This is a genomic window from Gammaproteobacteria bacterium, assembly GCA_013151035.1.
Classification (GTDB): domain Bacteria; phylum Pseudomonadota; class Gammaproteobacteria; order JAADJB01; family JAADJB01; genus JAADJB01.
Map to the genome: position 1 here is coordinate 1 of JAADJB010000013.1, position 57,671 is coordinate 57,671.

A 57,671-nucleotide genomic window follows, 5' to 3' on the forward strand; every position below is an offset into this window, starting at 1 on the left:
TACCTTGTTGCAGACGATCAAAAACCTTAGCCTATAATCGGCTAATAAAAAGGGTGTTATTTTTTCATAAAATAATACTGTCCTCCCTGATATTGGGTGAATGGAAGGGTTGTTCCCCCCAATTGATCAGCCTGATGCCCAGGCAGGCTTAATAAACCCTCTGATTTGCATGGGTGCATGACACAGCGGACACTTAAACACAGGTCGTGGGTGTGGTGCTGGAATACCCACTGACCCCGGTTCTTCCTTTCCACACAGTAAAGCAAAACGAAAGTGTCAACCCAGCTTACGCCTGGCCACACCCACCCAAGCCCATCAAGCCCGATCCAAATAACCACACCGCTGCAGGTACCGGTACCGAGCTGTATGTCTGTATGTTCGTCCAAAACACGAGAAAGGGATTTAAGTTGAAATCCGAACTCGTGTTTTGAGTGATTATCGTATAAACCAGCCTGGGCTATGCGGGTTTCTCGCATGCTTAATCTTCTTGGTTTGTGGTTTGTTGTTCACACTTTATCCTTATACAAATCATGTGGTTTTATAAATGAGAAAAGTTTTTTATAAAGTTTATATTCATTCGGGTAATCCAAGCCTTCTTTTAATGTCTCAAGAGTATTATTAAACAATATATCTTTGAATTCTTTTTGCGAATAAAAAGAAAATCTTTCAAGGCCAGGAGTTATGAAAGTAGGTTTATAATGACCTTCCCATATTCATTTTTATGCTTAATTCTTTCCTGATTTGAAGGTGTTATTTTTTAGGAAGGGGACTCTATCCTCGAAAATCAACATATAACTAAATGATAGGGTTGTATCTGAGATTAATTGACAACCCCTTGTTGCCGCTCATATGCTACCATTAACAGGTGATTATAAGGGGCGTTCCATGGGTGCTGGTTTTCTTCAAAGGGTTATTGGTAAAGAGGGTGTTGAAGCCACATCTTTGGCCCGTACACTCCATATCACTAAGCAGGAGCTTGCTGCTGCTACGGGTTTATCGCGTGATGCGGTGACTAAAACAAGCCGTTCCAGCTCTGTGGCTACTCAGGGTCGGTTGCGTGAGACTGTTGAAATTATTAATCGTGTGATCCCCTGGTCTGGTTCGGTTGAATTGGCTTTTGCCTGGTATCGTTCACAACCACTGCCTTCCTTTGGCGATAAAACTGCAGAAGATCTATTGAAAGAGGGCAGAGGCCAGGCCTTGCGGGACTACCTAAGCAGGATTGCTGAGGGAGGCTATGCTTGAGTTTTGTTGACCAATACATTTGTTTTCAATAGCGGGTTTGCCGTGGTCACCATCCAAAATGGGCGTTTAATCCAGCCTCTGGTCAGGGTGCTGCACGTCATGGTGGTCGATTTAATCCTGTTGGGGTTCCAGCCCTATATGCTTCGCTTGACCCTATTACGGCTTTACACGAGGTTCAACAAGGATTTATCTTTAAGTCTCAGCCTGTTACGATTTATTATTATGATGTGGATTGTCAATCTATTGTTGATTTAACTCATCCCCAAACCTTGGCAGCTACAGGCTATAGTTTGTTAGATCTGGCTTGTGGTTGGGAGTTTATTATTAGCAATGGAGATACGCCTCCGACATGGAATCTTGTTGAGCAATTAATTTCTGCCGAGGTTGCGGGTATCATTGTACTGAGTTATGCAGCAGGGGTATCACCTGGCGGGAAAAATATTGTCTTTTGGAACTGGAACAATTCCCTGCCCTACCGGGTTAAAGTTATTGATGATTATGAAAGATTACCTAAGGATGGGGTGTCCTGGGAAGGTCGATAAAAGATTTTGTATCGGGTAATGTTTATTCTGGCAAGGAATGTGCATATAATCGATTAGTTTAGTCACGTTTTGTGCGAAATAGGTTAAGGGTTTTATTGATCAATTATGAGTAATTCTTATGATGCAGCCTCAATTGAGGTTCTCAGTGGACTTGATCCGGTGCGTAAGCGACCGGGAATGTATACTGACCTGACGCGACCTAATCACCTTGCGCAGGAAGTGATTGATAATGCGGTTGATGAGGCAGTTGCTGGTCATGCGGACCGTATTGAGCTGAGTCTATTTAAGGATGGCTCGCTTGAGATCAGGGACAATGGACGTGGTATGCCGGTCGATATTCATCCTGAAGAGGGAATCCCCGGGGTTGAGTTAATCCTTACGCGGCTACATGCGGGGGGTAAATTTTCACATAATAATTATCAATTCTCCGGTGGGCTGCATGGTGTTGGTGTGTCGGTGGTGAATGCGCTTTCCCGGCAGTTGGAGGTGTGGGTGCGTCGTGGGGGGCAGGAATATAACATCTCATTTGCCCAAGGCGATAAGACCTCTGATCTTGAGGTGGTGGGTAAGGTAGGCAAGCAGAATACCGGCACCACAGTGCGTTTCTGGCCTGAACCTGATTATTTTGATTCCGCTAAATTCTCGGTATCCAGATTAAAACATGTATTACGAGCCAAGGCGGTGTTGTGCCCTGGGCTGTTGGTGCGCTTTTCGGATGAACAGAGTAAAGAACAGTGTGAGTGGCAGTACCAGGCCGGGCTCAAGGATTATCTACTGGATTGTCTGCAAGGCGCTGAGTCGATTCCGCAAGCACCCTTTGCCGGCGAATTATCTGGTGAGACTGAGGCAGTGGAGTGGGCGCTGGTGTGGTTGACCGATGGTGGTGAGTGTGCGGCTGAAAGTTATGTCAATCTGATTCCAACAGGGCAGGGCGGAACGCATGTTAACGGTCTGCGTACCGGACTTACCGAGGCCATTCGTGAGTTTTGTGAGTTTCGTAATCTGTTGCCGCGTGGGGTGCGTATTACCCCTGAGGATGCCTGGAGTGGCTGTAGTTATATCCTTTCGGTGAAATTGCGTGACCCTCAGTTTAGTGGCCAGACCAAGGAACGTCTTTCCTCGCGTGAATGTGCGGCCTTTGTCTCCGGGGTAATTAAGGACTCGTTTAGTTTGTGGTTGAATCAGCACACCGAGGCGGGTGAACGCATAGCCGATCTGGCGATCAATAGTGCCCAGAAGCGTCTGAGTGCTAGTCGCAAGGTGGTGCGCAAAAAAGTATCCAGTGGTCCCAAGTTACCGGGTAAGTTAGCCGATTGCAGTTTGAATGATTCGGCGCAAACAGAATTGTTTCTGGTTGAGGGCGACTCAGCGGGTGGTTCAGCCAAGCAGGCAAGGGATAGAAGTTATCAGGCGATCATGCCACTACGCGGCAAGATCCTGAATACCTGGGAGGTAGATTCATCCGAGGTTTTGGCTTCAAAAGAGGTGCATGATATCTCGCAGGCGATTGGTGTGGATCCTGCCAGTGATGATCTGTCGCGTTTACGTTATGGTAAGATCTGTATCCTGGCGGATGCCGATTCGGATGGTGCGCATATTGCGACTTTGTTATGTGCGCTGTTCCTGCGACATTTTTCGGGTCTGGTTGCCGCTGGTCACGTCTATATTGCCATGCCCCCACTGTATCGAATTGATGTGGGTAAGACGGTGATGTATGCCCTGGATGAGGCAGAAAAACAGGGTGTACTGGATCGTATCGTGGCGGAAAAGATGCGTGGCAAGGTAAATGTTCAACGTTTTAAGGGGCTAGGTGAGATGAATCCTTTACAATTGCGGGAGACAACGATTGCCCCGGATACCCGAAGGCTGGTGCAATTGACCGTTGATGTGGACGATGGCACCCACCAGCTGATGGATATGTTGTTGTCGAAAAAACGCGCGAGTGATCGTAAGCATTGGCTGGAAACGAAAGGTAATCTTGCTGCCGGGACATCGGATTTATGAAGGGATATGATGAATAGTCAGGAAAAACAGTTAAGGGTACGTCATTACCGTCGTCTGGATGCGCGTTCTGATCGGAAGGAACTGGTGACTGAGGTTGTCACCATCGGTTCGGAAACAGGGCTTTTTCTGGAAAAGATGGAAGAAAAAAAGATGACTCGCGCCTGCTTCCTGACCATTGATATGCGAGGTAAGGTGCAGGGGCAGTGTAAGCGTTATATCCTCGATGATCGTGTTTTTCATCTGGATAATATCTCTTATGCAATTTATCGGAAAGGTCTTGCTGATGATAACGGTGTCTATACCCTGGCAACCTACGAAGCGATTGTGAATGGTGAACACACCTATCGCATGATGCGTAAGAAGAAAGATACCTTTGTGCCCACCGCGCCAGGAGAGGATGAATCATCACAGGCTCGTCCGCGTGAATCCGGGCCGTCACGCGTTGAGGTTAGTGGGGGTGAGTTCTCTCGTACAGGTGTTTTGTACAGTCCACCCATTATCCCCTTTGGTTATCATAAACGTCGTGGTGAGGAACGTTTGCAATATGTGACAGCGATCAAGATGAACACGGGGGGGATGATGCATGATGCCTCGACACGCGATATCTCGGTCTCGGGTGTCCTGATCGGGGTTAAGGGTTTCTTTGATTTTGAATACGGTGAAGTGGTTGAGGTTGATTTCACTCTGTTACAGGATGAAGATGAGGCTGAAGGTGTTGAGCTGACCGGTTTGAAATACGTTGTTAATCATATTGAGCGTAAAGCAACGGAATGCCTGTTGGGTCTGCGTATTATGGAAGAATCGCATACGGAGGCATTTGAGGCCTATATTCTGGGCTTGATTGAACGTTATCGGCGCAAATACAAGCTGGACGTTGAGGATGAGTTCTGGACGGCTGCTGCCTGGATTTATGAACGTGCCTACACCGAAAACCTGATCCCCTTACCCTTCTTTGTGTCTCAGGATGATGAGGGACGATTACAAACACAGACCGTGATTGTTGCCGATGGTAATCAACCGCTACAGGACTTTTTTAAGGATCAGGGCGGGTTGGATGATTATTCCCCACTGGGTTTGCCGCATCGCTTGCAATATTTGCAAGAGCATGGCGAGCTGATTATGGCGTTGTACCATGTTGATGGCGATAAGGGTGCAGGTCTTTATTCAGCAACCAGCAATGAGTTTGAATCAACGGATGACTGGTATCGTTTTCTACGTTATGCCTTGGGACGCAAGGACTATCGTGTGCTTAAGATGGCAGTCTCTTCCATCCCGCTGAAGATGCCCAATGCAGAAAAGGTTGAGGGCATCATGGAATCAATGATGGAATGTTGTGAAGAAGATGCGAAGGATTTGTTAAGTCAGATTTCATTGCTCTCCTTTTCTGCCCAGTTGATTGATATTACCGTACAGATGAAGACTTTGCTTGAGATCAGGGGTGATTCAACTCGGGTCGAGGATATGAGTGGCATCCAGGTGTGGACGAAGAATGTGCGTTGTCATGTGGTGGATGGTAGTGTGTCGAAGACCTTATCTGAGGAAGATGCCGCATTGTTTCCGGAGCTGATTCATTTTGGTCGTATTTATGCGCGTACTGAGCACCGTTATGTTGCCGAGATCGGGGTGGATATCAAGGTGGATGGTAACAAGATAACAACAGTTACCAAGGATCTTTCGGTCCGTGGTCTGTGTGCTGTATTACCCCGTGACGTAAGTCTTAAGGCTGATAGTGAGGTTTCTGTGGGTCTGCCCAAGTTACAGAAAATGTGTCCTAATGCCAGTTTGAGTGATATTCCTTATCGTCTGGTCAAGGTGGTGGCAGGACGAGAAAATCGCCTGATGCTGGAACGTGTCCGAGGTAATCATTTAAATGATGAGCTGGATAAATTCTTCATTGATTTGATTGATAGAAACAAGAAAAAATTGAAGGTCGATCGTGAAGATATCAATAGTACGGCAAACATACGTTTGCATGAAAGTATTGTTGTTGATAATCTTGCTGGCGTGCCCTTTTTTATTGCCCGGGATGACCAGGGTAAGGCGGTGATGCAGTGGGTTGCGATCTCGGATAAGCCCTCTTCATTAGGTGAGTTTTTTCGTTCTGAAGATGGTCGTTATGATTTACGCTGGATTACTGAAGCGCGGGTGGTGGTGGATCTGTTTGGTAGCGTGATCGCAATGCGAGGTAGTTCCTCTTCAAATAGTCAGCGTAAAACACATGATGGTGTAGAGATGTATTTTTACAAGACGCAAGGTGCTGAAGAGGGTGGAGCGGAGATACATGCAGCCAGTGCGTTAGAATTTCTGGAAGATGGAGAAAAAGAGAGATTTATCAGCAAGGCGATTGCATCGGGTGATTATCTCTTTGTTAAATTAATGGTGACCTATACCATGGATCTGGATCCAACAGAATTAAGTCATGTGCTGGATCCATTGAGAACCTATTCGAGACATAAGGTGTTTAAGTTACAGGGGCAATTACGATCATTATTAGGTTGTGGCGAGATGTTTGATATTAGCGGAGAGATACTGTTGACGTATGGCAAGGAAACGTCCGGAGATGCTGTGTAGATGAAGGCAATGGATCTTGATTTTGAGGGTGTTGAACGTCAACCGTTAAAGAACTTTGCTGAACAGGCCTACCTGGATTATTCCATGTACGTTATTCTCGATCGTGCTTTGCCGCATATTGGTGATGGGTTAAAGCCCGTGCAGCGCCGTATTATCTATGCGATGTCTGAGTTGGGGCTTTCGGCGACTGCCAAATATAAGAAATCAGCACGCACGGTGGGTGATGTGCTGGGTAAGTTTCACCCTCATGGCGATAGTGCTTGTTATGAGGCGATGGTGTTGATGGCACAACCCTTTTCCTATCGTTATCCGTTAGTGGATGGTCAGGGTAACTGGGGCTCAGCGGATGACCCCAAGTCCTTTGCCGCGATGCGTTACACCGAGTCGCGTCTGGCGGCTTATGCCGAGGTATTGTTATCTGAGCTGGGGCAGGGCACGGTGGATTGGGTGCCTAATTTTGATGGCACCATGGAAGAACCCTCGCTGCTACCTGCACGTCTACCGAATGTATTGTTGAATGGTACCACGGGTATTGCGGTGGGTATGGCGACCGATATCCCTCCACATAATCTACGCGAGGTTGTCAGTGCGGCTATTCACTTGTTGGATACGCCGAAGGCTAGTGTTATTGATTTGTGTAAGCATATCCAGGGCCCGGATTACCCGACCGATGCTGAGATTATTACAGCGCCTGATGATCTGTTGGCAATTTATGAGCAAGGTCATGGCTCAGTGCGTATGCGTGCCTGTTATGAACGGGAACAGAGTGAGATTATTATTACCGCATTACCGCATCAGGTGTCGGGTAACAAAGTGCTGGAACAAATTGCAGCGCAGATGACGGCTAAAAAACTGCCCATGGTTGAAGACCTGCGTGATGAATCCGATCATGAAAATCCGACGCGTCTGGTGATTGTGCCGCGTTCTAATCGTATTGATACCGATGCCTTGATGTCACATCTGTTTGCCAGTACCGATCTGGAAAAAAGCTATCGGGTTAACCTGAATATTATTGGTCTGGATGGCCGCCCCCAGGTTAAGGATTTACGCATGATCCTGAAGGAGTGGCTGACGTTTCGTTTAACCACAGTGCGTAAACGTCTGGAATACAGGCTTGATAAAGTGCTTCGTCGCCTGCATATCCTGGATGCCTTATTGATTGCCTATCTCAATATTGATGAGGTGATTGCGATTATTCGTAATGAAGAAAAGCCTAAGCCAGCATTGATGAAGCGTTTTCAGATCACTGAGATTCAAAGTGATGCCATTCTTGATCTAAAACTGCGTCACCTGGCGCGGCTGGAAGAAGTCAAGATTGTTGGTGAGCAGAAAGAACTGGCGGATGAGCGTGATCAGTTACAGACACTACTCTCCTCAAAGCTTCGTATGAAGACCTTGATTCGTAAAGAGCTGATGGCGGATGCAGAAAAGTATGGTGATGAACGACGTGCGCCGATTGTAAGACGTGATGCGGCGCAGGTGATGGATGAAACAGCTCTGGTTCCGAGTGAACCGGTGACTATTGTGTTGTCGAAAAAAGGTTGGGTGCGTTCGGCTAAAGGGCATGAAGTTGATGCGCAGGGCCTGAATTACAAGGCGGGCGACGCTTTCCTTGTGGCAGTTTGTGGCCGCAGTAATCAAATGGTGAGTTTTATTGATTCTACCGGACGCACTTATTCATTATCCGCATACCTGCTACCTTCTGCCCGAGGTCATGGTGAACCTTTAACAGGTCGATTGAATCCGCCTGATGGCTCGGTCTTTGCCGGTATGATGATGGGTGTTGATGAGGATCAGTATTTACTATCCAGTGATGCCGGTTATGGTTTTGTAGCCACCTTAAAGGATTTAATGGTCAAGAATAAGGCCGGTAAGGCAGGTCTTAATGTGGCTAAGGGTGGTCGTGTGTTAGCCCCGGTCAGGGTGACTAATTATCAAACTGATTTACTGGCAGTGGTGAGTAATGAAGGGCGTATGCTGGTGTTTTCAATACAGGATCTGCCGTGCTTGTCACGAGGTAAGGGTAATAAGATTATGGCAATCCCGAAGGTGAAGCGGGATGCTGGAGAGGAATATATTGTGGGCGTTGCCGCTGTTCCTGAAGGTGGTGTGTTGGAGTTGGTCTGTGGTAAGCGTAGTATGAAGTTGAAGTACAAAGAACTGATTGATTATCAGGGCGAACGGGGTCGACGTGGGAACAAGTTGCCACGTGGTTGGCAGAAGGTGACCGCAGTTAATTCAGGTCAGTAGGGGCATAGGGGACAGACATGAAGTCTGTTCTCAACTTCGCGTTTAATGGGATGCGAGATATCAATGGTTGAGTTTATACTCAAATATGAAGCCAGTATTCGCCTGAGTATGTTTATTGGTGCCGCTATCTTGCTTGCCTTGTGGGAATGGTATCGACCAAGACGAAAACTCACACAAAATAAGTCAAAACGATGGCTGAATAATATTTCATTAATTATTAGTGGCACTATTCTGGTCAGGTTTTTTATTCCAGTGCTTGCGGTCGGGGTTGCTTATCTGACGGAGAAGAATGATTGGGGTTTTGCTAATCATTTTGAAATGAGTGGTTGGGCTCGGTTTGTTGTAACATTTGTTCTGCTCGATCTTATTATTTATTTACAACATTTGAATTTTCATGAGATCCCTGTGTTATGGAGACTACATCGTGTGCATCATTCAGACCGGGATTGTGATGTCTCTACGGGTGTACGTTTTCATCCCATCGAAATCCTTCTTTCTATACTGATAAAAATGACGGCCATTATTATTCTGGGTGCGCCTGTTATAGTGGTTGTTGTATTTGAATTAATGCTTAATGTGATGTCGATGTTTACCCATTCAAATATTGCCCTGAATGAGCGGCTGGAACGGATTTTGCGTTGGGTTTTTGTAACGCCGGATATGCACCGAATTCATCATTCAACCCGGGAGAATGAGGCGAATAGTAATTTTTCTTTTCATATATCCCTGTGGGATCGACTTTTCGGTACCTATATTGCTTCACCTGAAGGTGGTCATTTGAAAATGAAGATCGGTCTTGATCAGTTTGATGAAGATCAATGGCAAACCTTTACCGGCTTGCTCTATACCCCCTTTAGTAGTGGCAATATTGGTTATTCAATTAATCGTCGTGATACACGCAATGCAGATGAGCTGCATAAGTTGAATGAGCAATTAAAAATAGAGATTAATGAAAAGAAAGAACATGAAAAAGAATTGATTATTGCCAGGGACAAGGCCTACGAGGCCAGCAGGATAAAATCCGAGTTTTTATCAAATATGTCCCATGAATTGCGAACCCCGATGCATGCTATATTATCCTATTCATCACTGGGTATGAACAAGATAGATAATGCGGAAAGGGATAAATTGCTGGGGTATTACACGCGGATCAATATGAGTGGTGAAAGATTACTTGTTTTGATTAATGATTTACTGGATCTGTCTAAGCTGGAAGCGGGGAAGGTGGATTTTTTATTTAAAAATATTTGTATGCAGGGTATTGTTGAATCGGCAATTGCAGAGCTGGATATGTTGGCACAAGACAAAGGGGTGGATGTTCGTTATATTCCTGCGAAATTTGATACCGATAGCTGTGTTGATGCAGACAAGATTATGCAGGTAATGTTAAATCTGCTATCGAATGCAATTAAATTTACGCCCGCTGGAGGAATGGTTAATGTCCAGATAAAGGAGCAGTCATTAGTAATTGGCAGAAGGAATACCGATAATTCATCAATGCCGGCACTGGCGGTCTCTGTTATTGATCAAGGGGTGGGTATCCCCGAAGATGAGTTGGAGGCGGTATTTGATAAGTTTGTACAAAGTAGTCAAACAAAAACGACAGCCGGTGGTACCGGGCTTGGGCTGAGTATTTGTAAGCAAATTATAAACTGTCATCGAGGGACGATTGCAGCGAGTAATAATTCGGGTAAGGGTGCGGCATTTACCTTTGTTGTGCCCAGGAATCTGTCAGGGAGTAGGGTGTTTTGAGTCCTTTCCTGATACAATAGCGGCTTTTAATATCATCAGGAAAGAATAATGTCTTTGATCCAACCCTTTGCAGGTCTGCGTCCAGTGGATGGTCGTGCGAATGATGTAGTTGCCCCGCCTTATGATGTGTTAAATAGTGCTGAGGCGCGTACCCGTGCTGAAGGTCGTCCCTGGAGTTTTTTGCATATCTCTAAACCAGAGATTGATCTACCGGAGGGAACTGATCCCTATGCGCCAGAGGTCTATGCCAAGGCGGCAGAGAGTCTTGCCCATATGCGTGATGAAGGTGTGCTGGCGCAGGATGCAAGCCCTTGTTATTACGTCTACCGTATGCATATGGGTGATCATGTGCAGACCGGCCTGATGGCAGCAGCATCGGTTGCTGATTATGATACCAATCGTATTCGTAAGCATGAATTTACCCGTCCTGCCAAAGAGGATGACCGGGTACGTCAGATCGAGGCATTAAATGCACAAACGGGCCCGGTATTGCTGGCCTATGCCTCCTTTAAGCCACTGGATGATTTGTTATTAAAGATCGCTGAGGGTTCGGCAAATGTTGATGTGACTGCCGATGATGGGATTCGCCATGAATTATGGGTGTTAACCGATGAGGCACAGATCGCACAGATTACGCAGTGGTTTGATGATATGAAGGCGATTTATATTGCCGATGGACACCATCGTTCTGCCTCCGCATCCAGAGTTGCTGCGGCGCGTCGTGGACAGGCAGAGGGTGAGCAGGCCTGTGATTATTTTCTATCGGTAATTTTCCCGCATAATCAGATGAAGATTCTGGATTATAACCGGGTGGTTAAGGATTTGAATGGTCTTTCAATTGAGGATCTATTGGCGCGTATCGCAGAGCACTTTGATGTGGTGATGAGTGATGAACCGGTAGCACCCGCGCAGGTGGGTGAGTTTGGTATGTATGTAGACGGACGCTGGTATCGCTTGAATATCCATACGGATCGTATTCCGCAGGATGATCCGGTGGCACGACTGGATGTGAGTTTGTTAGCGGATAACCTGTTGGCACCCTTACTAGCCATCATGGATCAGCGTACCGACACGCGCATTGATTTTGTCGGCGGTATCCGTGGACTGGATGGTTTGGAAAAGCGTGTTGATAGTGGTGAAATGGCAGTCGCCTTTTCCATGTTTGCGACTCGTATGGAAGATCTGATGGCGGTGGCGGATGCCAATGAAGTGATGCCACCAAAATCGACATGGTTTGAACCTAAACTAGCGGATGGCCTAGTGTCACATCTGCTTGACTAGGCGCAGTCCGCATATATATCATAGAACACTGCTATTTTGTTCACTCAAGAGACATGGGTTGCTCTTCTCTAGCAGAGACCGTTGCACGCAGGGATGCGGGCATCGAGCCTACATGGATGTATTCACGGCGTGTCTCTGCTAGAGGAGAGTGACGCATATCTCGAACTTTCTGGACATGTTTTTTAATTATGCCGTTACATAGGGTTAAAATAATTCTTAACGGGGTAGCAATGTTCATAGACAACAGAGATAACGGAGATAACGATGCATGATGTCGTAGTAAGATCAGAGACCCCGGAAGATATTCGGGCCATTGATGTGGTGAATGTGAGTGCCTTTGCCGGTGATGTTGAGGCCAACCTGGTTTCATCACTGCGTGGCTCAACGCATTTTATTTCAGATCTTTCTCTGGTTGCTGAGATCAACGGGCGTATTGTAGGGCATATCCTGTTGTCCCGTATCTTGCTGGCGCATGATGATGGTTCCAGAGAGATCCTGGCGCTGGGGCCAATGTCTGTAGTGCCATCACAGTCACAGCGGGGCATTGGTTCTGTATTAGTGAAGGCGGCTATTGAACGTGCGCGTAAAGGTGGGCATGTGGCAATTATCGAGGCAGGTTACCCCGATTATTATCAGCGTTTTGGCTTTAAGCCCATAGCGAACTGGTCGCTGACATCGAATCTACAGTTACCAAAGGATGCTGTGACGGCACTGGAACTGGAAGACGGTGTATTTCAGTCGGGTGATCGTATCGTTTATCCGGATCTGTTTGCCGCTCTATTTTAGGGTTTTGATCAAGGGCTATGCCTCGATAGCCTCATTTTCAATGGGAGTATCTTCTGCATTGCCCCATTCGGAATAACCCGATGCATAGCCACGGATATTTCTGAAACCCAGGTGTCTTAATACCCAGTAGGTGTGTGCGGAACGAAAATGGGTCTGGCAATAAATGATGATCTCTTTCTCGGGCACAACACCGAGTTTGGCAAAATTCTCTAGCAATACTTCGTCGGAATGAAATCTGAAGGCATCTTCTGTATTAACATTATTCTCCCAGTCGAAGTGGATTGCACCAGGGATATTGCCGCCACGATCGCAGATTAATAACTCGTTGGTGAACTCTTCAATCATACGCGTATCCAGAATCACAACATCGGAGTCGCCAATCCTTGATTCTATGTATTCACGTCTGGCATTAACATTACATGACTGTTTAGCAAAGAAGCCTGATTCTGGTAGTGTGTTGGGTGATTCTTCAATCGGTAAGCCGCACTCTTTCCATGCATGCCAGCCACCATTCAATATAGACAGGTTTCCATGTTGAAATCCTAGTTCTTCCAGTGTCCATAGCAGGCGACAGGCCATGGGGTTGTGTTGTGAGTCATAGGCAACAATCTTGTGTTCGGGCAGTAAGCCTATTTTAGACAGTGCCTCGGATAATTTATTGTCTGGTGGAATATCACAATCCACATTATCATGTGCATGCACGATGCTGGGGTAACTGAGATGAATGGCTCCTGGGATATGACCTTCCTTGTAGACCTGTGGAATGGATAAATCAATAATAACCAGTTTGTCATCGCCCAGATGTTTGTGCAAGACGTTTGCTTCAATGATTAATGGTAGCTTGAATTTCATATATTCCACCTCGTTTGCGTTACTTACAATGGGTAGCGTTATTTTGTAAAAAAACTTTAAGAATCAAGCAGAATTGATTGATATTTGCGATTTATAAAGGCGTTTTCCCTGGCTCGCCTGCGTATTCGCGTACCAGTCGGGGTAATAAGTAGCCGGGTAGTCGTTGATGGAGTTCCTGTATCAGTTCTCTCGCATGTTCATCACTGACGGCAAAGTGTGCGGCCCCCTGAACGGGGTCCAGTTGATGCAGGTAATAGGGCTGTACCTTGCAATTTAGCAGGCGTTCGCTCAGTTCTATCAGGGTCTGGCTATTATCATTGACCCCCTTTAATAACACCGATTGATTTAATAGGGTGACTCCAGCCTGATTCAGTTGATCAAGACCATCTTTGACCGCTTGATCAATTTCATTGACATGATTGCTATGGATAACCATGATGGTTTGCAGGCGGCTTTGCCTGAGCCAGATTAATAGTTCTTCATTGATACGCTCGGGTAACACGATGGGATGCCGACTGTGAATACGCAGACGTTGCAGATGAGGAATATTATCCAGCCGTTGACTGAGTGCCTGTAGTCGCCGATCACTGATGGATAGCGGGTCACCACCACTGAGGATGACTTCTTTGATTTCCGGGTGTGTTTGAATGTAATTCAGTGCCTCTGCCCAGTTGTCTGTGGCAGGATTGGTTTTATTGTAGGGGAAGTGGCGACGAAAACAGTAACGACAATGGATGGCACAGGCACCGGTCAGGGTTAATAAAACGCGACCATGATATTTATGTAACAGCCCCGGTACTGGCATTTGTTCCTGCTCACTCAGCGGGTCGGTCTGATAATCAGGGTGGATTATGGTCTCATCCAGGGTGGGCAGGATCTGGCGTAATAGGGGATCATCAGGATTGCCTTTTTCGATACGGCGGATATAGGCATGGCTGGCACGTAGTGGGAAATCCAGTGTGTCCATTATCGGGGCACAATGAGAATTGCCAGATAATTCTGTTAATTCAAGCAATTCCCCAACATGAGTAACCCCCTGTGACTGAATCTTTTGCCATAGAGGTGTGTGTTGGCGGGCTAACCGATGTATTATGGGGGCTGATTTTTTCACATAACGTCCTTAAGGTAAGCGTATGGCATCCTATAATACCAATGAATTCAAAAGTGGCCTCAAAATAATGCTGGATAATGACCCCTGTACCATTGTTGAGAATGAATTTGTTAAACCGGGCAAGGGTCAGGCCTTTAATCGGGTCAAGATCCGTAACCTTAAAACCGGACGTATGATTGATCGTACCTTTAAGTCAGGCGAGAGTATTGAGGCGGCTGATGTGATGGAAACCGAGATGCAATATCTCTATACCGATGGTGAATTCTGGTTCTTCATGGATCCGGAAAGCTTTGAGCAGGTCTCGGCGGATGCCCATGCGGTAGCGGATGTCATTAAGTGGTTAAAGGAGCAGGATATCTATACGGTAACCTTGTGGAATGGTACGCCCATACTGGTGACTGCCGCTAATTTTGTCGTGCTTGAGGTTACCGATACTGATCCGGGTGTGCGTGGTGATACCTCGGGTGGTGGTGGCAAGCCAGCGACTTTGAATACCGGAGCTGTTGTGCGGGTGCCACTGTTTATTGATATTGGTGAGCAGATCAAGGTGGATACTCGTACTGGAGAATATGTCTCTCGTATGCGTGACTAATGCCTGTGTCTGACTGGCGGCCTGTTGCGGGTGTTGAACGGATGCGTTTGCGTGCTGAGGTACTACAGCAGCTGCGTGATTTTATGCAGCAGCGTTCGGTGCTTGAGGTTGATACCCCGACCTTGTCGGTTGCTGGCGTGACTGATCCTTGTATTGAATCCATGATTCTGAACAGTCAGGGTAATAAAGAGACTCCCCGTTTTCTCCACACCTCGCCTGAATATCCGATGAAACGGTTGTTGGCGGCGGGTTCTGGTTCTATCTATCAGGTTTGCAAGGTGTTTCGTGCGGGTGAACAGGGTCGCTTGCATAACCCGGAGTTTACTCTACTGGAGTGGTATCGGGTCGGTTATGACCATCTTCGCCTGATGGATGAGGTGGCTGAGCTGGTGAGGTTATTATTTGCCGATATTCGCGTATTACCTTCATTTGAACGTATGACCTATCAGGATTTGTTTCTGAAATATGCGGCTGTTGATGGTATGCAGGCTAGTGTGGATGAGCTACGTGCCTGTGCGCAGTCGCATCAGATCTCGATCCCGGTATCGATGGGTGATGATTGGGATGAGTGGCGTGACCTGATCCTGACTCAGTTGATTGAACCGCAATTGCATGAGCGTGCTATCTTTGTTTATCACTATCCCGCATCGCAGGCCTCCCTGGCGCGTCTGCATGAAGAGGGTTATGCCGAACGTTTTGAGTTATATCTGTATGGGGTGGAACTGGCGAATGGTTTTCATGAGTTGAGCAATGCCGATGAACAGCGTCGGCGTTTTGTGATGGAACAGCAGCAACGTATAGCCAATGGCTTGCCGGAACGTCCTATGGATGAGCGGTTGTTGGCAGCTATTGCTGAGGGTCTGCCCGATTGTGCGGGTGTTGCTCTGGGAATTGATCGTTTGTTGATGTTGTTGGCGGGGGCGGAGTGTTTGGATGATGTGCTTTGTTTTCCATTTGGGCGGGCGTAAATTGAAATATGGTTTCGAGGCACCCCCCCTGCCTCTTGAGTTAACTGTATGGTAATAATTATGAGTGTAGAACCACAAATTCACATTGTATTGGTAGAAACCAGTCATCCGGGAAATATTGGTGCGGTGGCGCGTGCCATGAAGAACATGAGCCTGGCCTCCCTGCGTCTGGTGCAGCCACGGTATTTCCCTCATAGTGAGGCATTTGCACGCGCCTCGGGGGCGGCTGACGTACTGGATAATGCACAGGTCTTTGATTCACTGGAGGCCGCTTTGCATGATTGTTCGCTGGTGATGGGAACCAGTGCGCGTCCGCGTAATCTTGCCTGGCCGATGCTGGATCCTGAACAATGTGCGCAACAGGCCATGGTTGAAGCTCAACAGGGTGGTGTAGCATTGGTGTTTGGGCGTGAGCGTACCGGCCTGACTAATGATGAGCTGGAACATTGCCACTATCGTGTGCATATTCCTTGTAATAAAGACTATAGTTCGCTGAATATTGCCGCTGCTGTGCAGGTGATTTGTTATGAGGTTTTTAAGGCTCGAATGCAGGGTAATGTATCGTCTGATGAGCCTGTTTCGATACCTGTTCCGGCACAGAGGATGGAGCAATATTATGTTCATCTGGAACAGGTTCTGGTTGAACTGGAGTTCCTGAACCCGCAGCAGCCACGTCACCTGATGCGTCGCCTACGCCGTTTGTATCAGCGCGCACGCCCGGATGAGACTGAATATAATATTCTGCGTGGCATCCTGACGGCGATGCAGAAGAAAATTTAACTGCTGTCTGTCATCCTCGTGGCCTCTTGATCCTGGTCAATTTTTGTCCTTAATTACGTTCCTGGCTTTTACCTGAGTGAATTGTAGGGTTATAATATGAGCGATGTCTTATATTATGGGGACAGACCCCAATTAATTCGGCTGGTCAATTTAAGTAATTAATCGGGGTCTGTCCCCAGGGTGATTTTGATGTTTGAACGTGTGCGGGAAGATATTCGGTGTGCAATGGATAGAGATCCGGCGGCGCGTAATACCTTTGAGGTGTTGACGACCTATCCGGGTGTGCATGCCATTATTTTTCATCGTCTGAATTATTGGTTGTGGCATTTAGGTTTGAAGTGGCTGGCGAAGTTTATTTCAATATTTGCGCGTTGGATTACCGGGGTTGAGATTCATCCAGGGGCGCGTATTGGTCGTCGCTTTTTTATCGATCATGGTATGGGCGTGGTGATTGGTGAGACGGCTGAAATTGGTGATGATTGTACCTTGTATCATGGTGTTACCCTGGGGGGAACGAGTTGGGATAAGGGTAAGCGTCATCCTACGCTGGCGAACAATGTAGTGATCGGTGCCGGTGCCAAGGTGCTGGGGCCGATACAAATATCTGAAGGTGTACGCATTGGTTCTAATGCGGTGGTACTCAAGGATGTGGTGGCGAATGCGACGGTGGTGGGTGTGCCGGGTCGTGTGGTGAGTTCAGCCTGTAAGGATGAAAAGCAGCAACAGCGGGACGAGATAGCTAAAAAACTGGGTTTTGATGCCTATGGTACAACCCAGGATATGCCTGATCCGGTGGCAACGGCGATTAATTGCATGCTCGATCATATCCATGTAATGGATAAGCGGTTGGAGGATATGTGTGCTGGTCTGAAGGCATTGGGTGCTGAAATTGGTGATCTTGATCTGCCCGATCTGGGGCCTTGTGATCTGGGTGTTAACAAGGCTGATTCGAGTTGTGGCAAGTCGATTGATGATGACGGTTGCCCATTGCAGGATAAGCAATAATAATACTTGACTAATATACTTGGTTATTTGATAATGGCTTCATTAATCAGGTTGGCACTGGTCTGGATATAAAGGGTTGGTGTTGTGTTTGTAAGTCTACCATTCTATATGGCGATAAATTATGAAGTTAACCACTAAAGGGCGTTATGCAGTAACTGCAATGCTGGATTTGGCCTTTCATTCAGAGGATGGACCAACAACGCTGGCTGGGGTATCGGGTCGTCAGGGCATCTCCCTGTCTTATCTGGAACAGTTATTTACGCGTTTGCGTAAGCGGGGTTTGGTGTCTAGTACCCGTGGGCCGGGTGGTGGTTATTCCCTGGGTAAGGATGCGGCAACCATTGCCATTGCGGATATCATTGATGCGGTTGACGAGAATATAGATAGTCGCCGTTGTGGTGGTCTGGCTAATTGTCAGGATGACAAGCTTTGTCTGACACATGATTTATGGACCGGGTTGAGTGAGCAGATCAATGATTTTTTGCAGGGAATCTCGTTGGCTGATCTGACAAATAAGGAAAGTGTGCGTGAGGTCATGGCACGTCAGGGTGAAAAATCAGCCGCTGATGTGAATTTGACTCTGCCTGAGCGGCAGGGTAATGCTCAGGCCTGATGCGTAATGGTCTATCTGGATCATAATGCAAGCACACCGATGGATGCGGTGGTACTGGATGTTATGTTGCCTTTTTTACAGGGGCATGCGGGTAATGCCTCTAGTGTACATCAGGCAGGCCGGGTTGCTCGCGCGGCTATTGATCATGCCAGAGAACAAGTGGCAGCACTGGTTAATGTGCAGCCTGCCCAGGTGGTTTTTACTGCTGGTGGAACCGAGGCAAACAATACCGCGCTGAAATCAATGAGGCTTACGCACGGTTCATCGCATTTGGTAGTGAGTTCGATTGAACATGAATCGGTGTTGGCTCCAGCGCGTTACCTGCAACAACAGGGCTGTCGGCTGGATTATGCCGGGGTTGATACGCAGGGACGAGTTGATAAAGATGCCTTGCAGCTAATGCTGTCATCAGGTGCGCAGATGCTTTCGGTCGTGATGGCAAATAATGAGACCGGTGTGGTTCAGGATATTGCCGCACTGGCTGAGATGGCGCGGGAACATGATGTCATTATGCACACCGATGCGGTGCAGGCAGCGGGTAAAATGGCACTGGATTTTAGTGCGCTCGGGGTGCAAATGATGAGTCTGTCTGCACACAAAATGTATGGACCTAAAGGGATTGGTGCTTTGATTCTTGATCCTGCATTGGAATTAGCACCTCTATTACATGGTGGTAGCCAGGAACGCGCCAGACGGGCGGGCACAGAGAATGTGGCAGCGATAGCAGGTTTTGGTAAGGCGGCAGAGTTGGCGGCTGTAGGGTTACTGGATCGGGTCGTGCAGTTGAAGGCCTTGCAGATCTATTTACGGCAACAACTGGAAACCCTGCCCGGGGTGGTAATGTTTTCGGCTGAAGCTGAATGTATCCCGAATACGGTGCAGTGTTCAGTGCTGGGCATAGAGGGTGAAACCTTGCTGATGCAACTGGATCGCGAGGGGTTTGCAGTATCCAGTGGTGCGGCCTGTAGTAGTGCTGATAGTCATCCTAGTCATGTATTGATGGCTATGGGTGTGGCACAGGATCTGGCGCGAGGCGCTATTCGTATTAGTCTGGGTAAGATGAATACGGTGACGGAGATTGATCAATTTGTAGTGGCCTTGAATAAGGTTATTGGGTGGAGTCAACGCATGGTGCGTGAGGCGTGATTCCTGGTTTAATGAAGTATTGATTGTTAATGTAGGCTTTAGCTATGAGTGTTGATGTACCAATTTATCTGGATTATTCGGCGACCACCCCGGTTGATGAACGGGTGGCGAAAAAAATGGCTGCTTATCTAACCAAGGAGACTGCCTTTGGCAATGCGGCATCGCGTAGCCATGTCTTTGGCTGGGATGCGGACGATGCGATTGTTGAGGGGCGCGCTGAGATTGCACGGCTGATCAATGCTGATCCCAGGGAGATCGTGATTACCTCGGGTGCAACCGAGTCGGATAATTTGGCGATCAAGGGTGTGGCGCATTTTTATCGCAAAAAAGGCCGTCATATTGTGACTGTTAAGACCGAGCACAAAGCTGTTCTGGATACCTGTCGGCAACTGGAACGTGAGGGTTATGATGTGACTTATCTCACGCCAGAGGATAATGGTCTGTTGGATCTGGATAAGCTCAAGGCCGCCTTGCGTGATGACACGGTGCTGGTTTCTGTTATGCATGTGAATAATGAGATTGGTGTCATTCAGGATATTGAGGCGATTGGTGAGATTACGCGTGAGCGCGGTATTCTTTTTCATGTCGATGCGGCGCAGAGTGCGGGCAAGGTTGCCATTGACCTGGACAAGTTGAAGGTGGATTTGATGTCCTTCTCGGCGCACAAGATTTATGGTCCCAAGGGTATTGGTGCCTTGTATGTGCGACGTAAGCCACGCGTACGACTGGAGGCGCAAATGCATGGTGGTGGTCATGAGCGTGGTATGCGTTCAGGTACCTTGGCGACCCATCAGATTGTTGGTATGGGCGAGGCGTTTCGTATTGCTCGCCTGGAAATGGATGAAGATAATAAGCGTGTGCAGGCGCTGCGAGATCGTTTATGGGATGGGCTGAAGGATATGGAAGAGGTCTATCTGAATGGTGATCTGGAACATCGTGTTGCTGGTAATATGAATATCAGTTTCAACCTTGTTGAAGGTGAGAGTCTGATTATGGCACTCAAGGATATCGCGGTCTCATCCGGTTCGGCCTGTACCTCATCCAGTCTGGAACCCAGTTATGTCTTACGCGCACTGGGTCGTAATGATGAGCTGGCACATAGTTCAATTCGTTTTACTATTGGTCGTTTCACTCAACCGGAAGAAATTGATTACACCATCAAGTTGGTACGCACCCAGGTGGAGAAGTTGCGTGAGCTTTCACCGTTATGGGATATGTTTAAGGAAGGGATTGATCTGGATAGTGTACAGTGGGCCTCGCATTAGGTCGCTAATTAACAGGAGAATATCATGGCTTATAGTGACAAAGTTTTAGACCATTATGAAAATCCACGTAACGTGGGCACCATGGATAAGGATGATCCTAATGTAGGTACCGGCATGGTTGGCGCACCGGCTTGTGGTGATGTGATGCGTCTGCAGATCAAAGTGAATGATGATGGCGTGATCGAAGATGCCCGTTTCAAGACCTATGGTTGTGGATCAGCGATTGCATCAAGCTCGTTGTTAACGGAATGGGTTAAGGGTAAGACCTTAGATGAGGCGATGGAGATCAAGAATACCGATATCGCTGAGGAATTGGCATTGCCGCCCGTGAAAGTGCATTGTTCGGTGCTGGCTGAAGATGCCATTCGTGCTGCGATTGATGATATACAGAGCAAAAAATAATTATGGCAATCACAATAACAGAGATGGCGGCCGCGCATATCCAGAAGTTCCTTGGTAATCGTGGCAAGGGGCTGGGTATTCGTTTGGCAGTAAAGACGAACGGTTGTTCCGGAATGGCCTATGTTATTGAATTTGTTGATGCGCTGGATGAAGTCGATCAGGTATTTGAGGGTCATGGTGTTAAGGTGATTGTTGATCCTAAGAGTCTGGTTTATCTGGAAGGCACCGAGATTGATTTTGTTAAGGAAGGCCTGAATGAAGGTTTTCAATTTAACAATCCGAATGTTAAGGATACTTGTGGTTGTGGTGAGAGTTTTAATATCTAGAATAATCGGTGGGTTTGAAACATGAATCACGCTTCTCTACCAGAGACACGCCGTGAATACATCCATGTAGGCTCCACGCCCGCGTCCATGCGGGCAAGGGTCTCTGATAGAGAAGCGCAATCCCTGTCTCTTGAGTATAGGTTAGCGTTGATGGATTATTACGAGTTATTTTCCCTGGAAGTGAGTTTTGTTATTGATCGTAGTGATCTACAGGCGCGTTATCGTGATATGCAACGTGCCATGCATCCGGATCGTTTTGTCTCTGCGGGTGATCAGGAACGGCGTATTGCGATGCAGAAGTCGACGCAGATCAATGAGGCGTTCAGGATATTAAATGATCCTATGGAACGTGCGCGTTATCTATTGGAACTTGGCGGTTATGCCTGGAGTGATGAGGCATCGACAACCCGGGATAGTGCTTTTTTGATAGAACAGATGGAGTTGCGCGAGGCGATCTCGGCGGTGCGTGATGCGGATGAGCCTTTTGATGCCTTAGGGCATATTATGGATGTGATTATTAAGGCCTTGATGGCTTATGAGCAGGAATTGGTCGTATTGTTTTCTGGTGATACAAAGGAAACAATGGGCAATATTGCTGATATTATTAAGAAGATGCAGTTTTTCCGCAGGCTTGAGCAAGAGGGTTTTGAGCTGGAGGCGGAGTTGGAAGATATAGAGGCGGGTGCGTAAGTGAGGGGTTTAAGGCAGGCAAGTCATATCTCTTGCAGTCTACTGATCGTTGACGGGATAGTCGTTTAATGGCTTTATTACAAATAGCAGAACCGGGTCAGGCGACGGTTGCACATGAGCATCGTCTGGCAGTCGGTATTGATCTGGGTACGACTAATTCTCTGGTTGCCTCGGTGCGTAGTGGTGTCGCTGATACGCTAGCGGATGCCGACGGTCGGCATCTATTACCATCGGTTGTTCATTATCAGGAAGACGTTGCGCCCGTTGTTGGTTCTGCGGCAAAACAGTGGGTTACCAAAGATCCGTTAAATACCATTGTCTCGGTGAAACGTCTGATGGGACGTGGTGTAGAAGATTTGGCGCAGTTGGATAAACATTTGACTTATCAATTTTCCGATGTCGAATCCTCGGTACCACGGATTCATACGGCGGCAGGTGATGTGAGTGCTATTGAAGTCTCTGCTGAGATCCTGTTAAACCTGAAGAGACGTGCGCAACAGACATTGGGTGGTGACTTGCAAGGGGCTGTCATTACAGTGCCAGCCTACTTTGATGATGCCCAGCGCCAAGCCACACGGGATGCAGCAAAACTGGCGGGTTTGAATGTATTGCGCTTATTAAATGAACCGACTGCAGCGGCTATTGCCTATGGGCTGGATCGTAATGCAGAGGGTATTATCGCGGTCTATGATCTGGGTGGTGGCACCTTTGATATATCAATATTAAACCTGAATAAGGGTGTGTTTGAGGTTTTGGCAACCGGTGGTGATACCGCTCTTGGTGGTGATGATATGGATCTGGCCATCGCGCACTGGATGATTGCGCAAGCTGGGTTAGAGGATGCACTGGATCATCATTTAATGCGGCGGGTGATCCATGATGCCTGTGTGGCGAAGGAGCAGTTAACTGAGCAGGACGTGGTGATGGTATCCATTGATGCGGCTGATGCCGGTTCCTGGCAGGGAGAACTGAGGCGAGCACAGCTAGGTGAATTGATTGATGGGTTGATTCGTTCAACCTTGAAGACCTGCCGACAGGCATTGCGTGATGCGGGTATACGCGCTGGTCAGGTGGACGATGTGGTGCTGGTGGGTGGTTCAACACGGGTGCTAGAGGTGCGTGATCGGGTGTCTGAGTTCTTTTCTACAACCCCAAAGGCGGATATTGATCCGGACAAGGTAGTAGCGATTGGTGCGGGTGTGCAGGCGGATATCCTGGTCGGTAATAAACCGGATGATGATATGCTACTGCTGGATGTGATTCCGCTTTCTCTGGGTATTGAAACTATGGGTGGTTTGGTGGAACGTATTATTCCACGTAACACCACGATACCGGTTGCCAGGGCGCAGGAATTCACCACCTTTAAGGATGGGCAGACGGCATTGGCGGTTCACATTTTGCAGGGTGAACGCGATCTGGTCTCAGATTGCCGTTCACTGGCACGTTTTGAGTTGCGTGATATCCCGCCGATGGTTGCCGGTGCTGCGCGCATACAAGTCACTTTGCAGGTCGATGCTGATGGTTTATTGAGTGTGCGTGCGTGTGAAGAGACCAGTGGCGTGCAGGCGCATGTGGAGGTGAAACCCTCTTATGGTCTGTCGGATAATGAGATAGAGACCATGCTGAGAGATTCGATGGATCATGCTCAGGATGATATTGTTGCGCGTCGTTTGCGTGAGCAACAAGTTGATGCGGATCGCGTGCTGGAAGCGATTCATGCGGCTCTGCAGCAAGATGGTGAACGTTATTTATCTGTTGAGGAACGCGAGTTGATTGATCAGGCGGTTGCTGGGCTGGCGGGTGTTGTTCAGGGTGATGATCATGTTGCGATTAAGGCGGCTATTGCGGGTCTGGAAAAGGTGAGTGCGGACTATGTGGAACGGCGGATGAATGCGAGTATACAGCAGGCGATGTCGGGGCATAAGGTTGATGAGTTTTAGGATAAAATATGCTTGGTAAGTTCGAGGCAGGAATCATGCTTCTCTACCAGAGACACGCCGTGAATACATCCCTGTAGGCTCCACGCCCGCGTCCATGCGGGCAAGGGTCTCTGATAGAGAAGCGCAATCCCTGTCTCTTGCGGGGCAGTAATGATTTGTAATATATAATAGGTTCCTTAAGATTTGATAATTGAAGAGTAGTGAGTTATGCCACAGATAATTTTTTTACCACATGAAGAGATCTGCCCGGAAGGGATGGTATTGGAGGTTGAGCCGGGTGCTACGATCTGCGATGTTGCGAATCAAAACGGGGTTGATATTGAGCATGCCTGTGAGAAGTCCTGTGCCTGCACCACCTGTCATGTCTATATCAGGGAAGGTGCGGCCTCGTTGAATCCTGCTGAAGAGGAAGAAGATGACCTGCTGGATAAGGCATGGGGTCTGGACCCGGATTCACGCTTGAGTTGTCAGACTGTGATTGGTGACCATGACCTAGTGGTCGAGATTCCAAAGTATACGATCAATATGGTTAAGGAAAATTAGGTGCGTAATACGCACCCTACCCGTCATCTCCACGCAGGTGAGCAACCCTCGGTAGGGTGCGCAATGCGCACCAATATAATCATTAATGATACGAGTAAAGGTGTAATAAAATGAAGTGGAATGATACGCTTGATATTGCTATCGAATTAGAAGATACACACCCTGATGTCGATCCACGATATGTTCGTTTTACTGACCTGCATAGCTGGGTATGTGCGTTAGATGGTTTTGATGATGATCCTGAGCGTTCGGGGGAGAAGTTGTTGGAGGCGATTCAGATGGCGTGGATTGAGGAACACGATTAATTAGCCAGGCCTTAAATAGAGCTTTGGTGGAAAGAACTCCGACATTCTGTAAGAATTTTTTACATAAAAACGGTTTTTATTTAATGGGTATTTATTAACTCATTGAATTTGATGTAAAAACAATATCTGGCATGATTATCGCTAGTACTACATTGTATTTAGAAATATAAGACCTGAATGTAATCGGTGCTAAATCGTCCTTAGGGGCGTTAAGTTAGCGTTGGAATCACAGCTCGGAGGAAATTATAATGAATCGACCTTATCTATCGCAACAAATCGGAATATTTCTGCTTTTTATCATCAGTTTGATGTTGGCACTACCCTCTCATGCAATGACTAAGTCTGAGTTGGTTGGCTACATCGCGGGTGATGCCAACTTGTCAAAGGCGGATGCTAAACGGGCGCTTGAGGGTTTTGTTACCAGTACGACCAGTTCCTTGAATAAGGGGAGTAGAGTTCAGTTGATCGGTTTTGGAACCTTCAGTATATCCTCTCGTGCCGCACGCACCGGTCGTAACCCACAGACGGGTATGTCACTTGTCGCCAAGTATGGGGCCGGGGTTAGAGCGACTATGACTGAGACAGAAGATGGTCGTGCTGAATTTTTGATACGACTGAGTCGAGGATATTTGCGTACCCATGATCAGATACATCTTGTGCCTGTCACCGCTGGTGCTCGTGCTCGTGTGGCTGCGGCGGATTCAGGTATGCCGGATGAGTATATCTTTGAGCTACCATCGAATATGGGTAACACGGTTCGTAGACGTTTAACCTTGCGCTTTGATATGCCTATGGCTGCACTGCGGGGTACAGCGGGTATGGATGGTAGAACACCTTTGTTTGATGGTGCGGATGCTTTATTGAATTATCTGCCAATTATGCGTAATGATGTGTATCAGAGCTCGGTTGTTGGTGGTGATCTTGAAGAAGCCGCCGATGCACTCGATTTTTGTAGTGATGCCTTTGTTGATCTGGAAGCAAATGCGGTTGCTATGCCATTTGGTCATGTCACGGTGTTAAAGGCCATGTCGGCACAGACCGGTTTAACAGAAGACCAGGCCGATGACTTTATTAATACCATTATGGGTTATGGTGGTAACGATCCGATTGTCAGGAAGAAACCAGGTAGAACCATGGTGGGCTTTGGTAGCTTCAGTATATCCAAGCGTGCCGCTCGTGTTGGTCGTAATCCACAGACGGGTAAGGAAATCCAGATTAAGGCCAAGAATGTAGTGAAATTCAAGGCGGGTTCTGATCTCTCTGGCAAGGTTAATTAAGACGTTGTCTGTGGTGCGTGGTACGCACCTTACCGTCATCCCCGCGTAGGCGGGGATTTATCTCCATTTCCCTCTCTTTTTCCGTTAAAATACCCTTTTTGGAATCAATAAGGGGATAGACCTCAGGTCTGTCCCCGGTCATTGGGCAATCTTGCGTTGGAAGAAATAAAGAAAATTAATTTGCTGGATCTTGATCGTCAGGGTCTGGAGCATTTTTTTGCTGAACGGAGCGAAAAGTCATTTCGTGCCACTCAGTTAATGAAATGGGTCTATCAAATGGGAGTGGATGATTTTCAGCTGATGACCAATATGAGTAAGGTGTTGCGAACCGCGCTGGAGCAAGATGCCGAGATTCGTCTGCCTGAGGTGACGGTTGATCAACTGTCGGATGATGGCTCGCGTAAGTGGTTGTTGCGTCTGGCTGATGGCAACAGTATTGAAATGGTCTATATCCCAGAGCGTGAACGCGGAACGCTGTGTGTCTCTTCACAGGTGGGTTGTGCTCTTAATTGCAGTTTTTGTTCCACTGCCCAACAGGGTTTTAATCGTAATTTATCAACCGGCGATATCATCGCTCAGGTGTTAGTGGCAGAGCGTATGTTGCGTGAACCGGGCAGTGATCGACGTGCAGTCACCAATGTGGTCATGATGGGTATGGGTGAGCCATTATTGAATTTTGATAATGTGGTGAGTGCCATGCGTTTAATGCTGGATGATTTTGCCTTTGGTCTGTCCAAACGACGGGTTACCCTGAGTTCATCCGGGGTAGTGCCCGCACTGGATCAGCTAAAGCAGGCCTGTAATGTCAGTCTGGCAATATCGTTACATGCAAGTAATGATGCCCTGCGTGATGAATTAGTGCCGATCAATAAAAAATACCCTATCAAGGAGTTGTTGGCAGCCTGTAAGCGTTATGTTCAGGATGAACCGCGCCGTCGGGTAACCTTCGAATATGTCATGCTCAAGGGTGTGAATGACAGTGATCAGGATGCCCGGGCACTGGTGAAGGTGTTGCGGGGTGTGCCTGCTAAGGTTAATTTGATCCCGTTTAATCCCTTTGATAAAACCCGTTATCAGTGTAGTTCGGCGCAACGTATCCTTGCCTTCAGGGATATCCTGATTAAGGCGGGAATGAATACCATGACACGCAAGACACGGGGGGATGATATCGATGCCGCCTGTGGTCAGTTAGCCGGAAAGTTTCATGACCGAACGCGTAGAAGTGCACGTGTGGAGCAGGGTTCCAGTGAGGTGGTTTTGTCATGAAAGGAATCTTGAGTCTGTTGTTGAGTTTTTTGATCCTGTCGGCGTGTACGTCACAGGGCTTGCAAAAGAAAAGTTCTGCTAGTAAAGCGGCTAAAATTAATGTGCAGATGGGTATTACTTATATGGGTAATCACTATTATGATCTGGCACTGGAGAAGTTGAAGCGTGCGCTGGATCAGGATAGTCAGTTGCCCTCGGCGCATAATGCCATAGCTGTGTTGTATGGTGTACTTAAGGATACTAAAAAGGCGGATTATCATTTTAGACAGGCATTGCAATTACAGCCGGAATACCCTGAGGCGCACAATAATTATGGTCAGTATCTCTGTCGGCAGGGTGCGTTTGATCAGGCGGAGAAGCAATTTCAGCAGGCGGCAACATCGCCACTTTACCGATCGGCTCATAATGCCTATTTGAATGCTGGGCTTTGTCTGCTGCGGGTGCCGGATTATACCCGTGCCGGGCAGTATTTTCGTAAGGCACTAAAAATCTATCCGGAGTGGGACAGGGCCTTAATGGAGATGGCTTTATTGCAGTATTCTGCCGCTAATTATTTGAATGCTCGTGCCTGGTTGCAACGTTATGCAGTGGTGAGTCGGGCGCGACCTGATGCCTTGTGGTTAGGTGTTTTGATTGAACGGAAATTGGGCGACGTACAGGCAATGAAGTCTTATCAGGATCAGTTGCAGAGACTTTTTCCAACATCCATTCAGGCACAAAAATCGCGCAGGGGGATGTTTGAATGACAGCGAAGAAGGGTGTTGTGAAACCAGATATAATGTTAGAAACTGAGTCGCTATTTGGTCCTGGTGAGCGTTTGCGTGTGGCGCGTGAAACACAGGGTCTATCACAGGAGGATGTGGCGAAGGAATTGCGTCTGAGTGTCTCGGTGATTAATGCGCTGGAGGATAATAATCAGGATCAACTTCCTGCCAAGGCCTTTGTCGATGGTTATTTGAAAGGCTATGCACGTATTTTGAATCTGGATGCGGTGCAGTTAATTGCTGATTATCATTGTCCGGAGGCGCCCTTACCTGTTGCTAAATGGGTAAGAGAGGATATGACGCAATCTGCGCCACTGGTGTTTCGTCGGGGCATCAAGTCATCATTGCGACGATTTTTTCTCTGGTTGCTATTGGTTGCTGGTTTACTGGCGGTATACCTGCTGTTTTTATCAAATGGCAGATTTATGGATATTTTATTCAGTGAGACTAATTCTGTTGGTACGCAACAGGTTCCATTGCTGTTGTCGGGTCAGGACGATATGCCAGAACAAAAAAATGTGACAGATGAAGTGGTCGATGCGCCTGTTCTATTGCCTGCTGACGAAAGCAGAATTGTGCTTTCCTCCAGTGGTGAGAGTTGGGTTGATATTCGTGATATGAATGGTATGCGACTGGTGTTTGGTTTATTAAGGGAGGGTGATCATCGAGAGGTGAGTGGCAAAGCACCCTTTCAGGTGTTATTGGGTAACTCATTGGTTATCGATATCGTTTATAATGGGGAACAATTTGATCAAACCCCTTTCAATAGTGGGCGTACCGCGCGCTTTACTCTGGGTGCAGGCACGAGTGAAATCTCTAAAAGGTGATTATGTCCAGTAAGATACAAGCGGTACGAGGAATGAACGACATCCTGATGGAACAGACCCCGACCTGGCAGTGGCTGGAACAGGTGTTGCGCTCCCTGGTTCAATCCTATGGTTACCGTGAAATCCGTTTTCCTGTGGTGGAAAAAACAGATCTGTTTCATCGCTCTATTGGTGAGGTGACTGATATTGTCGAAAAGGAAATGTATACCTTTGATGATCGTAATGGCGATAGCCTGACGCTAAGACCCGAGGGTACAGCCGCCTGCGTGCGTGCCTGCATTGAACATGGCCTGTTGCATAATCAGATTCAGAAGTTGTGGTATACGGGGCCGATGTTCCGTCATGAACGTCCACAGAAGGGGCGTTATCGGCAGTTTCATCAGTTTGGTGTGGAGGTGTTTGGTCTGGCCGGGCCGGATGTTGATGCTGAATTGATCATGATGAGTGCGCGTTTATTGCGTCAATTGGGCCTGGATGATGTTAGTTTGCAGCTCAATTCACTGGGCACATCTGAGGCTCGGGCTCGTTATAAAGAAGTGTTGGTGGATTATCTGAATCAACATCAGGATATCCTCGATGAGGATAGTCATCGCCGCTTGTCGACGAACCCATTGCGTATACTGGATAGTAAAAATCCTGCCATGCAATCGTTGATTGAAGACGCACCGCGCTTGGCAGATTATCTGGATGATGAATCAAGGGAGCATTTCCGGCAGTTGTGTGAACTATTAGATGCCTCCGGTATTCACTATGAGGTGAATCATCGCCTGGTGCGCGGGCTGGATTATTATGGTCGCACGGTGTTTGAGTGGGTCACTAATCGACTCGGTGCGCAAGGGACTGTTTGTGCGGGTGGACGCTTTGATGGTTTGGTGCAATATCTGGGTGGACGCGCCACGCCTGCAATTGGTTTTGCGCTGGGTATGGAGCGTATTGTTGCCTTGTTGGAAGAAACAGGTGTTGTGGATATTAATGTGGCACCGCACGTTTATATGGTGTTGGTTGGAGAACAGGCTCAATTGAAGGGGTATGTGCTGGCAGAGCAGTTACGCGATCAATTGCCATGGTTACGTTTGCAGTTGAATAATGGTGGCGGTAGTTTCAAGAGTCAGTTTAAGCGTGCTGATCGTAGTGGTGCAGAATATGTGCTGGTGATGGGTGATGAGGAAATTGCCGGTGAGCAGATTGGTTTTAAATCCTTACGTGTGTCGGCTGAACAGAGGAATATACCCTTGTTATCGCTGGCCGCACAGTTGGGTGAATGTTTACAATAATTAATTAGAAGTTCCTTAATTTAAGAGGTAATGTAAGTGGATATTTATAAGACGGATGAGGAAAAGGGCGAGGCGCTTAAGCTATGGATTCGTGAGAACGGTGTCTCTGTGCTGGCGGGTGTTTTTATTGGTCTGGCGGTTATTTTTGGTGGCCGAAGCTGGGTTGAATACGGTCAGCAAAAGACGGAGCAGGCCTCTTATCTGTATTTTCAGATGATGGATGCGGCCAGTCAGAATGCAGATGATTCGGTTTTATTGTTGGCCGGGCAGTTGCTTGAAAAGTTTGGTGATACACCTTATGCCTCTGCCGGGGCAATGATGAGGGCAAAGATCAATCAGGCACAGGGTGATGTTGAGAATGCTGTCAGTGATCTGGAATGGGTGGTAGAACATGCACAGATTTCTGCCCAGATACATGGTGCCAGGATACATTTGATTAGAACCTTGTTGGCAGACAAACAGGTTGATGCGGCACAACAGGTGCTTTCAGCGATTAAAGACAAGGTCGGTTTTGTCGCGATTTACGAAGATCTGCAAGGTGATGTTTATCGGGTGCAGGCACGTTTGCAAGAAGCTAAAGCGTCCTATCAACGTGCTCTGGATGCCTTGTCTGCCGGTGCGGCAATGCGTTCCATGATTGAGGTTAAACGCAACAGTATTGTTGGTAAGCGGGTAGGTGTGAATGGCACCGAGGCGACAGGATCGTGATGATGCGTAAGCTGTTATTGGTATTGTTATTGCTGAATATGACGGCCTGTAGCGGGGTTAAGATGTGGTTGGTTGGAAAGGATACCGTTATTGAAGCCACTGAACTAAAAACGATCAAGGACCCTTTGGCTTTAAATGTTGTCTGGAAGACCAGGCTGAGTCAGGATAAACATGCTCATGCCGTTCAGTTGCAGTTGGCAAGTGATGGTGAATCTGTGTTTGCTGCTACGCAAGAAGGAGAGGTCTCAGCCAGAAATTTGACTACGGGGGCTGTGCGTTGGACGGTCAATACCGGTGTTTTGTTAAGTGGTGGTGTTGGTCTGGGTGATTCCTTGTTGGCTGTTGCCAGTAGTGAAGCGGATTTAATCTTGCTGAATAGCAAGGATGGTCATGAGGTCTGGCGTACTAATGCCGAGGCAGAGATTCTTTCTGTGCCCGTGATTACGGCTAATCGCGTTATCGTACAGACAGTGGCAGGTTCCGTCATTGGCTATGATGTGGCGACAGGTGAACGTCTATGGGTGTTTGATAGTAGTGTTCCGGTATTATCTCTGCGTGGTTCCAGTTCGCCCTTGATTGTTGATGATTTGGTTCTTAGTGGTTCGGCGAATGGGAAATTATTTGCACTGGACTTTATGAATGGCTGGATGAAGTGGGAAAGTAGTGTAGCGGTTCCTCGTGGTCGTTCCGAACTGGATCGCATGGTTGATCTGGACGGGAATATCCTGGCTGATCAGGGGGTGGTTTTTGCGACCAGTTTCCAGGGGCGTGTCGTTGCCATTGATCTCTATTCAGGACGTGTGTTCTGGGCAAGAGACTTTTCCAGTTATAGCGGAATAGCGCTGGATGAACGTCAACTATACCTGACTGATGAAGAGGGTCTGGTGTGGGCGCTGGATCGTCGTAATGGTGCCTCTTTGTGGAAACAGGATGCATTAAAAGGACGGCGCTCTGGAGTCCCGGTGATCTATAAAGGTTATCTCGCAGTGGGTGATTTTGAAGGTTATGTGCATCTGCTATCGACGAGCAATGGTCAGTTAATGGGCCGCGTTCGTATTGGTAATCAACCCTTCCTTGCCGCCCCGTTAGTTGTCGGTGATTATTTACTTGTCTATGGAGAGAATGGTGATCTGGCGTTGTTGACGATGGATTAGCCCTGGGAAATCTAATGTTACCTGTTATTGCCCTTGTAGGCCGACCCAATGTCGGTAAATCAACCCTGTTTAATCGACTCACACGCAGTCGAGATGCGCTAGTGGCCGATTTTTCTGGCCTGACCCGTGACCGTCAATATGGTGATGGCAAGATTGGTGATCATCCTTATCTGGTCGTGGACACTGGCGGCATACTGGGCGGAGAAGAAGGGCTTGATGAGCTGACGGCGCAACAAGCCTGGCAGGCTGTAGAAGAGGCCGATAGCGTATTCTTTCTGGTCGATGCGCGTGATGGTCTGGTGGGTATTGACGAAGAGATTGCAATCAAGTTACGGCGTACCGGGCGCAAGGTCGTGCTGGTATTGAATAAGGTGGATGGTATGGATGCCGATATTATGTCCAGTAGCTTTTATAGTCTCGGCTTGGGTGAGCCTTATGCGATTAGTGCCTCTCATGGTCGTGGGGTCGGCTACCTTATGGATGAGGTGTTACAGGAATATTATCCAGAACAGCCGTTGGATGAAGAAGGAGAGAGCGCAGACGAGGGAGAAGACGACGAGGATGATGGGCGTATCAAGGTTGCCTTGATTGGACGACCCAATGTGGGTAAATCTACCCTGATTAATCGCATCCTGGGAGAAGACAGGGTGTTGGCCTATGACATGCCAGGGACGACGCGTGATAGTATCTTTATTCCCTTTGATCGTGATGATCGGCACTACACCTTGATTGATACTGCGGGCGTTCGCCGTCGTAGTCGTATTAAAGAAGTGATTGAGAAATTTAGTATCGTAAAGACCATGAAGGCCATCTACGAGGCGAATGTGGTTATCCTGTTGTACGATGCCCATGAAGGACTGGCCGAGCAGGATGTGAGTCTGGCGGGCTATATCCTGGAACAGGGCCGGGCACTGATTATTGCAGTCAATAAGTGGGATGGCATTGATGACGATCAGCGCGATAAGATGCGTGAGGATATCGAACGTAAATTACCCTTTGCCTCATTTGTCGAGGTGTTCTTTATCTCGGCGCTGCATGGCAGTAATGTCGGCAATCTGTATGAGGCGATTGATCGCGCCTATAAGTCGGCTATGGTGGATATGAGTACCTCCGAATTAACGCGTATGTTGGAAGATGCCGTGAAGACCCATCCACCGCATCTGGTACGAGGACGGCGCATCAAACTGCGTTATGCCCATCAGGGTGGGCAGAATCCCCCCAGGATTATTATTCACGGCAATCAGACCGACCGGGTGCCAGCGACCTATATAAGGTATCTATCCAGCTATTTCCTCAAGCGATTAGCGCTAGTGGGAACCCCCGTGTCACTGGAATTCAGAACCGGGGATAACCCCTATGAAGGTCGTAGAAACAAGTTGACCCCACGCCAGCAATACAAACGTAAACGTATGATGAGGCATGTGAAAAAATCATAGGGTAGGGTGCGCACTGCGCACCAATGAAAGACTTGACCCCTTGATTAGGGTATTGATCAGAGGTTCTCTATGCAACAAAATAGTAAAATCATCTTGTTTCAAAGTCGTAGCATTCGCAGGGTCTGGCAAGCCACCTAGGGACAGGTTGTCCCCAGGTAGCCATGTTTGTTTGCCCCCTTTTCGTCCATCAGAATCATTTAAATTCAAATAATTCTTTCACGGGTACATCAAGTACTTTGGAAAGTTTCTCCAAAGTGTCAAATCTGCCCCTTTGATTTAGGCCGCTACATGTGCGCTCCAGCCATCTTTATTCTCTATTAGTTCCATACGTCCCCAATGCGCATCTCTATTAAGCTGGCTAATATGCTCGACTAATTCCCTTATGTGGCAGTCACCATTATACTCATCGTTAACCTTGGTAATGTAGATTGTACGTAGTAATCTTTCTGCTGATAGCGTTATTTCATTAGTGCGATCATTTTCCCAATTACGTATGGTTGACTCACTAACACCTAGAATATTAGCTAGCGTGTTCTGAGACATATCCAATTCAATACGTAAGAAGCGAAATTCCTTACTTGAAAGGTGCGGTTTATCTTTTGCTATTTTAATGCCCAACACCTTATGTAAACCATCCATGTCATGAATGGATATAGTTTCACCATAAGGTGTTTCTTCCTTAACAAAGCCGCCTTTCAACCATACGTCGGGTAAACCACAACTCTTATAATGGAGCATGCCATCTTCAATTGTATACATATCTGCACTCCCAATAATGTAATTTTATTATTGTATTGTTATTAACTGTTAATGGCTCACCCGCTGTAAATACCTCAATATTCATTTTCCAATTGCCATGTATATCCCTGTATGGCCCTTCAGTGATCCTTCCATTTCTTAAGCATGAAAAGACTTGGGGGCAAGAAATATTACGTCGAATCATGCTTTCTTCAGCGTGATTGGTCACTTTCACCCTGGTAGAGTCTAGAGCAATTTCTTTTAAGACACGTTGTGCCATAGCTGACGTAAGATCAATACTCAATATATTGTTGCTGTCTTTTGTCAATGCAGAACTTCCTTGTTCATCGCGTAGTATAGCGTTAATTGTTGACGGTATCTTAATCCTTGTCAAGCCCGACAAAAAACTTACATAATCCCTTATCATTCTATTTTTGAAAGTTTTTCCCACGCACTCATGAATTTCAGGTAAAATACCGCCTTTTCCGGAGCCCGTCGTGACGGAGGGATGTTTTATTCTTTACAGAAACCAAATATCTCCCTTTGATTCAGTCTGGTTGTGAGTATACACCCTTATTTTATAATTTTTAGAGTACCGCTATGACAGACCTATCTCATTACAGAAACATTGGTATCTTTGCCCATGTAGACGCTGGTAAGACAACAACAACCGAACGTATCCTGAAATTGACGGGTAAGATCCATAAGATTGGTGAAGTGCATGATGGTGCGGCTACCACTGATTTCATGGAGCAGGAAGCTGAACGTGGTATTACCATTCAGTCAGCGGCGACCTCCTGTGTGTGGGATGGTCATCGAATGAATATTATTGATACGCCCGGTCACGTTGATTTCACGATCGAAGTGTATCGTTCGCTGAAGGTGCTGGATGGTGGTGTCGGTGTGTTCTGTGGTTCAGGTGGTGTGGAACCTCAGTCCGAGACCAACTGGCGTTATGCCAATGAATCCGAGGTGGCGCGTGTCATCTTTGTGAATAAACTGGATCGACTGGGTGCTGATTTCTATCGTGTCGTTGCTCAGGTTAGAAAGGTACTGGGTGCCAATGCAGTTATGATGACCCTGCCAATCGGCACTGAAGATAATTTTGTTGGCGTGGTTGACCTGCTGACTCGTAAAGCATGGGTGTGGGATGACTCTGGCGATCCAGCCAAGTACACGATTGAGGACGTACCGGCTGATATGGTTGACGATGTTGAGAAATATCGTGAAGAGCTGGTTGAGGCCGTGGTTGATCAAGATGATGATGTAATGGAGAGGTATCTTGAGGGTGAAGATATTGACGTTGATACCCTCAAGCGTTGTATCCGTAAGGGTACCATTGCTCTGGATATCTTCCCGACTCTGTGTGGTTCAGCCTTCAAGAATAAGGGTGTGCAGCTGGTGCTGGATGCCGTGGTTGATTATCTGCCGAATCCAATGGAGGTCAAGCCACAGCCTGAGGTTGATGCAGAAGGTAATGAGACTGGCGAGTATGCCATTGTTGATGCAGAGAAACCCTTCCGTGCCCTGGCGTTCAAGATTATGGATGACCGTTATGGTGCATTGACCTTTATCCGTATCTATTCGGGTAAGCTGGATAAGGGTACGACGATATTGAATACCTTTACCGGCAAGACTGAGCGTATTGGTCGTATCGTGGAGATGCATGCCGATTCCCGTGAAGAGCTGGATTCAGCACAGGCGGGTGATATTGTCGCCATTGTGGGCATGAAGAATGTGCAGACAGGTCATACCCTGTGTGATCCCAAGTTCCCGGCAACACTGGAGCCTATGGTATTTCCTGATCCGGTTATCTCGATTGCGGTGGCACCGAAAGACAAGGGTGGTTCCGAGAAGATGGGTATCGCACTGGGCAAGATGTTGCAGGAAGATCCTTCCTTCCAGGTTGAGACCGATGAAGATAGTGGTGAGACCATTCTTAAGGGCATGGGTGAGCTGCATCTGGATATCAAGATTGATATTCTCAAGCGTACCCACGGTGTGGAACTGGAGGTTGGTAAGCCTCAGGTAGCCTATCGTGAGACCATTACCCAGAAGATTGATGATAGTTACACGCATAAGAAACAGTCGGGTGGTTCAGGACAGTTTGGTAAGATTGATTACATCATTGAGCCTGGTGAGCCGGGTTCCGGTTTTGAATTTGAGTCCAAGGTGACTGGTGGTAATGTGCCAAGGGAATACTGGCCTGCTATCGAGAAGGGCTTCAAGAAAATGATGGGAGAAGGTGTGCTTGCCGGTTTCCCTGTGCTGGATGTCAAGATTACCTTGGTGGATGGTGGCTATCATGCAGTGGATTCCTCAGCGGTTGCGTTTGAGATTGCTGCCAGAGGTGCCTTCCGTCAGTCGATACCGAAGGCGGGTCCTCAGTTGATTGAACCGATCATGAAGGTGGATGTATTTACCCCTGAAGATCATGTCGGTGATGTGATTGGTGATTTGAATCGCCGTCGTGGCATGATCAAGTCACAGGAAGCCGGTGTCACTGGTGTGCGTATCAAGGCTGATGTGCCACTGAGTGATATGTTTGGTTACATTGGTGATCTGCGTACCATGACCTCCGGTCGCGGTCAGTTCTCCATGGAGTTCTCGCATTACATGCCTTGCCCCAGAAATGTAGCCGAAGAGGTTATTAAAGAAGTGCAGGAACGTAAGGCGGCAGAGAAAGCAGCCAAGTAAAACGTGTCTGAACGATAAAAAGGGGCGAAGTCTATTAAGGCTTCGCCCCTTTTTTATAGTCCCCACCTACGCGAGGATAACCGTTAATATCTTTTATTCCGGCAACATCTTGCCTGGATTAAGAATGTTATCCGGGTCAAACACCTGTTTGATCTGGCGCATCAAGGCGAGGGTAGCGGGTTCAATTTCCCGATCCAGGAAATTACGTTTGACCAGTCCAACGCCATGTTCACCGGACAGGGTGCCATCGAGTTTGAGTGTCAGGGAAAACACCTGATCCAGACAGGCCTCGGCATTTTTTAGTTGTTGCGGATCATCCGGATCAATTAGTAGGTTGACATGGATATTGCCATTGCCAGCATGACCAAAATTGACAATCGGGATCTGATATTGGTTGGATAGCTGTTTCAGACCACTGATTAATTCAGGTATGCGGGATACCGGTACTACGATATCCTCGTTGATCTTTTTCGGCGCGATGCTGCGCAGGGCAGGCGATAGTATGGAACGTACTTGCCACAGCTGTTTGCGTTCTTCATCGTTATTGGCCTGATAAAATTCTACCATTCCCTGGTGCTGATCACCGGCTGCTTGACGGATGGAGGTACAGGCATCGGACATGGCTGAGGCGGCACCATCGACTTCAATCATCAACATGGCACCAATCCCTGCGGGTAAGCCGGGGTCCTTGTATTGACGAATCAGTTCAATCGCCTGGTCATCAATGAACTCAAGGGCACAGGGGGTGACGGGTTGTGCCATGATGCGGGCTACGGCAGCCGCCGCACTATTGATATCGCTGTAGAGTACACGCAGGGTTACAATGTTCTCCGGGATAGGGGTCAGTTTTAGTGTCGCCTCGGTGATGATAGCGAGGGTTCCTTCGGAACCAATCAACAGGCGGGTGAGATCATAACCAACAACCCCTTTTGTGGTATAGACCCCGGTGCGAATTTCTTTGCCATCAGCGGTTACTGCACGTAGTCCCAGGGTATTGTCTCTAGGAGTGCCGTATTTAACGGCCCTGGGGCCAGCAGAATTATAGGCAAGATTACCACCAATGGTGCATACCGCCTTACTGGTAGGATCGGGTGGCCAGAAAAACCCCTGCTCGGCGGCAGCTTGTTGGATGGCCTGGTTAGTGACCCCGGGTTCTACCACCATGACCCGATTATCCGCGTCGACCCGAATGATCCGGTTCATTCGTTCCAGGCTGAGGACGATGCCACCTTGGCTGGGGATGCTGGCACCGGTAGTTCCGGTACCGGCACCTCTTGCGGTAACCGGAATCTTGTGTTCGCTACAGATTTGCATGATGGCGCTGATCTGGCTCTGTTGTGAGGCAAACACAACGGCATCCGGCATCGCCTGTAGACGACTATTATCATAGCTGTAGGCAATGCAGTCAGCAGGATCAGTGAGTACCTGTTGCGCGCCTGTGATCGCGCTGATCTGTTTGAGAATCGAGGGCTTGATAGGGGCGTGCATTGCCTAGTCGATGTATTCAAACATGCGTTCGATACGTTGTACCCCATCAATCTGACGTACCGATTCAGTCGCGGCATCGGCCTCTTGTCGAGTGACCAGTCCCATCAAATAGACCACACCATTTTCGGTAATAATCTTGATGCGTGTCAGGTCGAAATCCTTGATGCCATCGATGGATAGTAGGTGCGTTTTTGCCTTGGCGGTGATAAGGGTATCGCTACTGCGTGAGAGTAGTGAACTGGGGGCGGCAATTGTCAGTTGATTGTGTATGCGGCGCACCTTGGGTAGCGCTTGTACAATCTGGTGAATATCATCACGTACTTGTGCGCTGATAACCTCACCCGTGAGTAACACGATGCCATTGTAACTGGTGATATTGAGATGGCTATTTTTTGATATAGCTTTATCTTGCATAAATGATTTGCTGGCCTTTAACTCAATAGTCTGGTCATCCAGCACGGTGCCGGTGGTGCGACGGTCATGGACGACAGCGATACCCGTTGCTGCACCACCGACAACGACACCGGCACAGCCATTGAGCAGTGAAATAATAAGCCCGGTCAGGATGTATTTGAATATTGGATTCATGAGGTCTCTCCCAGCAGTTGGTGGTCAATCAGGTCGCACAGGCAATGAATAATCAGGATATGTACTTCTTGAATACGAGCGGTTGATGTACTGGGTACACAGATCTCGATATCATTTTCTCTGAGCAGAGCGGAGATTGTTCCACCCTTGTTTCCCGTCAGTGCAATAACCTGTCCACCTTTATCATGTGCGGCATGTATTGCTTGAATGATATTGCTAGAGCGACCGCTGGTCGAGATGGCCAGCAGGATATCCCCTGGCTGAGTCAGCGCATGAACCTGCTTGGAGAATATCTCATCAAAATGATAGTCGTTGGCAATGGAGGTCAAGGTGGAGGGGTTGCTGGTTAGTGCGATGGCAGCGAGCCCTGGACGTTCACGCTCAAAACGGTTTAATAATTCAGCTGAAAAATGTTGGGCGTCGGCGGCTGAACCACCATTGCCACAGCACAGTATCTTGCCATTCTCTTGCAGAGCATTCGCCATACTGCGAGCGGCCTGTTCGATGGCGGGTGTCAGCGGCTCGATAGACTGTTGTTTGGTCTTGATGCTGTCGCTGAATTGTTGCTGAATACGTTGTTGTAGGCTCATGTTGTAATCATCTTATGTCTGGAAGGCATCCTGAATCCAGTGACTACTGAATTCACCGGCAGAATCCCTGCTCATGCTAAATACGTCAAAGCGTATCATACATTTTTCTACAGCGGGATGGGTATGTATATAGTATCGGGCACAGGAAATGATTTTTCTACGTTTATGATAGTGAACAGACTCTGCACCATTGCCATAATCGGATCGTGTGCGGTAGCGTACCTCAATGAAGATAAGAGTATCATTGGTCTGTGCGATTAAATCAATCTCGCCCTGTCGGCAATACCAGTTTTGTTCGATAATCTGTAGTCCCTGTTGTAACAGGAGTTGATAAGCATATTGTTCGGCTTGTTTGCCGATAGTGACGGTGTTTTGCATTCCTTTGCCTCATTGGTTTATTGTCGCTGTGTTAGATAATATCTCTGCTCTGTTCAGGAATATCGACGCTGATATCCGGTAATAATGCAGGTTTACCCTTTTTAAATTGTGCCCATACCAGGTTGCGATGGATGCGTCGTTGTTCATCCAGCTGAAGCACGCCGGTCATACCATCGTAACGGTGATAGGCTCCACTCCCTAGTTCTTTGAGGTAGGGCAGTATCCCATAGCTATCAATGCCCAGCGCAATCAGGCGACGATAATGTTGCATGTCCTGTGACCACCAGCGTTCCATTTGTTGTGTTAACGGCGAGGTGAATTGCTGAGGTAATGTCCAGGGGATGTCACAGAAACGTATGCCATTTAGATCCTGATCCAGTTTGGGGTTGGGGTATCCGGTGTAGATGTGTGAGGTGGCATAAATGGGGAGACTGGATGCGCGATGGAAACGAAATTGTGGGCGTAATAGACGTGCCGTATTCGGGGTGGATAGTAAAAAGACAAAATCAGCATCCTGGCGACGCCGTGGTTCAAACTGAATGGCTTTTCCGGTGATTCGTTTGAGCTGGCGGTAACGCTTCTTGCTTTGGTCAAGGTCGAGCAACGCCTGTATCGGGTCAGAGAAATCAACCTTGCTCCGATCATAACGTTGTACCTCCAGCATATTCCCGCCAATATCCAACCAGTGTTCACTAAAGGCCTGTAGTACACGGTCGCCCCAGTTTCCCTGAGGGAGCAAGGCTAGTGCCTGTTGATGTCCGGCAAGTCGGGCTCGTTCGGCGACCTGCCAGGCCTCATCTTCGGGGCTAAGGGCGAATTGATAGAAATTATCAGGTGTAGATTCACTGTTGATCTGATTCAGTGCCAATACGGGGACGGGTAGATTAGTCTGACGCGATAATTCCTCAACCGCCTCCTTGCGTAGCGGGCCGATGACAAAATCAGCCCCGTCTGCTGTTGCCATCTGGTAAATATCGGTAATAAGGCTGCTGTCACCACTGCTATCGTAGATGCGTAATTCAGGGCGTTTTTCTGCAGGGTATTGTAATAGAGCCGCCATCAGGCCATCGCGTATATTACTGGCATTGGTTGCGAGTTTGCCTTCCAGTGGCAGTAACAGGGCAATGCGTTTGATTCTTTTTTGTAAGGAGTTACGGCGTTGGGATTGTTCAGTGAATTGTGGCAACATATCAATGGTGGCGGGATGTTGAGAGTAGCGTTGTAGCCACTCCTGTATGCGTACCTTGAGTTGTTTTTCATCTTGTTGATAGCTACGGGTGATATACAATAACTCCATCCATCCGCTTAGTATATCAGGTGCAGTTGCAGTACGCAGATAGGCCAGTGCCTCATTGGATAACAGGGACAGTTGTTCCCATATTGCCAGATGATTGTTGTTTATACCGTCCTCAGTCAGATATTGTTCGCGCCAGATTAACTCCCTGGCACTCTCGATATGATTGCCGATCATGGCATAGGCATCGGCACGCAGGCGGTAGTGGTTACTCAATATATTAGCCGGCATACTGACTGCGGGTATATGATTGAGGATCTTTAATGTCTGTCTAGGCTGGTGTTGTGCCAGTGCATTTTGTGCCAGGGCTGCGCGTTCATTCTGATATAATATGGCAGGATCAATCGGTTTGGTAACCGGTTGTTGGGCACAGGATGCCAATAGAAGAATGGCGAGAATGGACAGGATGCCGATTAGACGGTTTTTCTTGATCATGGGATGTTCGACCTGAAAAAATATTAAACTTCATCTTGCAACATGAGAGTGAGTAATGTCAATTGATCCGGGTGTTTTATATATTGTCGCAACGCCGATAGGTAATCGGGAGGATATGAGTCAACGTGCAATTAATGTATTGCAACAAGTTGACCTTATTGCCGCAGAAGATACCCGTCACAGCCGCCCACTGCTGAATTTTTATGGGGTGCAGACCCGATTACAGGCCTTGCATGAGCATAATGAACAGCAGCGGGTGCCCGATCTGGTGGAACGATTACAGCGGGGGCTGTCGATTGCCTTGATCTCGGATGCCGGCACTCCTCTGATTAGTGATCCCGGTTACCCGCTGGTGCGCGCCTGCCGTGATGTGGGTTTACGGGTGGTGCCCGTACCCGGCGTGAGTGCCATCATTACCGCTTTGTCGGTTTCGGGACTACCGACAGACCGTTTTGTCTTTGAGGGGTTTCTTCCCGCTCGCGGTGGTGCACGAACAAGGTATCTACAAGCCTTGCTGGAAGAGAGCCGTACCCTGGTGTTTTATGAATCAAAGCATCGCATCCTGGATAGCCTGTTGGATATGCAAACCGTCTTTGGTGAAGATCGCCAGGTTGTTGTTGCCAGAGAATTGACCAAGACCTTCGAGACCATCAAGGGCGGCACACTGGCCGAGATTCTAAGCTGGATACAGGCCGATAGTGACCAGCAGCGCGGTGAATTTGTCATCATGCTACACGGCTATGTGGCCGATAAAAGTGATGAGCTAAATCCTGAACATGAACGTGTCCTGCGGATATTGTTAGCCGATCTACCCGTAAAGCAAGCCACCCACCTAGCCGCCGAGATCCTCGATGCCCGCCGCAACGACCTTTATAAACTAGCATTGCAGATCAAGGAGTAATTTAAACCGGGGTCTGACCCCGGTTTTCCAAGCCCCAAACTACATGCTCCCGCACCATCTCATCAGGAAACCCCAGGCGCGATTTTAACGCGGTTATAACATCATCCCGCTGCGGAGCATTACCCAACGCAACCGCAATATTTCGCAACCAGTGAATGTGCCCGATACGGCGAATGGCACTACCTTCCATTTTTTTCAAAAAAGTTGCTTCATCCCAGCTGAATAGTTCAACCAGAGTGCTGTGATCCAGTCGATGACGCGGCATGAAATCCGCCTCAAGGGTCTGCGTGGCAAAACGATTCCAGGGGCAGACCAGTTGACAGTCATCACAACCATAGATTCGATTACCAATAAGCGGACGAAATTCCAGTGGGATGCTACCCTTGAGTTCAATCGTCAGATAGGAAATACAACGTCGTGCATCCAGTTCATAGGGTGCCACAATTGCCTGGGTTGGGCAGATGTCGATGCAGGCCTGGCATTGACCACAGTGATTGTTAGCAGGCTCATCAACAGGTAGTTTAAGATCGGTGTATAACTCACCGAGAAAAAACCAGGAGCCGCGTTGTTTGTGGATCAGATTGGTATGTTTACCAACCCAGCCCAGCCCCGCTGCCTGAGCCAGTGATTTCTCCATCACCGGAGCGCTGTCACTAAAGGCGCGATAGGTGAAATCACCCGCGACCTCAGAGATTCGATTGGCCAACTTTTGCAGGCGATTACGAATTAACTTGTGGTAGTCACGACCCAGGGCATAACGTGAGATATAGGCAATATCCGCTTGTTCCAGTAGTCCCAGAGCGGATTGGTCAGGTTCCGGCCAATAGTTAAGCTGTACCGTTATGATCCGGCGGGTGCCCGGGATGAGTTGTTGGGGACGGCTACGTTTGCTGCCATGACTCGCCATATAACCCATTTCACCGTGATGTCCCTGTTTGAGCCAGTGTTGCAATTGTTGTTCAGCCTGTTCAATATCCGGATGAGTAATGCCCACTTGTTGAAAACCGAGTTCACGCCCCCACTGCTTGATATCAGCAGCGAGTTGAACCAGCTCTTCAGGTGAATGAGGATGAGATTTGGCAGGCATTCGCCTATGATACATAATCGGTAGGGTGCGTACCACGCACCATTGGGAGATGTCCCCTAAATTAGAGAAACATTATGCCCGTTCAATGCCAAACAATGAACAATAAGTTACTGAAATACTTCGCCACCCCCCGACCCCGTACCGCGCACAAGGGTGACTTCGGCCATGTATTAGTGATCGGTGGCGATCATGGTATGGCCGGATCAGTCGGTCTGGCGGCAATCGCCGCCTTGCGGGTAGGTGCCGGACGCGTCAGTGTGGTGACGCGTACAGCCCATATCACACCACTGATTGCACTGCGACCCGAACTGATGGTGCATGGGATGGAATCTGCGGAGGGTTTGCCAACTTTGTTGCCACAAGTCGATGGGGTGTTGATTGGCCCGGGTCTGGGGCAGGATGAATGGGGACAATCAGTATTGAATACCCTGTTAGCGGCATGGAATGGCCCTCTGGTGATGGATGCCGATGCCTTGAATCTTCTGGCTCTACAGCCGCAAAAAAGAGAGCAATGGATATTGACACCACACCCTGGTGAGGCCGGTCGATTATTGGGGATTGAAACATCAAAGGTACAGCAGGATCGTGAGACTGCTATTGCCTCCCTGGTCGAGCGTTTTGGTGGTGTGGTCGTACTGAAAGGTGCCGGTACATTGGTGCTGGCTGAAGAAGCCCCGATGTCCTGTTGCCATAAAGGCAATCCGGGGATGGCAACAGCAGGTATGGGTGATGTCCTGGCTGGGGTTATCGCCGGTCTGTCTGCACAGGGTCTATCACCATTGGATGCGGCTAATATCGGGGTTTATATCCATGCGCTGGCGGGTGATCGTGCGGCTGAAAAAGGTGAGCGCGGTATGTTGGCAGGGGATGTGTTGCTGGAGCTACGGAATTTGGTGAATCCTTAAGCGAGTCAATGACTACGAACTAACATAAAGTCGTATGCGTATTTTAGAAGGTATCGCACGCGGTGAGACTGCGATATTAGAAAATCGCATATTTACTCAAACAGAAGCAAAAGAAAAAATGAGTAAATGGCTCAAATAATCTGGACAGAGCCAGCATTACAAAATTTAAACGAGATTGCTGAGTATATTGCACTGGATAAAATGAGTGCGGCTAATGAGCTGGTGCAAAAAGTCTTTTCAAGTACAGAGCGACTTGAGTCATTGCCTGAATCAGGTCGTAAACCTCCGGAGTTTGATGATTCACGTTATCTGGAAATAATTGTGAATCCATGCCGTATCTTTTATAGAATTGAAAAAGAAAAGATCTATATCCTTTATGTGATGCGATGTGAAAGACAACTCAGAAATTATTTACTGGATAATCGTGCAAATGAAAGTTGCTGATAAATCAACTTTATGAAGTCTGCTCCTGATTCCCCACGATATAACTCTGCCCTTAGACCTAATGCTGCGTAATACGCACCCTATCGCTTAAGATGGCACCATCACGGTAGGGTGCGCACTGCGCACCATCTTATTCTACGGTTATGAATCAGGTATACTGCCTCCCCAATGAATGGGCAAAGAATTAATTCGTCGGTAGAGATGGAGCAGCTGGGGGCTGCCCTGGCTAAGGCCTGCCGATCCGGTGGCCTGATCTTTCTTGAAGGTGAGCTCGGTGCGGGCAAGACCACGCTGGTGCGAGGCCTTTTGCGCGCGCTGGGTTGGCAGGGCAAGGTCAAGAGTCCCACCTATACCTTGTTGGAGGACTATGAGATTGATGGGTATCAAATCTGTCACATGGATCTCTATCGTCTGCTTGATCCCGAGGAGCTGGAGTGGCTGGGTATTCGTGATGTATTGAATCAGGATACCTTGTGCCTGGTGGAGTGGCCGGATAAGGGCAGCGGGATATTGCCTGCGCCGGATCTCAGGGTGGAGATCCACTATCGGGGTGAGGCTCGGGAGGTGCATCTGTTGGCCTCTGGGGATGTGGGTGATGCGATTCTTTCAAATATGAATGCATTAACTTAGAAGTACGCCCTATCTATCTATTTTACATAGTAAAACCTTGATTTTTTCTGCTGGTTGTGAGATATATAACGATCAGCGATAAAGGTAGGCAGCAGTGATTCGATGTGAAACAGGTAATATGCGTCATCAACGGGGTTATGAATACCTTGTGTGGACTGTGTTTTTGTTGTGTTCTTTATTTTCTGCTCAGTGGGTTTACGCGGCAGAGATTCAAGGTGTGCGTCTATGGGCGGCACCAGATAATACCCGCATCGTATTTGATACCAGTGCGGCGGTGCAACATTCTCTGTTTACCTTGAAAAATCCGGACCGGGTGGTGATTGACCTCAAGGGGTCACAACTGACCACTCAACTTCGTGGTCTCGATTTTAGCAAGGGCTATGTGAGTAAGATTCGTAGTGCTAGTCGTGGTCAGGATGATCTGCGCATTGTGCTGGATCTTAAAGATGCAGTGCGTCCCAGAAGTTTTTCCTTGATGCCGAACGGCGATTATGGATACCGCCTTGTGGTGGATCTATTTGCGCGTGCAGACAAGGTGACGCATAAGAAGGTGCGCACAATCCCTCAGGCTGAAACGGCACGCGATCTAGTGATTGCGATTGATGCCGGGCATGGTGGTGAAGACCCGGGGGCAGGGGGTCGTAGTGGTACTAAGGAAAAGGATGTGATGTTGGCAGTTGCCCGTCGTCTGGCTAAACTGGTTGATAGAGAACCGGGTATGCGGGCGGTGTTGATTCGAGATGGAGATTATTTTATTCGTTTACGTGATCGGGTACGCAAGGCAAGGAAGCATAAGGCGGATTTATTTATATCGATCCATGCGGATGCCTTCAGGGATCGGCGTGCACGCGGTTCATCAGTCTATGTTTTGTCCGACCGAGGAGCGAGTTCGGAGATGGCGCGTTGGTTGGCAAGAAGAGAAAATAATGCAGATTTAGTCGGCGGGGTGAGCCTGGATGATAAGGATGATCTGTTAAAGAGTGTGTTGCTGGATTTATCACGTTCGCATAGTATTGAAGCCAGCATGAAAGTGGGAGGTAATATCCTCGATGGACTGAAGAATATCGGGCGTGTGCATAAGCGCAAGGTGCAACATGCAGGTTTTGCGGTCTTGAAATCGCTTGACGTTCCCTCTATTCTGGTCGAGACAGCGTTTATCTCAAACCCTAAAGAAGAACGTCAATTGCGTGATCCCGGTCATCAGGATAAACTGGCTAACGCGATGCTAGTTGGGATCCGTGCTTATTTCAGAAAAAATCCTCCGCTGGGTAGTCTGTTGGCCCGGCGTGACTAGCTAATTAACTGCAAGTTATTATCAGGTTACTACTATGGGTCAGGAATTATCAAAGGATCAGATTGAAGAGGTATTAAAGGGGATTACGATCCCGCCACAACCACAGATTATTGTAGATGTGCAGATGGAACAGGCGATGCCTAATCCTGATATTGATATGATTGCTGATCTGATTAGTAAGGATATCGGGATCTCCGGAAAGATATTAAAGACGGTGAATTCTCCCTTTTTTGGTCTGCGCAACCGTATCGCCTCTATTAAACAGGCAGTCACTCTGTTGGGTATTGATAGTGTGATCAACCTGATGAATGCCATGTCTATGCATGACAAGATGCTGGATAGTCAGGGTATGAGCGATGAAGCATTTTCTTTTATGAGTCGTTTCTGGGATACGGCGGCTGATATTGCCATGGCCTCTTCCAGTATTGCCAAACAGATTGGTTTTCAATCACCGGATGAGGCCTATTCTATGGGGCTGTTCCATAATTCGGGTGTGCCGTTGCTGATGCAGCGTTTCTCTCAATACGATATCAATATGATCAAGGAATCTTATAATGGTGAGGAAGATCGTGTTATTGATGTGGAGAATAAACACCTTGATACCAATCATGCGGTGCTCGGCTACTATATTGCCAAGTCCTGGCGACTACCGTTACCTGTGTGCGAGGCCATTGCTCGTCATCATGATGTGAGGCGTATATTTTCTAATCCGGATTCCTACGATTCCGAGTTAGTTAATCTGTTGGCGATTTTGAAGATGGCCGAGCATATTGTGCGTTACTATTCGGTGATTGGTGGGCAGGATGTCGATCACGAATGGGACTCGATCAAGGATGACTTGTTGATGTATGTGGGCTTTAGTGAGTATGACTTTGATGATCTGACCAGCAGTTGTCATGATATGGGGTTAGGTGCGTAGTATTGTTATTTTTATCTGCCGGGTTCGAGACATGAAAACATTAATTTCCAATTTGTCATCCTCGCGTAGGCGGGGATCTATTGTCTTGATTGACAGGATGGATTCCCGCCTACGCGGGAATGACAGTGGTAGGGTGCGTACCACGCACCATGGTTTAATGAATTGCCTGCATAGGAATAACAATGGTAGGTTAATAGGATAGTAGTAATGCCTATACAGCAATTACCGATACAGTTAATTAATCAAATTGCTGCCGGAGAGGTGGTGGAACGTCCTGCCTCGGTGGTTAAAGAATTGTTGGAAAACAGCCTGGATGCGGGTGCTAGCAAGATCGAGGTTGATGTGGAGTTGGGTGGCAAGCGCCTGATCCGTGTGCGTGATAATGGTTGTGGCATCAGCCGTGATGAATTGTCTTTGGCGTTGTCGCGACATGCAACCAGTAAGATCGCCAACCTGGAAGAATTGGAGTGTGTCACCAGCCTGGGCTTTCGTGGTGAGGCGTTGCCGAGTATTGCATCGGTGGCGGATTTCAGTATGCAGTCCAGTACCGAGGACATGGATAGTGGCTGGCAGATCCGTGATGACGGTGGTGATAACAAGAGTGAATTGTCCCCCGTTGCCAGGGTTGATGGTAGTATCGTTGAGGTCAGGGATCTGTTCTTTAATGTCCCGGCAAGGCGCAAATTTCTGCGTGCGGATAATACTGAATTCAAACATCTGGAAGGTGTCATGCGACGTATGGCATTGAGTCGTTTTGATGTTGAATTTCAGTTGCGCCACAATCAAAAGGTGATCTGGCGTTTACCACGGGCAATGGATCAGCGGCAGGCACAAGCGCGGATTGCTACACTTTGTGGTAAGCCCTTTATCGAACATGCGATTACTATTGAGCAGGAAGCGGCAGGATTAAAACTGTCGGGCTGGATTGCCCTGCCGGAGTTCTCGCGTAGTCAGCAGGATCTACAATTTTTCTTTGTTAATGGACGCATGGTGCGTGACAAGTTGATTGTGCATGCGATTCGGCAGGCCTATCGGGATGTGCTTTATCATGGCCGTCATTCCGCCTTTGTTTTGTTTTTACAACTCGATCCGTCGACGGTGGATGTGAATGTTCACCCTGCCAAGTCTGAGGTGCGCTTTCGTGAATCACGCATGGTGCATGATTTCCTGTTTTCCAGTCTGCATCGAGCGTTGGCACAGGTGCGTCCGGGTGAGGTGAAGGTCGCGGAAACACAAGGAGAATCATCTCAATACAGCGCATCACCGGCTTCCGCTAATACCAACAGCTGGTCTGCAAACCAGCAACGGAATATGCCATTAAGAGATGTGGCGGGTGTGATGGATTCCTATGCCGGTTTGTACGCCCTGGAGAAGGATACCCAGACTGCTATGCCAATGGTTTCTGATGAGGATCAGGATGCACCACTGGGTTATGCGATTGCTCAGTTACATGGGGTGTTTATTCTGGCGCAAAATAGCCAGGGGCTGGTGGTGGTTGATATGCATGCCGCCCATGAGCGGATTACCTATGAGGGTATGAAACAGGCCTGGGGCGGAAGCGGTTTGGTGGCGCAGCCCTTGTTGGTGCCGGTGAGCATGAATGTCAGTACCCGCGAGGCCGATCTGGTCGAGGCGCATGCTGAGGTGTTTAATCAGTTGGGTCTGGAAGTGGATCGAATGGCACCGGATGCCTTGTTGGTGCGCCGTGTGCCGGTATTGTTGCAGGGTGCCGATGCGCAACAATTGGTGATGGATGTGATTGCCGATGTCGAGACCTATGGTTTGAGTAATCGTCTACAAGAGGAAATCAATACCGTGTTGGCGACCATGGCCTGTCATGGCTCGGTGCGTGCTAACAGGGAGTTGAGTCTCACCGAGATGAATGTCCTGTTGCGTGATATGGAACGCACGGAACGCAGTGGGCAATGTAATCATGGGCGGCCAACCTGGGTGCAGCTGGATATGAAGGCACTGGATAATCTGTTTATGCGGGGTCGTTAGTGGCGGTATCTGTGAGTTTGCCGCCAGCCATCTTGCTGATGGGGCCAACCGCCTCGGGTAAGACGGCGCTGGCGGTTGAGCTTTGCAAACACTTTCCTTGTGACATTATTAGCGTTGATTCTGCACTGGTTTATCGGGGGATGGATATTGGCACCGCCAAGCCGGATGCGACCTTGTTGCAGCAGGCCCCTCATCGTTTGATTGATATTCGAGAAGTTACTCAGCCCTATTCAGCGGCTGAATTTCGCGAAGATGCCTTGCGTGAGATGAAACAGATTGTGGCTGCCGGTCGGATTCCCTTGTTGGTCGGGGGGACGATGTTGTATTTCAGGACGCTGGAACAGGGAATCGCGGAGTTGCCTGCAGCAGATCCAGCGGTGCGTGCGCAGTTGGAGCAAGAAGCGTTAGCGTTGGGCTGGGATGTCATGCATCAGCGTTTGCAGCAGATTGACCCGGTTGCTGCACAACGTATCCACCCCAATGACCCCCAACGTATTCAACGGGCATTAGAGGTGCATGTTATTACCGGTAAGTCGATGACAGAGTGGTTTACGTTAGCCGACTCCAGCCCATCGCCTTATCGTTTTATCAAGCTGGTGTTGGCGCCTGAAAGTCGTACTGTTTTGCATGCACGTATTAGCGATCGTTTTGATGCTATGTTGGAACAAGGGTTTATCGAGGAGGTGCGTGACTTTTATCAACGCGAGGACGTGCATGCCAATCTGCCTGCCATGCGTGCGGTGGGTTATCGCCAGGCCTGGATGTATCTACAGGGGGAATATTCAATGGCCGAGTTGCGTGAGCGGGGTATTATTGCCACCCGGCAGTATGCTAAGCGACAACTCACCTGGTTGCGTAGCGAGGAGAATGCGCACTGGTTTGATAGCAGTGAAGGGGTTCCGGTGGAGCAGGTGATAGCGTTTATTGAGTCCCAAAGCGTTTGTTGAGTAAGGCAATGATTTCGGCTGATTCGTATAGCCACTGGATGTTTCCATCCTCTTCGATGCGCAGGCAAGGCACCTTGATCTCGCCGCCTCCTGTTTCGAGTTCCTGGCGATAGATAGATCCCTTACTGGCGTCGCGGTATTCCATCGGTAGATTCAGTTTGTAAATGGTACGACGGGTACGCACACAAAAAGGGCAGCGTTTGAATTGATACAGGCTCATCTTGCCGACTTGTTGATCGATGAGCGCCTGATCTGCATTGTTACGCTTCTTTTTTCGAGGCAGGGTAACAAAATTGATGATGACGATGAGTTGGCCGAGACCTTCCCGGAGGATTTTTAATAACATTTTGATCACACTTATTCTAACGAGTTAGAGTGTAACACGCTGTCTGGATGTTGGGCAGAGGTTTCTTGATTGATATTTTAATCAAAGGGGCTGTTAATAATTAGAATTTGTATGCTACACTCTGCTTTTAATGTGTGTCGTGCCTTGGTGTTGAGTCAGTGATTGGCGGAACTTACGGCACACGTTGGTGTATAGTAATAACAGTTGACAGTATAACTAACAATTTTCAGGAGAGATAACATGTCAAAAGGTCAGTCCCTGCAAGACCCTTTTTTGAATGCCTTGCGTCGTGAACGGATACCCGTATCGATTTTTTTGGTGAATGGTATTAAGTTACAGGGTCAGATTGAATCTTTCGACCAGTTTGTTGTGTTGTTAAAGAATAATGTCAGTCAGATGGTTTACAAACATGCGATTTCGACGGTAGTACCTGCGCGTAATGTGCGTATGCCGACGACCCATGAGGATGACGATGCCGATGCCGCCCCTTCTCCGGGTAATGTCTAGAGATCACCGCATACTATTGGTTTCTTGTATAACGCTCTTGTTCCGATCAGAGGATTATTCTTTTGTTTGAACGTCCCCGTAATGGGGATCGAGCTGTTCTTGTTTGCCTCATTTTTCCAAACGACGATACGGGTGATGATTCATCCGAGTTTTCCGAGTTAGCGCGTGCCGCTGGTGCCGATCCAGTGGCTCATATCTCCGGGCGCAGGCAACGTCCTGATCCACACCTTTTTGTTGGTCGGGGTAAGGCGGATGAGATTCGTGAGCAACTGGATGCTAACGATGCCGATCTGGTATTGTTTGATCATATTCTGTCGCCTAGTCAGGAACGCAATCTGGAACAGTATCTCAAGTGTCGAGTGCTGGATAGAACCACACTGATTCTTGATATCTTTGCGCAACGTGCGCGTTCATTTGAAGGTAAATTACAAGTTGAGTTAGCGCAATTGCGTCACCTTTCCACCCGTCTGGTGCGAGGTTGGACTCATCTGGAACGGCAGAAGGGCGGTATTGGTCTGCGTGGGCCGGGTGAAACCCAGTTAGAGACTGATCGTCGTTTGTTGAGTGCGCGTATTAAAACGCTGCGTAAACGCCTGGATAAGGTCCAACGTCAACGGCAACAGAGTCGGCGTGGGCGACGGGAAGTGCCAGTGGTCTCTTTGGTCGGTTATACCAATGCGGGTAAATCAACCTTATTTAATGCCTTGACCGGGGCTGAAGTGTTTGCCGCTGATCAGTTGTTTGCGACCCTCGATCCAACCATGCGTCGCCTGAATCTGAGGGGAGTGGGTGAAGTCGTGTTTGCCGATACCGTCGGTTTTATCCGGGATTTGCCTCATGATCTGGTGGCCGCTTTTCGATCCACACTGGATGAGACGCGTGAGGCAGATTTATTGCTGCATGTGATTGATGCCAGTGATCCTGAACGCAGTGAGCATATTGCTCAGGTACAGGAGGTGCTGGATGAGATTGATGCCGGTGATGTCCCTCAGTTGCAGGTCTATAACAAGATTGATTTGCTGGCGCATGATTGCCAGCCCCGGATGGAGTGCGATGAGGATGGTTTGCCGTTGCGTGTATGGCTTTCAGCTCAGCAAGAGCAAGGCTTTGAGGTCCTGCTTGAGGCATTGACCCGGTTCTTTAGCGAAGGTCAGGTGCAGGGCTGGTTGCAGGTGCCATTGACCGCAGGGCGTTTACGGGCACATCTGTATACCGCCTCAGCTATTTTGGATGAACGGGAACTGAAACAGGGTGGTTGGTGTCTCAAGGTTCGTATGTTACAACATGAGCTGGAACAATTGTGCCTAAAGAACGGGGTTGATAGTGAATTGTATCCCGAAATACCCGAGGTAAACCTTGCAGATAGCGTGCAAGCCTCTTAGAATTAGCACAAATCAGCATTAGCATAACTAATTGTAAAAAAACTGGAGTTAATAATGGCTTGGAATGAGCCGGGTAATAAAAACCCATGGGGAGATGGTGGCAATAATCAGTCACCCCCCGATCTTGATGAAGTGTTGCGTAAGTTACAAAAGCGCATGAGTGGACTATTTGGTGGTGGATCAGGTAAAGGTTCTGGTTCCTCTCCTGCGATTATGGGGTGGTTATTCCCGGTGATTGCGGTGGTCTGGTTGTTGTCGGGGATTTATATTGTCGATGAAGGCAAACGTGGTGTCATTCTGCGTTTTGGTGAATTTATTGAATCCACCATGCCAGGGCCTCATTGGCGTGTGCCCTATCCGGTTGAGACGGTCAAGCTGGTCGATGTGGAACAGCGTCGTTTTGTCGAAGTGGGTTATCGTTCTTCGGGTGGACGTAATCAGTCGACAGTGACTGTGGCGCGGGAATCGCTGATGTTGACCAATGATGAGAATATTGTCAGCGTACAGATGGCAGTGCAATATCAGGTCAAGAATGCGCGTGATTATCTGTTTAATGTGCGTAATCCGGATGATACCCTGAAGCAGGCAACTGAGAGTGCCTTGCGTGAGGTGATTGGTAAGAGCAATATGGATTTTGTCCTGACCGAGGGACGTAGCGAAGTTGCTGCCCGGGTGAAACAGTTGATTCAGGATATTCTGGATCAATACAATACGGGTCTGTTGGTTACCACGGCCAATCTGTTGGATGCACAGCCGCCGGAAGAAGTGCAGGCGGCCTTTGCCGATGCTATTAAGGCGCGTGAGGATGAACAACGCTTGAAGAATGAGGCTGAAACCTATTCCAATGGTGTTATTCCCAAGGCGCGTGGTATGGCTGCACGTCAGATGGAAGAAGCTAATGCCTATAAAGAACGTGTGATTGCACAGGCTGAAGGTGAGACCAGTCGTTTCATCAAGATGTATGATGAGTACAAGAAAGCACCGGAGGTGACGCGCAAGCGTTTGTATCTGGATACCATGGAGTCGGTGTTGACGCGTAGCACCAAGGTTACCGTGGATATGAGTAATAATAATAGTTTGATGTACCTGCCGTTGGATAAGTTGTTTAGTGGTGGTTCTACACGCACATTAACACCACAAAATATTCAATCTAAGGCTACCAGACTTCTTAATAGCCGTGGAGGCAAGATGAGTGAACGAGTTGATCAACGTCGTGGTGATGGGCGACAGGTACGGGAGTCACGATAATGGCTAAATTAACAACAGTAGGAAGCATTGCACTGATCCTGGCTTTACTGGTGGGTGCCTTTTCCACCTTTAGCGTTAATGAATGGGAACGTGCAATCCTGTTCCGTTTGGGTGAGATTCGATCGGTTGATTTCAAGCCGGGTCTGCATTTCAAGTGGCCCTTCGTGAATAATATCCGCAAGTTTGACGCCCGTGTGCTGACGTTGGATGTGAATCCGGAGCGTTTTCTGACGCAGGAAAAGAAGAACGTGATCGTTGATTCTTTTGTTAAGTGGAAGATTGATAATCTGGCTCGTTATTACACCGCAGTGTTGGGTGACGAGGCACATGCCCGCTTGCGTTTGGAGCAGATTATTAAGGATGGTATGCGCAGTGAATTTGGTAAACGGACTATTCGTGAGGTGGTCTCCGGTGAGCGTGCCGAGTTGCGTGATATTCTAACTAAAAGTGCTAATGAGCAGTCGAAAGAGATAGGTATTACGGTGGTTGATGTGCGAATCAAGCGAGTGGATCTACCTGAAGAGGTGAGTAACTCGGTGTTCCGTCGTATGGATGCAGAACGTGCCAGGGTTGCCAAGGATTTCCGTTCACGCGGTTTTGAGGCAGCGGAGAAGATTCGTGCCGATGCCGATCGTCAGCGTGAGGTGTTACAGGCCGAGGCCTATCGTGATGCCGAAAGAATACGGGGTGAGGGTGATGGACGTGCAGCAGCAATCTATGCTGAATCCTATGGTAAGGATCCTGAGTTTTATGCCTTTTATCGCAGTCTGGGTGCCTATCGTCGCGCCTTTAATAGCCCTGATAATCTATTGGTGCTGGAACCCGATGCTGAGTTCTTCCAGTATTTTAAGGATTCTAACGGGCGTCGTTGATTTTGATGAATTTCGATGTGGAGTGAATTGCTGACGGCGGTTGCCCTGGTTCTGGTGATTGAGGGCTTTATGCCGTTTTTAAATCCGGCGGCTCTGCGCAAGACCTTAATGGCGATGATTCAGATGGACGATAAAAAAATGCGCTTGATGGGTCTGACTAGTATGATAGCCGGTGTGATTTTACTCTACGCTGTTCATTAATTGAAAGCGATTATATGTGAATGAAGATAATGAACCAAGAACGCTGGTTACTTCCTGACGGTATTGAAGAAATACTGCCCCCTGATTCATGGGTGGTTGAGAGTCTGCGTCGTGAATTGTTGGATCTTTACAAAAGCTGGGGCTATGACCTGATTATGCCGCCACTGGTTGAGTATCTGGAGTCTTTGTTGACGGGCAGTGGCGCGGATCTTGATCTCAAGACCTTTAAACTGATTGACCAGCAAAGTGGTCGCATGATGGGTGTGCGTGCCGATATAACACCTCAGGCGGCACGTATTGATGCACATAAGCTGCGCCGTAATGCGCCAGTGCGTCTTTGTTATCTGGATGCCGTGTTGCATACTTGTTCGGAGGGATTTGCCTCATCGAGAAGTCCCTTGCAGGTCGGTGCCGAGTTATTTGGGCACTCAGGCATTGATAGTGATGTCGAGGTTCTTTGTCTGATGCTTGAGACGCTGAAAAAAACAGGTGTCAAGGATGTTCATGTTGATCTGGGTCATGTGGGTATCTTTCGGGCATTGGCACAGGATGCAGGCTTAAGTGAGACGCAGGAGACACGCCTGTTCGATGCTATGCAACGTAAGGCTCTGCCGGAGATCGCTGAACAACTGAGTTCTTTGAATCTGGATGAAAAGGGTCAGCAATGTTTATCCCGTTTATCACGTCTGGCCTGTTTACACGGTGATGAGAGCGTTTTGGTTGAAGCGCATCAATTATTAGATGATGCGGGTGAGGCGGTGTGTGCGGCATTGCATAATCTGGAACAGATTGCCGTCCTGGTTAAGCAACGTGTACCCGATGTTACCCTGTTTTTTGATCTGGCAGAGTTACGTGGTTATGCCTTTCATACAGGTGTTGTTTTTGCTGCTTTTGTGGCCGGTTCCGGGCAGGAATTGGCGCGTGGTGGGCGTTATGACGATATTGGCGGGGTGTTTGGTCGCTCCCGCTCAGCGACGGGCTTTAGTGCCGATCTCAAGGTCTTGCTGAGGGTCGCTGCGGTCGAACAAGCGAATATGTGTGATGGTATTCTTGCACCGGCAGGCCACGATATTGATTTATTGCAGACCATACAGGATTTAAGGTGTTCCGGAGAACGGGTGGTGTGTGCGCTGGCTGAGTCAGAGGATACGACAGTAATGTGTTGTGATCGGGTACTGGAACAGCAGAATGGTCAGTGGGTAGTTGTAAAACTTTAGCTAAAAAACAAAAAAGAGAAGTGATATGGGTAAGAATGTTGTAGTAATTGGTACGCAATGGGGTGATGAAGGCAAGGGTAAGGTTGTTGACTTGCTAACAGATCGTGCCTCAGCCGTTGTGCGTTTTCAAGGCGGACATAATGCAGGACATACCCTGGTTATTGATGGCGAAAAGACCGTGCTGCATCTGATTCCCTCTGGTGTTTTACGTGAGGGTGTGCAATGCCTGATTGGTAATGGTGTCGTGCTTTCGCCGCAGGCTCTGCTGGAAGAAATGGATATGTTGGAGAGCAATGGCGTACCCGCTAGTGAACGCATTAAAATTAGTGAGGCGTGTCCGTTAATTATGCCTTACCATGTGGCGCTAGATCAGGCGCGCGAGATTGCCCGTGGTAAAAAAGCTATTGGTACCACCGGGCGTGGTATTGGCCCTGCCTATGAAGATAAAGTATCACGTCGTGGTCTGCGTTTGGGTGATTTATTTAATCCAGAACGCTTTAGTAGCAAGTTGAGCGAGGTTCTGGATTACCATAATTTCTCACTGCAACATTATTTCAAACAACCCACGGTTGATGTGCAAAAGGTGCTGGATGAAGGTCTGGCGATGGCGGAGCGGTTAAGACCGATGGTGGGTGATGTGCCGGAGATCCTGTATCAGTGCCAGAAGCGTGGCGAGAGTGTGTTATTTGAAGGCGCTCAGGGGACCTTGCTGGATATTGATCATGGTACTTATCCTTTTGTAACTTCATCCACGACAACAGCAGGTGGTGCAGCCAGTGGTAGTGGCGTCGGCCCTGCTGTACTGGATTATATTCTGGGTATAACCAAGGCCTATACCACGCGTGTGGGTGCCGGGCCTTTCCCGACCGAGTTATTTGATGACGTGG

Annotated in this window: 55 protein-coding genes and 2 pseudogenes (1 of these 57 running past the window's edge); 46 read left to right on the forward strand and 11 right to left on the reverse strand. The window is 48.2% G+C overall.

Annotation, left to right across the window (positions count from 1 at the left end):
* Window positions 1–885 precede the first annotated feature (885 nt).
* From GXP22_02520 to GXP22_02555, 8 genes and pseudogenes are all read left to right on the forward strand, one after another.
* Window positions 886–1,245 (forward strand): DUF2384 domain-containing protein, encoded by a 360-nt coding sequence (locus GXP22_02520; protein NOX08361.1) that lies wholly within the window; start codon window positions 886–888, stop codon window positions 1,243–1,245.
* Between the two features lie 17 nt (window positions 1,246–1,262).
* Window positions 1,263–1,787 (forward strand): annotated as a pseudogene (locus tag GXP22_02525) (RES domain-containing protein).
* A gap of 105 nt (window positions 1,788–1,892) precedes the next feature.
* The gene (gene parE, locus GXP22_02530) at window positions 1,893–3,791 is read left to right on the forward strand and encodes a DNA topoisomerase IV subunit B (GenBank protein ID NOX08362.1); all 1,899 of its coding nucleotides are present in this window, start codon (window positions 1,893–1,895) and stop codon (window positions 3,789–3,791) included.
* Between the two features lie 6 nt (window positions 3,792–3,797).
* Complete coding sequence (locus tag GXP22_02535; protein NOX08363.1) at window positions 3,798–6,362, forward strand: PilZ domain-containing protein; 2,565 nt, start codon at window positions 3,798–3,800, stop codon at window positions 6,360–6,362.
* Window positions 6,363–8,612 (forward strand): DNA topoisomerase IV subunit A, encoded by a 2,250-nt coding sequence (parC, locus tag GXP22_02540; GenBank protein NOX08364.1) that lies wholly within the window; start codon window positions 6,363–6,365, stop codon window positions 8,610–8,612.
* 63 nt (window positions 8,613–8,675) lie between these two features.
* Complete coding sequence (locus GXP22_02545; protein ID NOX08365.1) at window positions 8,676–10,364, forward strand: hypothetical protein; 1,689 nt, start codon at window positions 8,676–8,678, stop codon at window positions 10,362–10,364.
* A gap of 48 nt (window positions 10,365–10,412) precedes the next feature.
* Window positions 10,413–11,645, forward strand: coding sequence for a DUF1015 domain-containing protein (locus GXP22_02550; GenBank protein NOX08366.1), 1,233 nt, complete (start codon window positions 10,413–10,415; stop codon window positions 11,643–11,645).
* Between the two features lie 264 nt (window positions 11,646–11,909).
* Window positions 11,910–12,431, forward strand: a complete 522-nt coding sequence (locus tag GXP22_02555) for an N-acetyltransferase (GenBank protein ID NOX08367.1) — start codon at window positions 11,910–11,912, stop codon at window positions 12,429–12,431.
* Window positions 12,432–12,446: 15 nt separating this feature from the next.
* On the opposite strand, the gene GXP22_02560 is transcribed toward GXP22_02555, so the two are convergent.
* Entirely contained in the window at window positions 12,447–13,283 is an 837-nt protein-coding gene (locus GXP22_02560) for a sulfurtransferase (GenBank protein NOX08368.1), read from the reverse strand.
* 91 nt (window positions 13,284–13,374) lie between these two features.
* The gene (gene epmB / locus GXP22_02565) at window positions 13,375–14,376 is read right to left on the reverse strand and encodes an EF-P beta-lysylation protein EpmB (protein NOX08369.1); all 1,002 of its coding nucleotides are present in this window, start codon (window positions 14,374–14,376) and stop codon (window positions 13,375–13,377) included.
* 40 nt (window positions 14,377–14,416) lie between these two features.
* Between epmB and efp the strand changes: the two genes are divergently transcribed.
* The 22 genes and pseudogenes from efp (at window position 14,417) to der (ending at window position 33,675) form a co-directional block, all read left to right on the forward strand.
* A complete protein-coding gene (gene efp, locus GXP22_02570; GenBank protein NOX08370.1) occupies window positions 14,417–14,986 on the forward strand; it encodes an elongation factor P in 570 nt (189 codons plus the stop codon).
* On the forward strand, window positions 14,986–15,954 hold the full coding sequence (gene genX, locus GXP22_02575) for an EF-P lysine aminoacylase GenX (GenBank protein ID NOX08371.1): 969 nt from the start codon (window positions 14,986–14,988) through the stop codon (window positions 15,952–15,954). The genes efp and genX overlap by 1 nt, the downstream gene beginning before the upstream one ends.
* A gap of 60 nt (window positions 15,955–16,014) precedes the next feature.
* Window positions 16,015–16,734 carry a tRNA (cytosine(32)/uridine(32)-2'-O)-methyltransferase TrmJ gene (gene trmJ / locus GXP22_02580; protein NOX08372.1) on the forward strand — a complete coding sequence of 240 codons (720 nt, stop codon included), beginning with the start codon at window positions 16,015–16,017 and terminating at the stop codon, window positions 16,732–16,734.
* Window positions 16,735–16,923: 189 nt separating this feature from the next.
* The gene (cysE, locus tag GXP22_02585) at window positions 16,924–17,739 is read left to right on the forward strand and encodes a serine O-acetyltransferase (protein NOX08373.1); all 816 of its coding nucleotides are present in this window, start codon (window positions 16,924–16,926) and stop codon (window positions 17,737–17,739) included.
* A 121-nt stretch (window positions 17,740–17,860) separates the two neighbouring features.
* A complete protein-coding gene (locus tag GXP22_02590) occupies window positions 17,861–18,352 on the forward strand; it encodes an Rrf2 family transcriptional regulator (protein ID NOX08374.1) in 492 nt (163 codons plus the stop codon).
* Between the two features lie 6 nt (window positions 18,353–18,358).
* Window positions 18,359–19,498 (forward strand): cysteine desulfurase, encoded by a 1,140-nt coding sequence (locus GXP22_02595; protein NOX08375.1) that lies wholly within the window; start codon window positions 18,359–18,361, stop codon window positions 19,496–19,498.
* Window positions 19,499–19,542: 44 nt separating this feature from the next.
* Window positions 19,543–20,763: an IscS subfamily cysteine desulfurase gene (locus tag GXP22_02600; protein NOX08376.1), complete on the forward strand. Its 1,221-nt coding sequence runs from the start codon at window positions 19,543–19,545 to the stop codon at window positions 20,761–20,763.
* Between the two features lie 24 nt (window positions 20,764–20,787).
* On the forward strand, window positions 20,788–21,165 hold the full coding sequence (gene iscU / locus GXP22_02605) for a Fe-S cluster assembly scaffold IscU (protein NOX08377.1): 378 nt from the start codon (window positions 20,788–20,790) through the stop codon (window positions 21,163–21,165).
* Between the two features lie 2 nt (window positions 21,166–21,167).
* On the forward strand, window positions 21,168–21,491 hold the full coding sequence (gene iscA / locus GXP22_02610; GenBank protein NOX08378.1) for an iron-sulfur cluster assembly protein IscA: 324 nt from the start codon (window positions 21,168–21,170) through the stop codon (window positions 21,489–21,491).
* Window positions 21,492–21,512: 21 nt separating this feature from the next.
* Window positions 21,513–22,181, forward strand: coding sequence for a Fe-S protein assembly co-chaperone HscB (hscB, locus tag GXP22_02615; protein ID NOX08379.1), 669 nt, complete (start codon window positions 21,513–21,515; stop codon window positions 22,179–22,181).
* Between the two features lie 68 nt (window positions 22,182–22,249).
* Window positions 22,250–24,121: a Fe-S protein assembly chaperone HscA gene (gene hscA, locus GXP22_02620; protein NOX08380.1), complete on the forward strand. Its 1,872-nt coding sequence runs from the start codon at window positions 22,250–22,252 to the stop codon at window positions 24,119–24,121.
* Between the two features lie 207 nt (window positions 24,122–24,328).
* Window positions 24,329–24,664, forward strand: a complete 336-nt coding sequence (gene fdx / locus GXP22_02625; protein ID NOX08381.1) for an ISC system 2Fe-2S type ferredoxin — start codon at window positions 24,329–24,331, stop codon at window positions 24,662–24,664.
* Window positions 24,665–24,774: 110 nt separating this feature from the next.
* On the forward strand, window positions 24,775–24,969 hold the full coding sequence (iscX, locus tag GXP22_02630; protein ID NOX08382.1) for a Fe-S cluster assembly protein IscX: 195 nt from the start codon (window positions 24,775–24,777) through the stop codon (window positions 24,967–24,969).
* A 332-nt stretch (window positions 24,970–25,301) separates the two neighbouring features.
* Window positions 25,302–25,532, forward strand: a pseudogene (locus GXP22_02635) (HU family DNA-binding protein).
* A gap of 462 nt (window positions 25,533–25,994) precedes the next feature.
* Entirely contained in the window at window positions 25,995–26,246 is a 252-nt protein-coding gene (locus GXP22_02640; protein NOX08383.1) for an HU family DNA-binding protein, read from the forward strand.
* A gap of 156 nt (window positions 26,247–26,402) precedes the next feature.
* The gene (gene rlmN / locus GXP22_02645) at window positions 26,403–27,512 is read left to right on the forward strand and encodes a 23S rRNA (adenine(2503)-C(2))-methyltransferase RlmN (GenBank protein NOX08384.1); all 1,110 of its coding nucleotides are present in this window, start codon (window positions 26,403–26,405) and stop codon (window positions 27,510–27,512) included.
* Complete coding sequence (gene pilW, locus GXP22_02650) at window positions 27,509–28,258, forward strand: type IV pilus biogenesis/stability protein PilW (GenBank protein NOX08385.1); 750 nt, start codon at window positions 27,509–27,511, stop codon at window positions 28,256–28,258. Before rlmN ends, pilW begins: the two co-directional genes overlap by 4 nt.
* On the forward strand, window positions 28,255–29,103 hold the full coding sequence (locus GXP22_02655) for a DUF4115 domain-containing protein (protein NOX08386.1): 849 nt from the start codon (window positions 28,255–28,257) through the stop codon (window positions 29,101–29,103). Before pilW ends, GXP22_02655 begins: the two co-directional genes overlap by 4 nt.
* 2 nt (window positions 29,104–29,105) lie before the next feature.
* On the forward strand, window positions 29,106–30,377 hold the full coding sequence (gene hisS / locus GXP22_02660; GenBank protein ID NOX08387.1) for a histidine--tRNA ligase: 1,272 nt from the start codon (window positions 29,106–29,108) through the stop codon (window positions 30,375–30,377).
* A gap of 36 nt (window positions 30,378–30,413) precedes the next feature.
* Window positions 30,414–31,085, forward strand: coding sequence for a tetratricopeptide repeat protein (locus GXP22_02665; protein NOX08388.1), 672 nt, complete (start codon window positions 30,414–30,416; stop codon window positions 31,083–31,085).
* A complete protein-coding gene (bamB, locus tag GXP22_02670) occupies window positions 31,085–32,239 on the forward strand; it encodes an outer membrane protein assembly factor BamB (GenBank protein ID NOX08389.1) in 1,155 nt (384 codons plus the stop codon). Before GXP22_02665 ends, bamB begins: the two co-directional genes overlap by 1 nt.
* 14 nt (window positions 32,240–32,253) lie before the next feature.
* The gene (gene der / locus GXP22_02675) at window positions 32,254–33,675 is read left to right on the forward strand and encodes a ribosome biogenesis GTPase Der (GenBank protein ID NOX08390.1); all 1,422 of its coding nucleotides are present in this window, start codon (window positions 32,254–32,256) and stop codon (window positions 33,673–33,675) included.
* 276 nt (window positions 33,676–33,951) lie between these two features.
* Here the strand turns inward: der and GXP22_02680 are convergent, their stop codons facing one another.
* Both GXP22_02680 and GXP22_02685 read right to left on the reverse strand, forming a co-directional pair.
* Window positions 33,952–34,434 (reverse strand): helix-turn-helix domain-containing protein, encoded by a 483-nt coding sequence (locus tag GXP22_02680; GenBank protein NOX08391.1) that lies wholly within the window; start codon window positions 34,432–34,434, stop codon window positions 33,952–33,954.
* Entirely contained in the window at window positions 34,421–34,741 is a 321-nt protein-coding gene (locus GXP22_02685; GenBank protein ID NOX08392.1) for a DUF4258 domain-containing protein, read from the reverse strand. The genes GXP22_02680 and GXP22_02685 overlap by 14 nt, the downstream gene beginning before the upstream one ends.
* A 272-nt stretch (window positions 34,742–35,013) precedes the next feature.
* On the opposite strand from GXP22_02685, the gene GXP22_02690 reads away from it, so the two are divergent.
* Window positions 35,014–37,110: an elongation factor G gene (locus GXP22_02690; protein NOX08393.1), complete on the forward strand. Its 2,097-nt coding sequence runs from the start codon at window positions 35,014–35,016 to the stop codon at window positions 37,108–37,110.
* Window positions 37,111–37,203: 93 nt separating this feature from the next.
* Here GXP22_02690 and GXP22_02695 read toward each other — a convergent pair whose 3' ends face one another.
* Genes GXP22_02695 through GXP22_02715 form a run of 5 tightly spaced genes read right to left on the reverse strand, consistent with a single transcriptional unit; the run spans window position 37,204 to window position 41,883 of the window.
* On the reverse strand, window positions 37,204–38,598 hold the full coding sequence (locus tag GXP22_02695; protein NOX08394.1) for an FAD-binding protein: 1,395 nt from the start codon (window positions 38,596–38,598) through the stop codon (window positions 37,204–37,206).
* Window positions 38,599–38,601: 3 nt separating this feature from the next.
* On the reverse strand, window positions 38,602–39,186 hold the full coding sequence (locus GXP22_02700; GenBank protein NOX08395.1) for a BON domain-containing protein: 585 nt from the start codon (window positions 39,184–39,186) through the stop codon (window positions 38,602–38,604).
* Window positions 39,183–39,776, reverse strand: a complete 594-nt coding sequence (locus GXP22_02705; protein NOX08396.1) for a phosphoheptose isomerase — start codon at window positions 39,774–39,776, stop codon at window positions 39,183–39,185. Before GXP22_02705 ends, GXP22_02700 begins: the two co-directional genes overlap by 4 nt.
* A 12-nt stretch (window positions 39,777–39,788) precedes the next feature.
* Window positions 39,789–40,154, reverse strand: a complete 366-nt coding sequence (locus tag GXP22_02710; GenBank protein ID NOX08397.1) for a YraN family protein — start codon at window positions 40,152–40,154, stop codon at window positions 39,789–39,791.
* A gap of 31 nt (window positions 40,155–40,185) precedes the next feature.
* Window positions 40,186–41,883: a penicillin-binding protein activator gene (locus GXP22_02715; GenBank protein ID NOX08398.1), complete on the reverse strand. Its 1,698-nt coding sequence runs from the start codon at window positions 41,881–41,883 to the stop codon at window positions 40,186–40,188.
* 55 nt (window positions 41,884–41,938) lie between these two features.
* Between GXP22_02715 and rsmI the strand changes: the two genes are divergently transcribed.
* A complete protein-coding gene (gene rsmI / locus GXP22_02720) occupies window positions 41,939–42,784 on the forward strand; it encodes a 16S rRNA (cytidine(1402)-2'-O)-methyltransferase (protein ID NOX08399.1) in 846 nt (281 codons plus the stop codon).
* A gap of 1 nt (window position 42,785) precedes the next feature.
* Here rsmI and queG read toward each other — a convergent pair whose 3' ends face one another.
* Complete coding sequence (queG, locus tag GXP22_02725; GenBank protein ID NOX08400.1) at window positions 42,786–43,871, reverse strand: tRNA epoxyqueuosine(34) reductase QueG; 1,086 nt, start codon at window positions 43,869–43,871, stop codon at window positions 42,786–42,788.
* A gap of 95 nt (window positions 43,872–43,966) precedes the next feature.
* On the opposite strand from queG, the gene GXP22_02730 reads away from it, so the two are divergent.
* From GXP22_02730 to miaA, 7 genes are all read left to right on the forward strand, one after another.
* Window positions 43,967–44,776, forward strand: a complete 810-nt coding sequence (locus tag GXP22_02730) for an NAD(P)H-hydrate dehydratase (protein NOX08401.1) — start codon at window positions 43,967–43,969, stop codon at window positions 44,774–44,776.
* Window positions 44,777–44,902: 126 nt separating this feature from the next.
* Entirely contained in the window at window positions 44,903–45,220 is a 318-nt protein-coding gene (locus GXP22_02735) for a type II toxin-antitoxin system RelE/ParE family toxin (protein ID NOX08402.1), read from the forward strand.
* A 168-nt stretch (window positions 45,221–45,388) separates the two neighbouring features.
* The gene (tsaE, locus tag GXP22_02740; GenBank protein ID NOX08403.1) at window positions 45,389–45,850 is read left to right on the forward strand and encodes a tRNA (adenosine(37)-N6)-threonylcarbamoyltransferase complex ATPase subunit type 1 TsaE; all 462 of its coding nucleotides are present in this window, start codon (window positions 45,389–45,391) and stop codon (window positions 45,848–45,850) included.
* A gap of 118 nt (window positions 45,851–45,968) precedes the next feature.
* The gene (locus GXP22_02745; protein NOX08404.1) at window positions 45,969–47,144 is read left to right on the forward strand and encodes an AMIN domain-containing protein; all 1,176 of its coding nucleotides are present in this window, start codon (window positions 45,969–45,971) and stop codon (window positions 47,142–47,144) included.
* A gap of 34 nt (window positions 47,145–47,178) precedes the next feature.
* The gene (locus tag GXP22_02750) at window positions 47,179–48,063 is read left to right on the forward strand and encodes an HDOD domain-containing protein (protein NOX08405.1); all 885 of its coding nucleotides are present in this window, start codon (window positions 47,179–47,181) and stop codon (window positions 48,061–48,063) included.
* Window positions 48,064–48,270: 207 nt separating this feature from the next.
* Entirely contained in the window at window positions 48,271–50,064 is a 1,794-nt protein-coding gene (gene mutL / locus GXP22_02755) for a DNA mismatch repair endonuclease MutL (GenBank protein NOX08406.1), read from the forward strand.
* 38 nt (window positions 50,065–50,102) lie between these two features.
* Window positions 50,103–51,011, forward strand: a complete 909-nt coding sequence (miaA, locus tag GXP22_02760) for a tRNA (adenosine(37)-N6)-dimethylallyltransferase MiaA (protein NOX08407.1) — start codon at window positions 50,103–50,105, stop codon at window positions 51,009–51,011.
* Here miaA and GXP22_02765 read toward each other — a convergent pair.
* Window positions 50,986–51,357, reverse strand: coding sequence for a glutaredoxin (locus GXP22_02765; protein ID NOX08408.1), 372 nt, complete (start codon window positions 51,355–51,357; stop codon window positions 50,986–50,988). The genes miaA and GXP22_02765 overlap by 26 nt on opposite strands.
* A 240-nt stretch (window positions 51,358–51,597) precedes the next feature.
* Between GXP22_02765 and hfq the strand changes: the two genes are divergently transcribed.
* The 7 genes from hfq to GXP22_02800 form a co-directional block, all read left to right on the forward strand.
* Entirely contained in the window at window positions 51,598–51,864 is a 267-nt protein-coding gene (hfq, locus tag GXP22_02770) for an RNA chaperone Hfq (GenBank protein NOX08409.1), read from the forward strand.
* Window positions 51,865–51,926: 62 nt separating this feature from the next.
* Window positions 51,927–53,246 carry a GTPase HflX gene (gene hflX, locus GXP22_02775; GenBank protein NOX08410.1) on the forward strand — a complete coding sequence of 440 codons (1,320 nt, stop codon included), beginning with the start codon at window positions 51,927–51,929 and terminating at the stop codon, window positions 53,244–53,246.
* Between the two features lie 54 nt (window positions 53,247–53,300).
* The gene (gene hflK / locus GXP22_02780; GenBank protein ID NOX08411.1) at window positions 53,301–54,494 is read left to right on the forward strand and encodes an FtsH protease activity modulator HflK; all 1,194 of its coding nucleotides are present in this window, start codon (window positions 53,301–53,303) and stop codon (window positions 54,492–54,494) included.
* Window positions 54,494–55,366 (forward strand): protease modulator HflC, encoded by an 873-nt coding sequence (hflC, locus tag GXP22_02785; protein NOX08412.1) that lies wholly within the window; start codon window positions 54,494–54,496, stop codon window positions 55,364–55,366. Before hflK ends, hflC begins: the two co-directional genes overlap by 1 nt.
* A 15-nt stretch (window positions 55,367–55,381) precedes the next feature.
* Complete coding sequence (locus GXP22_02790) at window positions 55,382–55,567, forward strand: DUF2065 domain-containing protein (protein NOX08413.1); 186 nt, start codon at window positions 55,382–55,384, stop codon at window positions 55,565–55,567.
* Between the two features lie 26 nt (window positions 55,568–55,593).
* Entirely contained in the window at window positions 55,594–56,784 is a 1,191-nt protein-coding gene (locus GXP22_02795) for an ATP phosphoribosyltransferase regulatory subunit (GenBank protein NOX08414.1), read from the forward strand.
* 25 nt (window positions 56,785–56,809) lie between these two features.
* Window positions 56,810–57,671 carry the 5' portion of an adenylosuccinate synthase gene (locus GXP22_02800; protein ID NOX08415.1) on the forward strand. Its footprint extends 437 nt past the window's final position, so the window shows 862 of its 1,299 coding nt (coding positions 1–862); its start codon is at window positions 56,810–56,812; its stop codon lies beyond the right edge, outside the window.

Excerpts from the sequence above, each read along its gene's own strand:
- GXP22_02520 (NOX08361.1), top strand. The coding sequence starts at position 886 with ATGGGTGCTGGTTTTCTTCAAAGGGTTATTGGTAAAGAGGGTGTTGAA.
- parE (NOX08362.1), top strand. The coding sequence starts at position 1,893 with ATGAGTAATTCTTATGATGCAGCCTCAATTGAGGTTCTCAGTGGACTT.
- GXP22_02535 (NOX08363.1), top strand. The coding sequence starts at position 3,798 with ATGATGAATAGTCAGGAAAAACAGTTAAGGGTACGTCATTACCGTCGT.
- parC (NOX08364.1), top strand. The coding sequence starts at position 6,363 with ATGAAGGCAATGGATCTTGATTTTGAGGGTGTTGAACGTCAACCGTTA.
- GXP22_02545 (NOX08365.1), top strand. The coding sequence starts at position 8,676 with ATGGTTGAGTTTATACTCAAATATGAAGCCAGTATTCGCCTGAGTATG.
- GXP22_02550 (NOX08366.1), top strand. The coding sequence starts at position 10,413 with ATGTCTTTGATCCAACCCTTTGCAGGTCTGCGTCCAGTGGATGGTCGT.
- GXP22_02555 (NOX08367.1), top strand. The coding sequence starts at position 11,910 with ATGCATGATGTCGTAGTAAGATCAGAGACCCCGGAAGATATTCGGGCC.
- GXP22_02560 (NOX08368.1), bottom strand. The coding sequence starts at position 13,283 with ATGAAATTCAAGCTACCATTAATCATTGAAGCAAACGTCTTGCACAAA.
- efp (NOX08370.1), top strand. The coding sequence starts at position 14,417 with ATGGCATCCTATAATACCAATGAATTCAAAAGTGGCCTCAAAATAATG.
- genX (NOX08371.1), top strand. The coding sequence starts at position 14,986 with ATGCCTGTGTCTGACTGGCGGCCTGTTGCGGGTGTTGAACGGATGCGT.
- trmJ (NOX08372.1), top strand. The coding sequence starts at position 16,015 with ATGAGTGTAGAACCACAAATTCACATTGTATTGGTAGAAACCAGTCAT.
- cysE (NOX08373.1), top strand. The coding sequence starts at position 16,924 with ATGTTTGAACGTGTGCGGGAAGATATTCGGTGTGCAATGGATAGAGAT.
- GXP22_02590 (NOX08374.1), top strand. The coding sequence starts at position 17,861 with ATGAAGTTAACCACTAAAGGGCGTTATGCAGTAACTGCAATGCTGGAT.
- GXP22_02595 (NOX08375.1), top strand. The coding sequence starts at position 18,359 with ATGGTCTATCTGGATCATAATGCAAGCACACCGATGGATGCGGTGGTA.
- GXP22_02600 (NOX08376.1), top strand. The coding sequence starts at position 19,543 with ATGAGTGTTGATGTACCAATTTATCTGGATTATTCGGCGACCACCCCG.
- iscU (NOX08377.1), top strand. The coding sequence starts at position 20,788 with ATGGCTTATAGTGACAAAGTTTTAGACCATTATGAAAATCCACGTAAC.
- iscA (NOX08378.1), top strand. The coding sequence starts at position 21,168 with ATGGCAATCACAATAACAGAGATGGCGGCCGCGCATATCCAGAAGTTC.
- hscB (NOX08379.1), top strand. The coding sequence starts at position 21,513 with ATGAATCACGCTTCTCTACCAGAGACACGCCGTGAATACATCCATGTA.
- hscA (NOX08380.1), top strand. The coding sequence starts at position 22,250 with ATGGCTTTATTACAAATAGCAGAACCGGGTCAGGCGACGGTTGCACAT.
- fdx (NOX08381.1), top strand. The coding sequence starts at position 24,329 with ATGCCACAGATAATTTTTTTACCACATGAAGAGATCTGCCCGGAAGGG.
- iscX (NOX08382.1), top strand. The coding sequence starts at position 24,775 with ATGAAGTGGAATGATACGCTTGATATTGCTATCGAATTAGAAGATACA.
- GXP22_02640 (NOX08383.1), top strand. The coding sequence starts at position 25,995 with ATGTCGGCACAGACCGGTTTAACAGAAGACCAGGCCGATGACTTTATT.
- pilW (NOX08385.1), top strand. The coding sequence starts at position 27,509 with ATGAAAGGAATCTTGAGTCTGTTGTTGAGTTTTTTGATCCTGTCGGCG.
- GXP22_02655 (NOX08386.1), top strand. The coding sequence starts at position 28,255 with ATGACAGCGAAGAAGGGTGTTGTGAAACCAGATATAATGTTAGAAACT.
- hisS (NOX08387.1), top strand. The coding sequence starts at position 29,106 with ATGTCCAGTAAGATACAAGCGGTACGAGGAATGAACGACATCCTGATG.
- bamB (NOX08389.1), top strand. The coding sequence starts at position 31,085 with ATGATGCGTAAGCTGTTATTGGTATTGTTATTGCTGAATATGACGGCC.
- der (NOX08390.1), top strand. The coding sequence starts at position 32,254 with ATGTTACCTGTTATTGCCCTTGTAGGCCGACCCAATGTCGGTAAATCA.
- GXP22_02680 (NOX08391.1), bottom strand. The coding sequence starts at position 34,434 with ATGTATACAATTGAAGATGGCATGCTCCATTATAAGAGTTGTGGTTTA.
- GXP22_02690 (NOX08393.1), top strand. The coding sequence starts at position 35,014 with ATGACAGACCTATCTCATTACAGAAACATTGGTATCTTTGCCCATGTA.
- GXP22_02695 (NOX08394.1), bottom strand. The coding sequence starts at position 38,598 with ATGCACGCCCCTATCAAGCCCTCGATTCTCAAACAGATCAGCGCGATC.
- GXP22_02700 (NOX08395.1), bottom strand. The coding sequence starts at position 39,186 with ATGAATCCAATATTCAAATACATCCTGACCGGGCTTATTATTTCACTG.
- GXP22_02705 (NOX08396.1), bottom strand. The coding sequence starts at position 39,776 with ATGAGCCTACAACAACGTATTCAGCAACAATTCAGCGACAGCATCAAG.
- GXP22_02710 (NOX08397.1), bottom strand. The coding sequence starts at position 40,154 with ATGCAAAACACCGTCACTATCGGCAAACAAGCCGAACAATATGCTTAT.
- GXP22_02715 (NOX08398.1), bottom strand. The coding sequence starts at position 41,883 with ATGATCAAGAAAAACCGTCTAATCGGCATCCTGTCCATTCTCGCCATT.
- rsmI (NOX08399.1), top strand. The coding sequence starts at position 41,939 with ATGTCAATTGATCCGGGTGTTTTATATATTGTCGCAACGCCGATAGGT.
- queG (NOX08400.1), bottom strand. The coding sequence starts at position 43,871 with ATGCCTGCCAAATCTCATCCTCATTCACCTGAAGAGCTGGTTCAACTC.
- GXP22_02730 (NOX08401.1), top strand. The coding sequence starts at position 43,967 with ATGAACAATAAGTTACTGAAATACTTCGCCACCCCCCGACCCCGTACC.
- GXP22_02735 (NOX08402.1), top strand. The coding sequence starts at position 44,903 with ATGGCTCAAATAATCTGGACAGAGCCAGCATTACAAAATTTAAACGAG.
- tsaE (NOX08403.1), top strand. The coding sequence starts at position 45,389 with ATGAATGGGCAAAGAATTAATTCGTCGGTAGAGATGGAGCAGCTGGGG.
- GXP22_02745 (NOX08404.1), top strand. The coding sequence starts at position 45,969 with ATGCGTCATCAACGGGGTTATGAATACCTTGTGTGGACTGTGTTTTTG.
- GXP22_02750 (NOX08405.1), top strand. The coding sequence starts at position 47,179 with ATGGGTCAGGAATTATCAAAGGATCAGATTGAAGAGGTATTAAAGGGG.
- mutL (NOX08406.1), top strand. The coding sequence starts at position 48,271 with ATGCCTATACAGCAATTACCGATACAGTTAATTAATCAAATTGCTGCC.
- miaA (NOX08407.1), top strand. The coding sequence starts at position 50,103 with ATGGGGCCAACCGCCTCGGGTAAGACGGCGCTGGCGGTTGAGCTTTGC.
- GXP22_02765 (NOX08408.1), bottom strand. The coding sequence starts at position 51,357 with ATGTTATTAAAAATCCTCCGGGAAGGTCTCGGCCAACTCATCGTCATC.
- hfq (NOX08409.1), top strand. The coding sequence starts at position 51,598 with ATGTCAAAAGGTCAGTCCCTGCAAGACCCTTTTTTGAATGCCTTGCGT.
- hflK (NOX08411.1), top strand. The coding sequence starts at position 53,301 with ATGGCTTGGAATGAGCCGGGTAATAAAAACCCATGGGGAGATGGTGGC.
- hflC (NOX08412.1), top strand. The coding sequence starts at position 54,494 with ATGGCTAAATTAACAACAGTAGGAAGCATTGCACTGATCCTGGCTTTA.
- GXP22_02790 (NOX08413.1), top strand. The coding sequence starts at position 55,382 with ATGTGGAGTGAATTGCTGACGGCGGTTGCCCTGGTTCTGGTGATTGAG.